This is a genomic window from Mediterranea massiliensis, assembly GCF_900128475.1.
Taxonomy (GTDB): Bacteria; Bacteroidota; Bacteroidia; order Bacteroidales; family Bacteroidaceae; genus Bacteroides; species Bacteroides massiliensis_E.
In genome coordinates, this window is the sequence record NZ_LT635836.1 from 57,672 (window position 1) to 115,342 (window position 57,671).

General features: G+C 46.4%; 47 protein-coding genes, 1 tRNA gene and 3 pseudogenes (2 of these 51 cut by a window edge). 29 read left to right on the top strand and 22 right to left on the bottom strand.

Annotation, left to right across the window (positions count from 1 at the left end):
- The 15 genes and pseudogenes from BQ7483_RS04835 to BQ7483_RS04915 all read left to right on the top strand — a co-directional run.
- A protein-coding gene (locus BQ7483_RS04835) for a GGGtGRT protein (protein WP_072545081.1) crosses the window boundary here: on the top strand, positions 1 to 616 show its 3' portion. The gene continues 395 nt to the left of window position 1, outside the view; the window shows 616 of its 1,011 coding nt (coding positions 396-1,011); the start codon falls outside the window, past its left edge; the stop codon is at positions 614 to 616.
- A 344-nt stretch (positions 617 to 960) separates the two neighbouring features.
- Complete coding sequence (locus tag BQ7483_RS04840) at positions 961 to 2,178, top strand: site-specific integrase (RefSeq protein ID WP_072545082.1); 1,218 nt, start codon at positions 961 to 963, stop codon at positions 2,176 to 2,178.
- 80 nt (positions 2,179 to 2,258) lie between these two features.
- Positions 2,259 to 3,101 carry a hypothetical protein gene (locus tag BQ7483_RS04845; protein WP_004310791.1) on the top strand — a complete coding sequence of 281 codons (843 nt, stop codon included), beginning with the start codon at positions 2,259 to 2,261 and terminating at the stop codon, positions 3,099 to 3,101.
- 283 nt (positions 3,102 to 3,384) lie between these two features.
- Positions 3,385 to 4,452: a hypothetical protein gene (locus BQ7483_RS04855; RefSeq protein WP_004310790.1), complete on the top strand. Its 1,068-nt coding sequence runs from the start codon at positions 3,385 to 3,387 to the stop codon at positions 4,450 to 4,452.
- A 400-nt stretch (positions 4,453 to 4,852) separates the two neighbouring features.
- Positions 4,853 to 5,038: a hypothetical protein gene (locus BQ7483_RS04860; RefSeq protein ID WP_004310789.1), complete on the top strand. Its 186-nt coding sequence runs from the start codon at positions 4,853 to 4,855 to the stop codon at positions 5,036 to 5,038.
- On the top strand, positions 4,998 to 5,654 hold the full coding sequence (locus tag BQ7483_RS04865; RefSeq protein WP_005923893.1) for a hypothetical protein: 657 nt from the start codon (positions 4,998 to 5,000) through the stop codon (positions 5,652 to 5,654). Before BQ7483_RS04860 ends, BQ7483_RS04865 begins: the two co-directional genes overlap by 41 nt.
- 468 nt (positions 5,655 to 6,122) lie before the next feature.
- Positions 6,123 to 7,142 carry a DUF3871 family protein gene (locus tag BQ7483_RS04870; RefSeq protein WP_004310787.1) on the top strand — a complete coding sequence of 340 codons (1,020 nt, stop codon included), beginning with the start codon at positions 6,123 to 6,125 and terminating at the stop codon, positions 7,140 to 7,142.
- Positions 7,143 to 7,227: 85 nt separating this feature from the next.
- Positions 7,228 to 7,674, top strand: a complete 447-nt coding sequence (locus BQ7483_RS04875) for a JAB domain-containing protein (protein ID WP_004310786.1) — start codon at positions 7,228 to 7,230, stop codon at positions 7,672 to 7,674.
- Positions 7,675 to 7,824: 150 nt separating this feature from the next.
- Positions 7,825 to 8,412: a tyrosine-type recombinase/integrase gene (locus BQ7483_RS04880; RefSeq protein WP_072545084.1), complete on the top strand. Its 588-nt coding sequence runs from the start codon at positions 7,825 to 7,827 to the stop codon at positions 8,410 to 8,412.
- 871 nt (positions 8,413 to 9,283) lie between these two features.
- Positions 9,284 to 9,532: a hypothetical protein gene (locus BQ7483_RS04890; RefSeq protein ID WP_004310784.1), complete on the top strand. Its 249-nt coding sequence runs from the start codon at positions 9,284 to 9,286 to the stop codon at positions 9,530 to 9,532.
- A 1-nt stretch (position 9,533) separates the two neighbouring features.
- Positions 9,534 to 9,944, top strand: coding sequence for a hypothetical protein (locus tag BQ7483_RS04895; RefSeq protein WP_072545085.1), 411 nt, complete (start codon positions 9,534 to 9,536; stop codon positions 9,942 to 9,944).
- 6 nt (positions 9,945 to 9,950) lie between these two features.
- Positions 9,951 to 10,589, top strand: coding sequence for a hypothetical protein (locus BQ7483_RS04900; protein ID WP_004310782.1), 639 nt, complete (start codon positions 9,951 to 9,953; stop codon positions 10,587 to 10,589).
- Positions 10,590 to 10,640: 51 nt separating this feature from the next.
- Positions 10,641 to 11,096 (top strand): lipocalin-like domain-containing protein, encoded by a 456-nt coding sequence (locus BQ7483_RS04905; RefSeq protein WP_005923901.1) that lies wholly within the window; start codon positions 10,641 to 10,643, stop codon positions 11,094 to 11,096.
- Positions 11,097 to 11,289: 193 nt separating this feature from the next.
- Positions 11,290 to 11,880 (top strand): putative polyvalent protein kinase domain-containing protein, encoded by a 591-nt coding sequence (locus BQ7483_RS04910; RefSeq protein WP_072545087.1) that lies wholly within the window; start codon positions 11,290 to 11,292, stop codon positions 11,878 to 11,880.
- Between the two features lie 166 nt (positions 11,881 to 12,046).
- Positions 12,047 to 12,223, top strand: a pseudogene (locus BQ7483_RS04915) (GGGtGRT protein); the annotation flags it as partial.
- A 145-nt stretch (positions 12,224 to 12,368) separates the two neighbouring features.
- Here the strand turns inward: BQ7483_RS04915 and BQ7483_RS04920 are convergent.
- The 4 genes and pseudogenes from BQ7483_RS04920 to BQ7483_RS18240 all read right to left on the bottom strand — a co-directional run.
- Complete coding sequence (locus tag BQ7483_RS04920) at positions 12,369 to 12,602, bottom strand: hypothetical protein (RefSeq protein WP_072545091.1); 234 nt, start codon at positions 12,600 to 12,602, stop codon at positions 12,369 to 12,371.
- 99 nt (positions 12,603 to 12,701) lie between these two features.
- Positions 12,702 to 13,565 carry an HIT family protein gene (locus BQ7483_RS04925; RefSeq protein WP_072545092.1) on the bottom strand — a complete coding sequence of 288 codons (864 nt, stop codon included), beginning with the start codon at positions 13,563 to 13,565 and terminating at the stop codon, positions 12,702 to 12,704.
- A gap of 6 nt (positions 13,566 to 13,571) precedes the next feature.
- The gene (locus BQ7483_RS04930; RefSeq protein WP_072545093.1) at positions 13,572 to 14,642 is read right to left on the bottom strand and encodes an HNH endonuclease domain-containing protein; all 1,071 of its coding nucleotides are present in this window, start codon (positions 14,640 to 14,642) and stop codon (positions 13,572 to 13,574) included.
- A 348-nt stretch (positions 14,643 to 14,990) separates the two neighbouring features.
- Positions 14,991 to 15,212 (bottom strand): annotated as a pseudogene (locus tag BQ7483_RS18240) (helix-turn-helix domain-containing protein); the annotation flags it as partial.
- Positions 15,213 to 15,610: 398 nt separating this feature from the next.
- Here BQ7483_RS18240 and BQ7483_RS18305 point away from each other — a divergent pair.
- A pseudogene (locus BQ7483_RS18305) lies at positions 15,611 to 16,374 on the top strand (iron-containing alcohol dehydrogenase); the annotation flags it as partial.
- Positions 16,375 to 16,525: 151 nt separating this feature from the next.
- On the opposite strand, the gene BQ7483_RS04955 reads toward BQ7483_RS18305, so the two are convergent.
- Positions 16,526 to 17,425, bottom strand: a complete 900-nt coding sequence (locus BQ7483_RS04955) for a helix-turn-helix domain-containing protein (protein WP_072545096.1) — start codon at positions 17,423 to 17,425, stop codon at positions 16,526 to 16,528.
- A 208-nt stretch (positions 17,426 to 17,633) separates the two neighbouring features.
- On the opposite strand from BQ7483_RS04955, the gene BQ7483_RS04960 reads away from it, so the two are divergent.
- The gene (locus tag BQ7483_RS04960; protein ID WP_072545097.1) at positions 17,634 to 18,785 is read left to right on the top strand and encodes a carboxymuconolactone decarboxylase family protein; all 1,152 of its coding nucleotides are present in this window, start codon (positions 17,634 to 17,636) and stop codon (positions 18,783 to 18,785) included.
- Between the two features lie 92 nt (positions 18,786 to 18,877).
- On the opposite strand, the gene BQ7483_RS04965 is transcribed toward BQ7483_RS04960, so the two are convergent.
- From BQ7483_RS04965 to BQ7483_RS05005, 9 genes are all read right to left on the bottom strand, one after another.
- Positions 18,878 to 20,395, bottom strand: a complete 1,518-nt coding sequence (locus tag BQ7483_RS04965; protein WP_072545098.1) for a type II toxin-antitoxin system HipA family toxin — start codon at positions 20,393 to 20,395, stop codon at positions 18,878 to 18,880.
- A gap of 8 nt (positions 20,396 to 20,403) precedes the next feature.
- The gene (locus BQ7483_RS04970; RefSeq protein ID WP_072545099.1) at positions 20,404 to 20,712 is read right to left on the bottom strand and encodes a helix-turn-helix domain-containing protein; all 309 of its coding nucleotides are present in this window, start codon (positions 20,710 to 20,712) and stop codon (positions 20,404 to 20,406) included.
- Positions 20,713 to 21,015: 303 nt separating this feature from the next.
- Entirely contained in the window at positions 21,016 to 22,284 is a 1,269-nt protein-coding gene (gene nqrF, locus BQ7483_RS04975) for an NADH:ubiquinone reductase (Na(+)-transporting) subunit F (protein ID WP_022021492.1), read from the bottom strand.
- A 21-nt stretch (positions 22,285 to 22,305) separates the two neighbouring features.
- Positions 22,306 to 22,932 carry an NADH:ubiquinone reductase (Na(+)-transporting) subunit E gene (nqrE, locus tag BQ7483_RS04980; protein WP_021847723.1) on the bottom strand — a complete coding sequence of 209 codons (627 nt, stop codon included), beginning with the start codon at positions 22,930 to 22,932 and terminating at the stop codon, positions 22,306 to 22,308.
- 40 nt (positions 22,933 to 22,972) lie between these two features.
- Positions 22,973 to 23,608 carry an NADH:ubiquinone reductase (Na(+)-transporting) subunit D gene (locus tag BQ7483_RS04985; RefSeq protein ID WP_021847724.1) on the bottom strand — a complete coding sequence of 212 codons (636 nt, stop codon included), beginning with the start codon at positions 23,606 to 23,608 and terminating at the stop codon, positions 22,973 to 22,975.
- Between the two features lie 6 nt (positions 23,609 to 23,614).
- The gene (locus BQ7483_RS04990) at positions 23,615 to 24,301 is read right to left on the bottom strand and encodes a Na(+)-translocating NADH-quinone reductase subunit C (RefSeq protein ID WP_021847725.1); all 687 of its coding nucleotides are present in this window, start codon (positions 24,299 to 24,301) and stop codon (positions 23,615 to 23,617) included.
- A 28-nt stretch (positions 24,302 to 24,329) separates the two neighbouring features.
- Positions 24,330 to 25,493 (bottom strand): NADH:ubiquinone reductase (Na(+)-transporting) subunit B, encoded by a 1,164-nt coding sequence (locus tag BQ7483_RS04995; RefSeq protein WP_021847726.1) that lies wholly within the window; start codon positions 25,491 to 25,493, stop codon positions 24,330 to 24,332.
- A 38-nt stretch (positions 25,494 to 25,531) separates the two neighbouring features.
- Positions 25,532 to 26,881, bottom strand: coding sequence for a Na(+)-translocating NADH-quinone reductase subunit A (locus BQ7483_RS05000; RefSeq protein ID WP_022021495.1), 1,350 nt, complete (start codon positions 26,879 to 26,881; stop codon positions 25,532 to 25,534).
- 213 nt (positions 26,882 to 27,094) lie between these two features.
- Complete coding sequence (locus BQ7483_RS05005; protein WP_072545100.1) at positions 27,095 to 28,495, bottom strand: C1 family peptidase; 1,401 nt, start codon at positions 28,493 to 28,495, stop codon at positions 27,095 to 27,097.
- Between the two features lie 94 nt (positions 28,496 to 28,589).
- On the opposite strand from BQ7483_RS05005, the gene BQ7483_RS05010 reads away from it, so the two are divergent.
- Positions 28,590 to 29,795, top strand: a complete 1,206-nt coding sequence (locus BQ7483_RS05010) for a BamA/TamA family outer membrane protein (protein WP_072545431.1) — start codon at positions 28,590 to 28,592, stop codon at positions 29,793 to 29,795.
- Positions 29,796 to 29,944: 149 nt separating this feature from the next.
- Here the strand turns inward: BQ7483_RS05010 and BQ7483_RS05015 are convergent, their stop codons facing one another.
- A complete protein-coding gene (locus BQ7483_RS05015; RefSeq protein WP_072545101.1) occupies positions 29,945 to 31,720 on the bottom strand; it encodes an oxaloacetate decarboxylase in 1,776 nt (591 codons plus the stop codon).
- Between the two features lie 272 nt (positions 31,721 to 31,992).
- On the opposite strand from BQ7483_RS05015, the gene BQ7483_RS05020 reads away from it, so the two are divergent.
- Entirely contained in the window at positions 31,993 to 34,896 is a 2,904-nt protein-coding gene (locus tag BQ7483_RS05020) for a M16 family metallopeptidase (protein WP_072545102.1), read from the top strand.
- A gap of 169 nt (positions 34,897 to 35,065) precedes the next feature.
- On the opposite strand, the gene BQ7483_RS05025 is transcribed toward BQ7483_RS05020, so the two are convergent.
- Entirely contained in the window at positions 35,066 to 35,677 is a 612-nt protein-coding gene (locus BQ7483_RS05025) for a trimeric intracellular cation channel family protein (protein ID WP_022021500.1), read from the bottom strand.
- Positions 35,678 to 35,758: 81 nt separating this feature from the next.
- Here BQ7483_RS05025 and BQ7483_RS05030 point away from each other — a divergent pair, with 81 nt between their 5' ends.
- The 5 genes from BQ7483_RS05030 (at position 35,759) to BQ7483_RS05050 (ending at position 42,245) form a co-directional block, all read left to right on the top strand.
- Entirely contained in the window at positions 35,759 to 36,844 is a 1,086-nt protein-coding gene (locus tag BQ7483_RS05030; RefSeq protein ID WP_072545103.1) for a UDP-N-acetyl glucosamine 2-epimerase, read from the top strand.
- A gap of 148 nt (positions 36,845 to 36,992) precedes the next feature.
- The gene (locus tag BQ7483_RS05035) at positions 36,993 to 39,581 is read left to right on the top strand and encodes a DUF5686 and carboxypeptidase-like regulatory domain-containing protein (protein WP_072545104.1); all 2,589 of its coding nucleotides are present in this window, start codon (positions 36,993 to 36,995) and stop codon (positions 39,579 to 39,581) included.
- A 12-nt stretch (positions 39,582 to 39,593) separates the two neighbouring features.
- Positions 39,594 to 40,865, top strand: coding sequence for a replication-associated recombination protein A (locus tag BQ7483_RS05040; protein ID WP_072545105.1), 1,272 nt, complete (start codon positions 39,594 to 39,596; stop codon positions 40,863 to 40,865).
- A gap of 70 nt (positions 40,866 to 40,935) precedes the next feature.
- Positions 40,936 to 41,262 carry a four helix bundle protein gene (locus BQ7483_RS05045; protein ID WP_317041263.1) on the top strand — a complete coding sequence of 109 codons (327 nt, stop codon included), beginning with the start codon at positions 40,936 to 40,938 and terminating at the stop codon, positions 41,260 to 41,262.
- 26 nt (positions 41,263 to 41,288) lie between these two features.
- Positions 41,289 to 42,245, top strand: coding sequence for a D-2-hydroxyacid dehydrogenase (locus BQ7483_RS05050; protein ID WP_072545432.1), 957 nt, complete (start codon positions 41,289 to 41,291; stop codon positions 42,243 to 42,245).
- A 94-nt stretch (positions 42,246 to 42,339) separates the two neighbouring features.
- Here the strand turns inward: BQ7483_RS05050 and BQ7483_RS05055 are convergent, their stop codons facing one another.
- The 4 genes from BQ7483_RS05055 to ettA all read right to left on the bottom strand — a co-directional run bounded on the left by BQ7483_RS05055 (position 42,340) and on the right by ettA (position 49,915).
- Positions 42,340 to 43,296: a DNA/RNA non-specific endonuclease gene (locus BQ7483_RS05055; protein ID WP_072545107.1), complete on the bottom strand. Its 957-nt coding sequence runs from the start codon at positions 43,294 to 43,296 to the stop codon at positions 42,340 to 42,342.
- 82 nt (positions 43,297 to 43,378) lie between these two features.
- Entirely contained in the window at positions 43,379 to 45,220 is a 1,842-nt protein-coding gene (locus BQ7483_RS05060; protein WP_072545108.1) for a choice-of-anchor J domain-containing protein, read from the bottom strand.
- 21 nt (positions 45,221 to 45,241) lie between these two features.
- Positions 45,242 to 47,980, bottom strand: coding sequence for a TonB-dependent receptor (locus BQ7483_RS05065; protein WP_072545109.1), 2,739 nt, complete (start codon positions 47,978 to 47,980; stop codon positions 45,242 to 45,244).
- A 237-nt stretch (positions 47,981 to 48,217) separates the two neighbouring features.
- Positions 48,218 to 49,915, bottom strand: a complete 1,698-nt coding sequence (gene ettA, locus BQ7483_RS05070; protein WP_072545433.1) for an energy-dependent translational throttle protein EttA — start codon at positions 49,913 to 49,915, stop codon at positions 48,218 to 48,220.
- Positions 49,916 to 50,109: 194 nt separating this feature from the next.
- Between ettA and BQ7483_RS05075 the strand changes: the two genes are divergently transcribed.
- The 5 genes from BQ7483_RS05075 (at position 50,110) to BQ7483_RS05095 (ending at position 55,740) form a co-directional block, all read left to right on the top strand.
- Positions 50,110 to 50,182 (top strand) — tRNA-Lys (locus tag BQ7483_RS05075).
- 375 nt (positions 50,183 to 50,557) lie between these two features.
- Positions 50,558 to 51,169 carry a TetR/AcrR family transcriptional regulator gene (locus tag BQ7483_RS05080; RefSeq protein WP_072545434.1) on the top strand — a complete coding sequence of 204 codons (612 nt, stop codon included), beginning with the start codon at positions 50,558 to 50,560 and terminating at the stop codon, positions 51,167 to 51,169.
- Between the two features lie 129 nt (positions 51,170 to 51,298).
- On the top strand, positions 51,299 to 52,114 hold the full coding sequence (locus tag BQ7483_RS05085; RefSeq protein WP_022021881.1) for a class I SAM-dependent methyltransferase: 816 nt from the start codon (positions 51,299 to 51,301) through the stop codon (positions 52,112 to 52,114).
- A 118-nt stretch (positions 52,115 to 52,232) separates the two neighbouring features.
- Complete coding sequence (locus tag BQ7483_RS05090) at positions 52,233 to 54,008, top strand: ABC transporter ATP-binding protein (RefSeq protein WP_072545110.1); 1,776 nt, start codon at positions 52,233 to 52,235, stop codon at positions 54,006 to 54,008.
- On the top strand, positions 54,001 to 55,740 hold the full coding sequence (locus BQ7483_RS05095; protein ID WP_072545111.1) for an ABC transporter ATP-binding protein: 1,740 nt from the start codon (positions 54,001 to 54,003) through the stop codon (positions 55,738 to 55,740). The genes BQ7483_RS05090 and BQ7483_RS05095 overlap by 8 nt, the downstream gene beginning before the upstream one ends.
- Positions 55,741 to 55,995: 255 nt before the next feature.
- On the opposite strand, the gene BQ7483_RS05100 is transcribed toward BQ7483_RS05095, so the two are convergent.
- Both BQ7483_RS05100 and BQ7483_RS05105 read right to left on the bottom strand, forming a co-directional pair.
- The gene (locus BQ7483_RS05100; RefSeq protein ID WP_072545112.1) at positions 55,996 to 57,036 is read right to left on the bottom strand and encodes a histidine kinase; all 1,041 of its coding nucleotides are present in this window, start codon (positions 57,034 to 57,036) and stop codon (positions 55,996 to 55,998) included.
- Positions 57,036 to 57,671: the end of an MBOAT family O-acyltransferase gene (locus BQ7483_RS05105; RefSeq protein ID WP_072545113.1), read on the bottom strand. It continues 759 nt past the right edge of the window; only the last 636 of its 1,395 coding nucleotides appear in the window; its start codon lies off the right edge, out of view; its stop codon occupies positions 57,036 to 57,038. Before BQ7483_RS05105 ends, BQ7483_RS05100 begins: the two co-directional genes overlap by 1 nt.

The following is a 57,671-nucleotide window of genomic DNA, read 5'->3' on the forward strand; positions in this document are numbered from 1 at the left end:
AGCCGCCGAAGGTGCCATCAAGATTGCCGAAATGGCCAACAAGGTACGCAAGAACCCCTTGCGCTGCATCCTGAACGGTCTGGGCAAGGACGCCGCCATGATCATCTCCCGTATCAACGGCTTTACATACGTTCAGACTCAGTTTGACTACTACACAGGCGAACTGAAGATCGTGAAGGAAACTCCGTATTCCGACGGTCCCCGCGCCAAAGTAAAATGCTACGGTGCAGACGACGTACGCGAAGGCGTAGCCATCATGTGGCACGAGAACGTAGACGTATCCATCACGGGTAACTCTACCAACCCGACCCGCTTCCAGCACCCGGTTGCAGGTACTTACAAGAAGGAACGTGTTCTCGCCGGCAAGCCCTACTTCTCAGTAGCTTCCGGTGGTGGTACAGGACGTACCCTGCACCCGGACAACATGGCAGCCGGTCCTGCTTCCTACGGTATGACCGATACAATGGGCCGTATGCACTCTGACGCTCAGTTCGCTGGTTCTTCATCAGTTCCTGCTCACGTAGAAATGATGGGATTCCTGGGTATCGGTAACAACCCGATGGTAGGATGTACAGTGGCTTGTGCGGTTGACGTGGCTACTGCCTTGAGCAAGTAATTTAAGTTACTTAATATAGATAAGCTCCTGTAATCCTTGTGGTTGCAGGAGTTTTTTATTTATGGTAACTTGACTTAGATAACAGATTGAAGCACCTTGCATCACTCATTATTCAGAGTGAATGAATGGTGAATCAGTAAGGAGATAACAAGATAAATCCTGCTTTATTTAAGTCCAAACAACTCATGTAAAGAGTAGCCAATTACCCCTCAAATCAAGCCATAAACAGGTTACTTTTGCAGCCGATTTGCAGCCGAATTTGCCATTCTTAAAAAACGGCTGCAAGAATTGGCATAATCAACTATAATACAATGCGATACACTCCATATAACATTTAATTTAAAATGGAGAAACATTGTACAATGGTTTACTTTTCATTAAGAGAAAGTAAGCAAAACAAGAAAGGTCTATCACCTATTGAGGTTTCAATCACCACTAACGGAAAGAGAATCTACTTTAGTACAGGTAAACATGTACCTGCTGCCGATTGGAACAAAGAGAAGCAAGCTGTAAAAGGCAAGAGTGAAGAAGCTCAGCTAATCAACGGTTATCTGATTCAACTACGGAATAAGATATATCAGAAAGAAATTGAGCTGCTTCAAAAGGGCTACCTTATCACTGCTGAACTATTAAAAGAAGCTATCACAGATAAGGTGGAAGCTCTGAACGAAAAGACCTTATTGGATGTTCTGAACGAACATAACACAGAGCACAAAGCAATGGTAGGTAAAACTGTTGCCCCTGCTACTTATTGGGTGTTTGAATATACAGGCAGACTATTCAAAGAGTTTATTCAGAAGAAATATGAACGTAAGGACTTATATTTAAGAGAGATAAACTTAGGTTTCATTCAAGGATTCCATGCTTACCTTTTAGGAGAGAAGAAGATGGGACAAAACTCCTGCACCAAGCATTTAAAGTTCTTAAAGAAGTTACTAAATTTAGCTGTCGCCAACTCTTATATATCCTACAATCCTGTAAATGCTTATAAAGTAGAACGTGAACCTGTGGAAATTGATTTCTTGGATGAAGAAGAACTGAGGAAGATTATCAACTTTGATACTCCCCTACCAAGATTGGAACGAGCTAAAGATATGTTTCTCTTTGGATGCTTCACTGGGCTTAGTTACATTGACATTAAGACCTTGACACCAGAACACTTTGAGAAAGACAGTGCAGGCAGAATATGGATAAAGAAGCGTAGAGTTAAAACAGGAGTTCTATCACGAATCCCCCTACTCCCTATCGCCAAGCTGATATTGGATAAGTACAAAGGTGGAGAGAAATTACTCCCTATTCAAGACCCTGCGGACATCAACAAATATCTAAAGGATATAGCTATACTTTGTGGAATCAATAAACGAATTTGCTTCCACACAAGTAGGCACACCTTTGCAAGTACAATTACTTTAGCCAATAACATATCGCTGGAAGTTGTTTCTAAGATGTTAGGACATACCAATACACGAATGACTGCCCACTATGCAAAGCTGATAGACAAGTGCATAGGTGAGCAGATGGATAAACTCATGGATACGTTTACAGGAGCTTCTGATTACTAAAGCATATCCTATCCACAAATTCCTCACTTGTAGCAATGCAGGTGGGGATTATTTTTTAATTTTGCCTTAAACTAATAATTATGGAGAAGCTAAAGGAAGATTACATAAGCATTGATACTCGTTTGGAATACATGGAAGCCATAGCCGTTAAATATGTTCCAGACGTAGATATAGACCCAGCCACAGGAGAAAGATACGTCTGCGGCACTACCGCCTTACCCCTATTCATAAGAAGATACAATCAGAATGAACTATATGGTAATTTCACATACGAAGATTATATAGCCAATGAGGACATACAGAATACATTGAAAGGTTTGGGAGTTGATATAGATAAGTTCTGGTTTCTACTTCTGTTCATCTTTGACTATACTTGTGGAACGTGCTTGGACGGAATGAAAGCTACAGGCATTGGAATAGAACAACTCATCAAATTCGCCAAAGCCATAGCTGACAACCATAAGGAGATTAACCAATTTGGAGTAAGTTTTAAAAAGCCTATTACCGTCTCTGTAAAGATTGAAGGCAAGCATCAGATAGTAATTGACAATGCCAATGCAATAGGTTACTTGGCTACTATCATTGCCAACAACCTAAAAGAGATAGAGGAACATCCTTGGATGCAGAACCAACAAGTCAGCATAAGCACCCATGCAGAAGAAAAGGAATCCGTTCAGATATGGCTGTTCTATAAGATGTTCAATGACTTCTTCAATTTAGAGCCATATAATAAGCTGTTTAATGTCAGACAGAAGAAAGGAAGCACCATATCACTTAGTAAGACATTGCTCATATCAAGGCTTATCTACTTCACTAAGCTATCTAAACATAGTAAATTCTCAGATGATGAAGATGTCCTAAAAGGTTACATCAAGCAATATAAAGACAAGAGAATTGATACTGCGAACAGCATATACTTCTAATAAACTTCTGATAATTAATACAGTCCTGCTCCGTACCATTAAGAGGGTACATAAGAGCAGGACTTTTTTTCTCTCTTTTAATCCTGCCATTATATCCCATCTTTGCAGCGTCAAAACGATAGCGGACGAGCTGACAATTAAGAGGGGAAGTAAAACCACCCATTAATTTCTCTCTTTTAATCAGCCCAGAAGCAAGTAGTTTTGCAGCGTAATCAGAAAGCCAAGTGCGCATAGGTTGGACGGTTACAAAGAACTTAATTTGATAATTAAAAACAAGATGACAATGAAAACAATGACTAAGACAGCAGGAAAGACTGCAACCAGCAAATCAGTAGCTAATGCTAAAGCAGGAAAGGCAGTGCGCACTCTCAGCTTACAACAACAGTTGATTAAAGCTGAAAGAGATTTGAAGAACATAGTTAACAGACAGTTGGGAGAAACCGTTCTACACGCCCAAGAGTTAATTGTGAAACAATTAAAGCAGGCTATTGAAGAGAAGAATAGTAAAGCCCTCACACTTAAAGACGAACCTATTACATTCCAATTAACTAAAACTGAGGAGAAGGTCTCTAAGAAGATTGCCTTTGTAAAACATAACAGAAGCATTGATTCAAAGAAAGTAGATACGTTCATTGCTATTATTGACAATGGCAAATATGAAGAAGCCTATCCCATCATCGTGATAGAAGCTTCAAAACTAATAAAGGCAGGATATGTCGTAACAGATGTAAACGGTAGAGTTCTGACAGAAGAAGAGGCAGAAGGCTACTTTGTAATCTTGGACGGTCAACACAGAAGCACAGCATTTGCCAAACTAAACTCTGTCAAAGGTAATATGACTATCCCCAATGTCTTTGTTAAGGATATTAAGGATATAGGAACTTATTTGGAAGAAATCAACAGAGTTGGTAATTGGGATATGAAAGCCAAGATAGGGGTTGCTGCCTTGACATCCAAAGATGAACTCTTTGAGAATATGGCTGAACTAATCCAACAGGGATTCAATCCTACGACAGCAGGTCTGATTTATACCAAGAAGAACATTCCAGAGAAGATATTGAACAAGGTTTTAAGAAGAGAAGAATACAATCTACCAAAAGATGCCATAGTTGACATCAAGAGAGGTAACGATTTTATAACTCTATGCAAAGCTGCCAAAATCAGCGTCACATTTCTCACTAAACGTTACTTCATTAAAGGATTTAACAGTTATGCTAAAGTACATGGCGAAGAACAAGCATTCAAGGCTTTGGATAAGCTAAAACAATTAGAACTTAATGATGACAAACTAAAGAAAATAAAGGAAGATGATGATTTTCAAGCAATGCTACAAAATGCTTTAGAAGCATAATACATACTACGGAGCAAAGCCCATGTGACTGGTGGGCTTGTTCTCCCCAAGTTCTTAGAAATTCTGAATAGTCTAAAGTCTGATTACTAAATGTGTGGTCTTATCATTAGTTTCTCACTTATGGAGTTACTATCTTTACAGTACTACAAGCAGATAATCCCACCACATAGATTGACGGACTTACAAACTATTCAGAATATCTAAAATGGAAGAATTTACTTATGAGCAGATAAGAGTTAAGGCTCTTAAACAGGGAGTAAAAGATAACAAGGTTCACATTGGATTGTGGGCTAATCTTAATAACTATCTAAAGACAAGGAGAAAGAAGAATGGAAAGGTTGCTACCTATTATATCTCATTGCAGAAGTTGGCTTATTAATTCACTGATATTTAAACTGATATGATAATTCATCTGCCAACAGGAAAGAAGTTTCACAACAGAAAGGAAGCCAAGATATACTTTGGAACTGCCTACTATTACAGGATGGAACGAGAGAAGAAAGATTTAATGTTTACCAATACTATTCAATCAGCTACTAATGAATATGAAGATACCTCAAAGATACCTGCAAAACAGGACAAGTAACATTAGGCAGGATTATGCTACCATTAACAAGTCTATTGTAGATAAACTCAATCCACCCAATTTGTACAGGTTCTTCTGTCTGTCCTTATATAGAAACGACTATTATAAGGTCAGATGGAGAATCAAAGACTTAGCCAAACGAACTGGAGAGAAAGAGGACGCATTAAAGAACTTCAATAAGGATATAGAGGCAGTGCTGATTAGAAAGAGATATAGGGAAGCTATCAACCATCCTCTTATAGAATTTGTAATGAGGAGCATTTACTGCATTCCACCCATTGAACATCCCAACTTCATAACACTGTCCTACCTCTTTATGACAGTGGATTTGAATATTAAAGTGAAAGGATATTATATCAAGCTCCTATTAATAGCAGAGAACAACAAGATACTGCTTACTCCTAATAAGTTGGCTGACAAATTGGGAATGGGTAAGAAGAATGTAGAGAGTTACAATCTGGAATTATATAGTGCAGGTTTGTTAAGATATATACCCAAAGGGATAGAGCTTACTCCCAATGAACTATTATTAGACAACAACATAGCCAAACAGCGCAAGGAGTGGAATCCAACCAACTCAAAAAACGTGGTTAAGATAGCTTTCAAGTCCAAATAACAGGCAAGTAGGATTTTTCGTACTGTTTATTAATATATTAAGAGATAGTACGAATAATCCCCACTCTGTCTTATTCTGACTTTAGAAGCATCTAAAGTTGAATTTCTACGATAAGGGTAAGCAGCCCTTATGAATGCTACTTCGTAATGACAATTTTAAACCATCAGAGTAATGCACAAGACACCCCTACCCACATAAACACCCCCTCATAGCTCTTAAATAAAAAGAATGCTTTAGAAATGCAGTCTGATAGTTGGCAGGAATAAGCATTCTTATTAATCTAAGAGTAGGCACGATGCACTATTGCCACAGCCTACCAATAATTTACTAATGCTCCTCATTTCCTTTGAAAGAATCTTTAGGGAAAGACATAGGACAGCCTAAGATACAGGTGAAGAAATTCACTTGTGTTTTAGGCTCGTTCCTATTTAGTCCATTCAATCAATAACCATTTAATTCAATTTCATTATGAGAGATTTAGTAATTATGCCAGCTATGGCACAGCGTAGAGAATCATTAAACATGGGTGAGTTTGCAGAAGAAGCAATCATTGTGGAAGAAGTAGCAGCACCCAAGAGAGTAAACCATTTCATTGAAGCCAACACGCAGGAAGTAACCTTACAGCACTTACAGCAAGACTGCATCATTCCAAGTTTTGCATCAATGGAGGAAACCATAAGCCACCAATCCTTTATAGGTGCAGTAGTAGATGCAGCTAAGGATTACTTTCATGGAGAACAGTTTGATATGCCAGAGATTAGAATCTCACACCCTATCAATGGCAGAATACCAAGTGCATTAGGTAAGAAAGCATCTGAATTGACAGACGAAGAGAAAACTTTGTTCTATCAGAGAATGTGTTTCTGTTTTGAAATTCCATCCATTGTACATGATGAATACGGTAATCGTTTAGCGTTATCCATTGGTGGAGTGAGAGCATATAACGAGATTAACCTATACAGTAAGAAGTCTGTTGAGAGATTTAAAATCTTCATAGGCTTTCGTAATCGTGTGTGCTCAAATTTAATGCTTACTACTGACGGCTTGCAGGATAAGATAGAAGTCCTAAGCGTACAGGAACTATATGCAGCAGCATTGAATCTGTTCCATGCTTACAACCCATCCAAAGACCTGCATCTGTTAAGGACACTTGGGCAGATGTCAATCTCAACGAGTGAGTTCTGCCAGATAATAGGCAGGATGAGATTATATCAAGCTCTTACACCCAACCAACAGAAACGCTTACCTCGTCTATTGTTGGGAGACAGTCAAATTAATGCAGCTTGTAGAGCATTCGTTTCTGATGTGAATTTCAAGAGTACTGGGGACAGCATTACAGGCTGGCAGCTCTTAAACCTGCTCAATGGTTCTGTAAAGTCAAGTTACATTGATAACTTCTTGGAGAGGAATCTTAACTGTACAGAGTTTGTACAAGGCATTCAACGTGCCAAATTAGGAGATAGTGAATACGCTTGGTTCTTGGGCTGAGTGGATTGTTGATTGAGAGAGGAAGGGACATCATTAAGTTGGTGTCCTTTCTTTATTTCTACCAACTTATTAAACATTGTACATTATGGATATAGATTATACTGTGGGTGAAGTGGAACTATCCTACAAACCAAAATTTAAAAGTCTGCATCAAGTAACTTGTTCAGAGGATGCTTATAAATACTTGCTTCCTACCTATAAGGAGGGTACAATCTGTTACAAAGAATACTTCAAAGTACTGTTTCTTAACCAAGCCAAGCAAGTTTTAGGTTACACTCTTATATCAGAGGGTGGAATTACTGAAACTTGTGCTGATGTAAGAGTAATTCTACAAGCTGCATTGCTCACCAATTCAGTAGCCATTATCCTTGCACATAATCATCCAAGCGGTAATCTGAAACCAAGCAGGCAGGATATGGAGATTACTAAGCAGGTCAAGAATGCAGCCCAACTTATGAGGATTACAGTTTTAGACCACCTCATATTAACAGATGCAGGATATTACAGCTTCTCTGACGAGGGAGAATTATAATAAGGTAAATGGCACTCAATTTTTAAGTTGGGTGTCCTTATCATATTCACTTTGATAATTAGTGAATGTTCCTTTAGTAATCAGTGAGTTAGTAAATCCAACTCAGAATTAATATTCACTTCTATTCATTTCATTATAAAACAGAACATTATGTCACTTAAATATTCAAGCACAACGGCAGACTATCTTGTTTGGTCTGATGCAATGAACCTCATAAGGAAGTTAGCCAAAGACGAGAATTATAAAATCTCACTCCTTATAGCTTTAGGATGCTTCACAGGATTAAGAATATCTGATATTCTATCTCTAAGGTGGAAGCAGATATTAGGTACTGACGAGTTTACAGTAATTGAGCAAAAGACAGGCAAGGTAAGGACTATCAGACTAAACCCACAATTACAACATCATATTAAAGAGTGCTACGAGCATATAAATCCAGTTGGAATCAATGCGCCAATCCTTATCAGTCAGAAAGGCACTATCTTCACAATTCAGAGAATCAATATCATTCTTAAAGAGGTGAAGAAGAAGTACAGGCTAAAGATTAAGAACTTTAGCTGCCATTCTCTTAGAAAGACTTTTGGTAGACAGGTCTATAACATGAACAGTGATAATGCTGAACTTGCTTTAGTAAAGCTGATGGAACTGTTCAACCATAGTTCTGTTGCCATTACTAAAAGATACTTGGGATTAAGGCAGGAAGAAATCTTACAGACTTATGACTGTTTGAGCTTCTAATTGATTGGGACAGGATTATTAAGATACATCTTTATAGTGGTCTGAATGGTTCTGTCCCAAATCAATGAAATATTGAGCTTAGATACATCTAAAGCCCAATCTTGACAGTTTGGCATTTCAGCCTTATAGAAGTAATGCAATTCCATTAGTTTACAGAGTTTATAACTATCTCAACTCTTATTAATCATGTTACAGGTAGCACTTCTTGAATATCCAACAATATGCTGACCTAAAGATAATAATTCAAGGTAGGTAAGAATATTCAGAATTTAGTCCTTATATGGGGAGAAGTGAATTTGATACCCACATGGATTTAGAGAGTTCAGATGCAATTCTGCTTAAATATCTTATTCAGACTATGTTTGAGGGCATAGAATTTACTATTAATCCACACTTCATGCCTATTAATTTAGAACCTTTCATTATCTTTGCATCAATTCCAATGAACTAATGCGTTAGGGAGTTGGAAGGACATAGTTAACGAAAGGTGTTATTGAAATTATCTTCTACTGACAAATTCTCGCAAAATTTGAAATGGAGTGAAGATGATAGCAGTAGCACCCACACTTGGATATATACCTACCTCATAGTTGCGAGGTTTCTATATGCCCTTTGGTGTGGGTCGCTATTGTTTTATCTACTCCAAAGGCAATGCGAGAAGCCCGTCAGTAAGATAAAGCAAATAGTGTTCCCACATCTTTTTTATTTATGCTCATCTTTGGGAACAGATGAGCGCAAATATCCTAATTATGACTAAAATGCAATATAATGGGGAAGACCCCAAATTATCAGAATTCTTTGTTATCCTTATAGTTCTGGTAGTAATTGGAATAGCAGCATGGCTGTTCTCTTAATAATTGAAAGGCATACTATGAATAATATATTTGCCAGACTATTCTGTTCTAAGAATCATTCAACAAGTGATGAAGCATACAATATTGTTGAGAGCATGGCTAAAGCAAAACCGCTATACAAAGAGCTTATCAAACAAGCTCACCCAGACAAACACCCCAACAATAAAGATGTAGCAGAGGAACTAACAGCAATGATTAATAACAACAGATTCAATTACAGAGAACTCTTAAAGATTAAGGATTTAGTAAATGATAAATTAGTGTAATATGAATATTGTCGATTTCTTTAAAAACTTACTCAATTCTTTAGTAGGTACTTCATTGGAGCGAATGAAGTTGATAAATACGATGAATCAAACTTTCAAAGACAGCTATTGTTCTGGTACGTTAGATAGATTCTGCAAAGTCTCTATAACAGTTGGAGATACAAACTATGCGCATGAAATGAGTGCATTCTTTTTAAGAAGTGGGTTTAAAATCTCCATAGAGAACGATAATAATATAAAGGATTCTGAATTTAGAGATATATCTCAATACATATTATCAAACAAACCTTTCATAAGACAACTGATGACTTTAGGATTTGATACTCTTATCGTAACAGGTAAAACTTCAAGAAAGGGAATGCAATATTGTTTAAAAAGTTATACGCAATTAGGAGGTTTCTCATTAGAATAAATCATCATGTGGCATTCAGTTATAGACATTTACTCAATACATATCAGCAGACTATATGGCAGTTTGCATAATAAAGAACTTATTCAAGGATTAATAGCACAAACATTTACTATTGAGAGAAAAGATATTAGTAAATGGTACTCACCTCATAACAATATGCAGGAAACTCAAAGATTACACCTTGAACATAAGTTGCTTTTTACTAATGGAAAGATTGCGAGTTGTGACACAATAAGCTATCTAAATGGATTTCAATCAAGACTTTACACAAGAACATTTGAAGGCAGCAAAGTACATATTAAAGAATATATGCTTAAAGGATATATGAATCCACAGCCAGCTCCAACTCATGAAGGTTCTACTATTGAGAATATAACTCGTTATATTAAAGACACAGAAAAGGAAGGACAGTTAGCAGGCAGAACAATAGTATCTGATTGGGATGATAACGGTGTAAAGAAACAAGCTATCGTTAAATATAATCATTTAGGACATATAATCTTATATGACTCTTGGTGGAATGGCAAGAGAATAAAGAAAGAGTTTGAATATCAATACGACAATCATAATAATTGGGTAGAATGTAAAGAATATCATGATGGCAACTACGTGAACTTACATTTATGTCAATATAAGTACAAATGAGAGCGATTGAGAGAAAAGTTTACATATTACTAACTAAAGAACAATTTAATAATGAAAACTTTAAGATTAATTGGAATGACCTTGTTAATGGTCATGTTGGCTGTAAACTTTACAGCTTGTAGCGATGATGAAGAAGAACAGACAATCATTGACCAAGCCAACCTTATAGGTAAATGGCAGTCCACTTGGGAGAAGGTTCACAAAGTGGAGAATGGCAAGGAAGTTGTCACCTCTGATGAAGCCTACACCAATGGCTTATGGGAGTTCAAAGCTGACGGTACTTGCACAGAAGGCTATGCGGACGGTGGATATACAGAAACAAGTCGCTGGTCTTTGAAAGGCAATAAGCTGACTATCTCTTACGATGACGGTTATTCGGATGTCCTTACTATCAATGAGCTTACAGCTAATAAATTGGTTCTCGCCTTTGAGGATTGGGATAATACGGATGACGGTGGTTTAGAGTTAGACGATATTACTACGACCACCTACAAGAAGATTAACTAATTGCCAAACTAATTTAAGGCAGGGCAGCATTTGAGGGAACTCTTATGCTGCTTCTCTTTTATAGAATGTTCCACAACACCCCATTCGCAAGAATATAACAACCAAAGCATTGCTATTAAAAGAGGAATGATTACCTTTGTCTTAAACTCATAATCAAACAAATTATGGAATACATCAACGAATTTCACAAAGAATGGATAGAACGCACTCGTCAATCAATAGCCTCTTGGAGCAAGCGACCTGCATCGCCAGAAGAAGTAAGGAAGCAGCAGGAGAAACTGAATCAACAGAGGGCTATAAGAGAAGACAAACAGAAGAACTGATAAAGTTTGCCAATGACAATGGTCTATGGATTGACTTATCACACCTCAATATTACTTATATGGATAGAGGTGGTGAGAATGAAGTGTTCCATGATGGTAATGTGTCTGTTGTAAAATTAAATAACTTTGAGTACGCAGGGGATGATTTAGAGAACTTCTTCATCCGCATTGCTGCACATAACAAGTTCTTTGGCAATGTGCCTTATCAAATGATAGGCTTCGCTTATAACAGTCAGCAAGAATTTTGCGCAGCTCTCGTACAACCTTATATATTAGCTGAACGAGAAGCTACGGAAGACGAGATAGCTGCTTATATGCAAGCATTAGGCTTTGAAATGGACTATTACGACGAATACCATAATTCGGATTATGAAGTGTTTGATGCAGTTCCCAATAATGTGCTTTATGGCATAGACGGAGATTTATACTTCATTGACACGCAAATTAGATTACGGTCTTAACTCCATTAGGAGTACTCTCATCTAAAGGGTAACGCATAAGCATTTGCCCATGATGCAGCCCTTTTTGATAATTCGTTCTTTTATTTACTAACAAGGAGTTTACCCATTGCTATTATAGCATTGATTAATAACAGCTTGCAAAGACTTACAGGGATGCTGTGTCGCTGCTTCTTACGGTATGACAGATACGATGGGCCGTATGCACTCCGACGCACAGTTCGCCGGTTCTTCATCCGTACCTGCTCACGTAGAAATGATGGGCTTCCTGGGTATCGGTAACAACCCGATGGTAGGATGTACAGTAGCTTGCGCCGTAAACGTAGCGCTGGCTTTGAACAAGTAATCTATTCATTTTATTTATTCATAATGACAATCCCCGTAGCTCGGACGAGTTGCGGGGATTTTTTTATGCCCTCTCCCCCATCGAGTCGCGCCACTCTCCGTTTAAGCTGGACAAACGAGGCATTCAAGCTGGGCAAACACCAACTTTAGGCTGGGCAAACCACTGATTTAGGCGGGGCATACACAAGCTTTGGGCTGGACATGCACAGGCTCAGGACGGGACGTGCGTGGGAAATAAGCAGGGCGTGCACGGGCTGAACAGAGTATGCAACAAACAGGTCAGAAAGCTGCATATAACTACCATCTACTTTATCATTAATCATTTCCACCCCTTTTTCGAAAGGAATTCTGTTAGCCATATTCGCCAAGAACTTCTTCATACGGTTCTTAATTTTGTGACAAGGTATCTCCTATTCTGAAAAAAAAATAATTTCTATACATAATCGTAAATTCCTTAATAAGAATCAGTAATACCAAAATTAATATTTCTGCTTGGCGGGGATTACGCCACGCACCCCTCCCTTGGGGTTCTCCACGTCCCCCTTATAGCGGGGAATCAGATGCATATGGACATGAAACACCGACTGGCCGGCAGCTTCATTGACGTTGATTCCGATGTTATACCCGTCGGGGTGATACCGCTCGTCCACCTTCTGCTTCACGAACTGGAGCATCACATTCATCGCTTCGCGTTCATGATTGGTCAAATCGAAGTAGGAAGCGACATGACGTTTGGGAATTATCAGGGCATGGCCGGGCGAAACGGGATAACCGTCATAGAAAGCCACGCACGTGGCCGTCTCGCAAATCACCTCCACCCTGCGCGACAGGCGGCAGAAGGGACACTTTTCTCCTTCTTGACGTGGAAGTTTGTTGAAGTGGTTGTATTGATACAGCTCGTAGCTTGCATTGCATTCCAGGCTCGGAAAAGGCAAGCGGACGTTGCACTGGTAGGTGTATTGCCGATGGACGGCATGAAGCCTGAAACCTTCCTTCTCCACGTCGCGGCGCACGGCAAAGTAGGCGGTTCCCAAGGGCGAAAGCAGATGGGAGACGTTCATCATCACTTCGGCCTGGGCATACGGCTCCAGCACATTCAGCACATAGACACAAACGACGGTGTCGAACTTGCCTTCGGGGTATTCTGTCCGATAATAATAATCATACCCGGTAATGTCATATCCGCGCCGCTTCAACTCATCCGTATCATACCCGAAGCCGCAACCGAAATCGAGGATGCGCCCCTTCAGCAAACCGTGTTGCAACAGGTAACGGACAGGGACGGACAGGTCCTTGCGCCTGATGGCCGTCAGGTAAGGGTGGTTTATTTTCTCAAGTGCCATAATCGTTTAGTATTTCCATATTTCAAACCCCATATTCAAGGCAATCTGATGCATCGGCGTGAACGTCTGGAAGAAACAATCCAACAAATGTTCTCTGTCCATAGAAGCAATTTCTTGTGGTGTATGCCCCAAGGAAAGATAGTCCTCCAACAACTTCTCCTGCCTCCCCATTTTCAGATTGATACGTAAAGCGGACTGATGGGCTGTTGCCAGCTTCGGAAGATACAGATTCAGGTCGGGCAGCTTGTTACTCTTGGAGCTATTGATACTCGGATCGGCTGGCATCAGGTTCCAAAGCAGGTCATGGGAGACGAAACTCCAAGGGATGAAATGGTCCAACTCGTATGTACGTTCCTCCAGCAAGTTATTGGTGTACAGACATCTGACTTCCATCCCATGACTTATGGCCGCATTCCAGAATTTATGCTGAGCGGTCAAGGAGTTCCTTTCTTCCCTCTTCACCAACTTAGCGGGTATAGCCGGCACGTTCGGATTTCTTGTCTGCAAGAAGCCCGCCAATCCCCAATAGGCAAAAGCGCTCAGAATATCGTAATTCTCCCTCAGATAATCCAGCCATGCAGGGTTCATCTCTACCCATAACGTCCCGTTCCGCTTTTCCAATTTATAGAGGCAGCCGTTCTCGAACGACTGGGATCGAACCACCGTCTGGCGGTCATCGGACGTATCAATCCAAGGACGCAGGAAACGAAAAGGGACGTTCATTTGCAGAAAGTTCAACCGTTTCCGTACATCTGCCCTTTGGACAAGTTCATGCAACAAGTCCGTCAAATCTCGGATACTGATGTTGATGGGAATATTGTATTCCTTTTGCAAAGCCCATATCGCCTCGTAAAGGGATTCCGACTTTCCGAACGAGAGACGGAAATAGATTACAGGATACCAGGCGTTCGCCACCATCGCAATCATAATATCCCATACATTCAACCTTGTTTTCCCATGCTTTACGCACAAGTCAAGGATACCAAGAAACCAATAATATTTATAGGTCGCAACGGTCTTGTCGAATACCCTGTTCAGGTATTTGGTTGTCAATATATTAGATTGAGGTATTTGCATATCAAAAACTTTTATTTACAAAGGTAACAGATTTTTTTGGATGTACTATTTCAACGTTTGAAAATCATCTTATATTTTCAACTCATATTTACTATACCAAAACGGTTGATATCAATTTGCCCTAAAGGGAAATATCCTGAATCCAATCTATAGTCTAAAATATTTCTCAACAAAATTTTGCATTTATCCGATGACAGATTTGCTATTCAACCGACTCAATCAGCGAAAACTTTTCTTTGTTCCGACCTACGATGAACTTACGTTCCCGACCATTTATTTTGGCAAGCAAGTAGAATTTCCCCAAATGCTTGTCTATGCGGTTCTTCTTTACACATGCTCGTTTATGACAAGCGCATCAATCTGCCCGACCACTTTCAGCAACATCATCAATGTTGATAACGAAATATTACCGACCGTACCATTCTCAACTTTATGGATGGTTGTAAGTCTAATGCCGGATTACTCTGAAACATCTTTCTGAGTGAGATTTCAACGGATTCTGTATTCTTTGAATTAAGTGCGTAACAGTCTTACATGCTCAGGCGTGGAATATTTATAAAGATTAGTCATATTACCTGAATTTATATATCATTATAATGATAATTACACACATTAATCTTCATTATTGTGAAGATTATCAATGCAATTCCTTCGAATAAAACTAATTTGTCCCGAGGGAACTTTGTCATCGAGGCTCTCTCCTATTTCACCTCTTCAATTCCATCATCATCTGTAAAACCGTCACAATCCTCCGTGGAATCGTTACGGACATTGTACCCATTCCCCGCTACCTTTGCATCGAAATAAAAACAGGAGATATGGAATGAATGATATTTCTGAAACAGGCTTCCGACCGACCACGCTCTGGAAGCATCTGGAACCATGACAGACATCGGACAGGTTCTTTACCGGATCGATATCTTCCAAGGAAAACAAGACAAATGAGGTAACAATAGACAGATAAAGATACAATGGAACAACTGCACAAGGCTGGCGTGGAAACGTTCCTGTTCGACGGAGTGATGCCGAATCCCACCGTCGGAAATGTGAATGCAGGAGCAAAAGCCGCCCGTGAGCAGGGATGCGACTTTCTCGTGGCCCTTGGCGGCGGAAGCGTGATGGACTGCACCAAGGCAATTGCCGTGATGGCGACGAATGACGGAGAACTTTGGGACTATGTGCCCATCGGTTCGGGCAAAGGACAACCGATTGCCGTCAAGCCGCTGCCCATCATCGCCATTACCACTACGGCAGGTACGGGCTCGGAAACGGACAGTTCGGGTGTCATCACCAAAGAAGACACGTTCGAGAAAGCGTTTGTGGGCGATGCCTCCCTGTTTCCGGCACTCTCCATCGTCGACCCGGAACTGATGGCAAGCGTGCCGCCTACCACCCGGCACTGCCTCACGGCGCAGGCCTGATTATGATCAGCAAGGCGTACTACAAATACTTCATCGAACACCACGCCTGCGACGACCGTTTCGTCCGCATGGCGCAGGCCATGGGAATGCCCGAGGCCACGAAGCCCGAAGATTTCCTCACGGCCCTCACCCGTCTGCAGGAGGCTTGCGGCGTGGCAGACCTGAAGATGTCCGACTATGGCATCACACCGGACGAGTTTGAAACGCTGATGCACAACACACGCGAAGTGATGGGCATCATGTTCACCAGCGACCGTGTACAGATGACGGACGAGGACATCGTAAACGTCTATCAGGAATCGTATAAATAGCAGATTCTTTATTCCCAAACGTTAGAGAGGCTCAAAATGACAGGATGAAACCTTTTTTGAGCCTCTCTTTTTATAGGAAAAACGGACGATGAAAAGGTCCCATTGATGTTGCTGGTGACGCTTATGATGACAACGGCGTGCAGCGAAGAAGTCAAGAATGCAGCTGCCGGCAGTATTCCGACGGAGTAATACCCTCCTGCTTCTTGAACATGCGGCTGAAGTGCTGGGAATACTCGAAACCGAGCCGGTCAGACACCTGCGACACGGTTTCACCGGCTGCCAGTCCATTCTTGGCAAGCCGGACGATAAACCGACGGATGTGGTTGCTGGCCGTATCTCCGGTGGTCTTCTTGATGACATCACCGAAATAATTGGGAGACAGGCACAGCTTGTCCGCACAATACTGCACGGTAGGCAAACCGAGGGTGAGCTGCAGTTCGTCCTCGAAATAGTCACGAAGCAGACGGTCGAAACGGACGAGAATGTCGGAATTCTCCATCTTGCGGGTCAGGAACTGCCGGTTGTAGAACCGTTGGCAGAAGTTAAGCATCAGTTCGATGTAGCCCACGAGAATGGCATTCTGGAGTTGGTCCGGTTTCTTACACAGCTCGTCCTGTATCTGGCGCATGAAAGACACAAGTATGTCATGCTCCTCATCGGTCATGTGCAGGGCCTCATTGACTCGATATTCAAAAAAGGAGTAATCCTTCATGTGTCTTTCGAGCGGGAAGCCATGCAGCAGGTCCGGATGGAAAAGCAGCGCCCAGCCCGTAATAGACACCCGTTCGCCGTTGTCTTCCTTGCCTCCCACCTGTCCGGGGGCCACACACAGCAACGTGCCTTTGTTGTAGTCATATTTGCCGCAGCCATAATCCAGATCCACATCGGCATCGTCCCTGAGAAAAAGCGCGTACACGCTGTAGTCGTTCAGACTATGACGTATGGGGGACACTTCGGCATAGTCCACCACGCAGACCAACGGATGCCTCACGGCGCAACCGAGATAACTTCCGTAGTCATTTACATTTCTTACTTTCAATATCTTGCTCATATTCTGTCCGGTTAGGCCCTTACAAAGATAAAATATTCTGCCGACAATGTTTTACGCCGGCCGCAAATTCTGTAAAAATGGTATTGTTAGCCGACTTATGGTTACAGCCTTCCTGCACTATCCCCTGTAATTTTGCATCAGATAAAGGAGGCATCCAGAACAGGGCCTTCTGTTGGGCAAAGCAGATAATCTTATTATGTTGAGAGATATGAAGAAAATAACAGGAATCATCGCTCTCGTGCTGGCAGGAAGTCTGTCCACGATGGCACAAACAACAACAGAAAGTATGAATCGGATAGAAACATGTAAAGACAATTACCGGACTCTGTTCGGCAGTGAAGCACTCACCGGACAGGGGACGGATCCGGAAATGATGGACATCCTGCAGAAGTTCATTTTCGGAGAAGTATTCCAAACGGGCAAACTGACAATGAAGCAGCGTGAAATGATTACCTGCATCACCCTGGCTACCATGCAGACACTTCCGCAGCTAAAAGCCCACGCCGGAGCAGCACTGAATGTAGGGGTTACTCCCGAAGAGCTTCGCGAGGTGATGTATCTCACCGCACCATTCATCGGTTTTCCAAAGATGCTGAATGCCGTGGCTACGGTGAATGAAGTATTGAAGGAACGCGGCATCCCACTGCCATTGGAAAAGCAAGGCACGGTGACAGAGGATACACGCCACGTGACGGGCAAAGCCATTCAGGACAAGCTCTATCCCGGCGGCATTGCTTCGGTAATGGAAGGACTGCCCGACGGCATGGGCAAGGACGTGGAGCGGTTTCTCACGGATTATTTCTTTGGCGAGATATACAGCCGTGGCGCTATTGATTTACAGACACGCGAATTGTTGGGCTACTGTGTGCTGACAACCCTCGAAGCGGAAAGCCAGCTCCAGTCGCACTATCACGGAAACATGAACGTGGGCAATACGCCCGAAACGTTGACCGCTGCTGTTATCCAGTGCCTGCCCTACATTGGCTTTCCGGCCGCCATCAAGGCATTGCGCATCATCAAACAGGAATATGCCAGGCCGGTTTCTGCCGGAAATAACCTGGTGCGCCTGTCCAAAATAACCGTAGATGCGGCACAGCTGGATGCATACAATGCTTTCCTGAAAGAGGAAATTGAAGCGTCCATGCGATTGGAACCGGGTGTACTGACACTCTATGCCACTGCTGAAAAAGACAATCCGAACAAAATGACCATCCTCGAAATCTATGCCGACCGGGCTGCCTACGAAAGCCATCTGAAAACTCCGCATTTCCAGAAGTACAAGCAAGGTACACTGTCAATGGTGAAGGAATTGGAACTGGTGGACGTGAAGCCCCTGATACCGGGCCTGAAGATCAAATGACGCAAAAGAACAAGGATACATTTGACTTTGGAGATATATCAGCTTCATCAGAAATTTTTTCATAAGTTTCGGAGTTATTGAAATGTTGATTTTTACAACTTATCATTCACAACAAATTTACAGACAATATATTTCTCAACCATATCTTTGAGCTGTTCAGATGACAGATTTGCTATTCCAATCGATTCAATAAGAGAAAACTCTTCCTTGCTTTTACCTATAACAAACTTACGTTCATGACCGTCTATTTCGGCGAGTAGATGGAAATTTCCTTTAAAAGCCTGCTCCATACGGATGTTCTTTACGATATGTCCGTTTATGACAAATTCGCATATTGCAGGAGCCGTTTCTTCTAACTCTCCCCATGATTTCAGATGGTCAACGATAGTGTTTTCAACACGTCCTATCCACTGCTCGCTAACACCATATTTTAAAGCGACCGTGCGGAATTGTTTCAGACTGCTTGCCACTTCACGGATCACCGCATCAGGCCGGCGTATGCCATTGTCTTTAGCGAACAGGATTACATCATCCCGTGTTATATTCCTAAGTTTTGCCCTAATATACATGCAATGATCTTCATTGGGCAAAAATCCTCCGTTGTCGAATATATAAGTAATATCATATGCCGGAGACAGACGCCAGAAGCCATCTTCACTCATGACAAATGAAAAATTCTTATTGTGGTCGTCCGTATTGTTGGCCAAGATATTGAATACCATCCGACGGAACACCTCAGAACAGTCAGTCTCAGGCAGATGAAGTTTCCGACATACGGCTATCAGCTGTTCGTAACTGTCGGCTTCGGGACTGATGGCAGCCAAAGTCTGGATATGAACTTTCTTTCCATCCTTACGGTCGAAACGTCTGGTCATGAAATGATTATTTCCATCTACCTGATAGAGTTCAGATGGCATCATATTGATTCCTGCCATAGCAGCCAGTTCATAATAGACCATCTCCAATTCTGCCGAACTATATTGAGAATTGCCGAATTTAATCAGACAGTAATCAAAGTCATCCAAGCCGGAAATCTGTCCGCTACGTATCTCTCCATTCTTTCGGTTGATGGCTACAATGGCTTTGGGCTGACGGCCACCTGCAGAAGTACCTACAGTAAGCAACGATTGCATGGTAATGGACTCTTCGGGTAGAATCCGTGCATTTTCTCTTTCTGTAAATATGCGTTCTGCCAGAGTAGCCAAAGACTTGATATCTATTTTCTCAGTCTTGCGTTCCCGCGAAACCTCAGGTAAAAACTCAAGGGCTCCCATGCCACGTTTTCCAATGAACGAGAGCTTGTCAAGGGGAGTGATATCTGCATTGGACAGATGGTTCTGTTGGCGCCACAAATCAAACAACTGATTACCCCAGGCATCAGGCAATGAATCGGCCACAAAAGCAGGTAGTTTCTGATAAATTTTAGCATCTTCTCCCCAAATAGGCATAAGTCCCCTTACCCCATCTGCAGGTGCTGCTAATGGAGATATATTCAGACCTTTCTTCAGGAAGGCGGGGTTATACGTAAAGTAGGACAATCTGCGTTTGGCATCCCAAGCCAACCGGCCTATTTCTTCGCCCCATAGCATTACTTTCAAAGATGGTACCATCGTTCGTATTATTTAGAGTGTCTTACGCGCTGTGCCTTTTTATCATCTTTACGCATCAAGTAAGGAGATTCTGGCAGCTCTGGAAGAATATGGTCTATCATGTTGATCTGCCCGACCACTTTCAGCAACACAATAAATGTGGACAATGAAATATTGCCTGCTGTGCCATTCTCAAATTTGTGAATGGTGGTAAGTCCAATTCCCGATTGCTCGGAAACATCTTTCTGAGTAAAATTACAGCGTATTCTGTATTCCTTAAACCGGGCACCTAATAGCCTTACAATCTCAGGAGTAGAGTATTCATAAAAGTCTGCCATATTTTCCCTATTTATATATCATTATGATGATAATTAAATGCGTTTTCATACATTAATCTTCATCATAATGAATATTACAAATACAAAACTACGAAATTAATCCGATTAGAACAAACTTTTTGGGTTTAAAGGCTATTTTTATGCTTCATAGGCTGTCGGAAAGTGAACGGGTATGCTCCGGAATATGTAATTATTTGAACCTTTTTGTCCAGGCAAAGAAAGCCTTGCATTAACAACGATACATCCTTAAAAAAAAAAGCCCCTGTAGAACAGAGGCTTTTCTTTTTTATGCTCAGCGACAGATTATCCGCCGAAGTTATCGTACATGATGCTGGACGACTCTACACCCAGACTGTCGAGCATGTTGACCACGGCCTTGGACATCGGGCCAGGACCACACATGTAGTACTCGATGTCTTCGGGAGCTTCGTGGTTCTTCAGATAAGTTTCGTACATCACTGTATGAACGAAACCCGGAGTGTACTTCACGCCTGCAGCGTCGGCAGCAGGATCGGGACGGTCCAGAGCCAGGTGGAAGTGGAAGTTGGGGAATTCCTTTTCCAGCTGGAGGAAGTCGTTCAGGTAGAACACTTCGTTCAAGGCACGCGCGCCATAGAAATAGTGCATTTCGCGGTCGCGGGTGTTCAGCGTCTTCGTCATGTGCATGATCTGTGCACGCAGCGGAGCCATACCGGCACCACCACCGACCCAAATCATCTCCTTCTTCGAGTCGAAATGCGGATGGAAGTCTCCGTAAGGACCGCTCATCGTTACCTTGTCGCCCGGCTTCAGGGTGAAGATGTAAGACGAAGCGATACCCGGATTCACATCCATAAAGCCGCTACGGTCGGGCTTGAACGGAGGAGTGGCGATGCGGACTGTCAGCATGAACACGTCGCCTTCGGCCGGATAGTTGGCCATAGAATAGGCGCGGACAGTCGGTTCGGGATTGACGCACTTCAACGAGAACATGTTGAACTTCTGCCATGCGGGCAGATATTCATCTCCTATCAGGCTCTTGTCGATGTCCTTATCATAGTCCATCGTAAAAGTAGGAATCTTAATCTGCGCATACGAACCAGGGATAAAGTCCATGTGGGCACCAGCGGGAAGCTGTACCTTGAATTCCTTGATGAACGTAGCCACGTTCTTGTTAGAAATGACGGTACACTCGTATTCCTTCACGCCAAGAACGCTCTCGGCCACCTTGATACTCATGTCGCCTTTCACCTTCACCTGGCATCCCAAGCGCCAATAATCCTTTTGCTGCTTACGGCTGAAGTGGGGTACCTCAGAGGGGAGGATTTCCCCACCTCCTTCAAGTACCTGACACTTACATTGCCCGCACGAGCCTTTGCCGCCGCATGCGGAAGAAAGGTACACACCGTTGACAGCCAATGTATTGAGTAACGTGCCTCCAGAAGCCACTTCCAATTCACGCTCGCCATTGATAGTTAGTTTCACGTTACCTGACGGCACCAGATAGTTCTTGGCTACCAGCAGGATTACCACAAGCAGCAGGATTACCACAAGGAATACCCCCACGCTTGCCAATATCAAATTCATATCCATTTGTTACGCTCCTTTCTTTAATTAAATGTTCAAACCAGAGAAACACATAAACGCCATAGCCATAAGGCCCACGGTGATGAACGTGATGCCCAGACCTTTCAGAGGAGCAGGAACATCGGAGTAAGCCATCTTCTCGCGCACGGCAGCCAACCCAATGATAGCCAATGCCCAGCCAATTCCTGAGCCAAGGGCATAGGAGATAGCATCGGAAACGCTACCAATGTACTTCGGATCACTTGCGCCCAAGTTGATGCGTTGCTGCATGAAGAGCGAAGCACCCATGATGGCACAGTTTACAGCAATCAGCGGGAGGAAAATACCAAGCTGGGCGTAAAGCGTAGGAGTGAAACGCTCTACAATCATTTCCACCAGCTGAGTGATACCGGCGATAACCGCAATAAACAGGATAAAGCTCAAGAAGCTGAGGTCAACCCCCTCGATAATAGCATCAGGACCCAGCACCTTGGTCTGTAACAAATAGTTGACGGGAAGGGTCACCACCAGCACGAAAGTCACGGCGATACCCAAGCCCACGGATGTCTTCACCGTCTTCGACACAGCCAAGTATGAACACATGCCGAGGAAAAAGGCGAATATCATGTTGTCCACGAAAATGGAGCGGACGAGTAAGCTAAAAAATTCTCCCATAATATGATATTTCTATTTTATTCGTTTTCTATCCAAGAAATCATTTCTCTTGCAACTCTTTATGATGGGCACGCTGATACCAGATGATGCATGCCACGATGATAAGCGCCATCGGAGGCATCAGCATCAAGCCGTTGTTCACGTAACCCATATTCTTGATAGGCTCATAGTTCAGGATGTTGAAACCGAGCAACGTGCCCGATCCAAGCAACTCGCGGATAAACGCCACAATAATCAAAATCTTGGCATAGCCCAACCCGTTACCCAAACCATCGAGGAATGACTCCCACGGACCGTTCATCATGGCAAAAGCTTCCAAACGTCCCATCAAAATACAGTTCGTGATAATCAAACCTACATATACAGAAAGCTGCACGCTCACATCATAAGCGAACGCCTTCAAAATCTCACTCACGATAGTTACCAGCGCGGCCACTACTACCAACTGCACGATGATACGGATACGGTTGGGAATGGTCTTGCGGATAAGCGAAATCACTACATTGGAGAATGCCGTAATGACGGTTACGGAAAGTCCCATCACAATAGCCGGCTCCAACTTAGCGGTTACGGCCAATGCGGAGCAGATACCCAACACCTGCACGGTAACCGGATTGTTCATGCCCAGCGGTGTGGCGAACACTTCTTTATTTTTACTTGAAAACAATTGTCCCATAGTCTATTATTCCTCCCCCTCATTATTGGTTAAAAACTTCTTGTAGTTGCCTAAGCAATTCTTTATCATGGCGTCCACGGCCACAGAGGTAATAGTACCTCCGGAGATACCGTCTACTTGATAGTCGGGTTTCTCAATCTTACCAAACTTCACTACCCCCAGAGTTACCTCGCCATTTTCTAACGTCTTCTTATTCTTGAACTCGTTTTGGAAAGTCTCACCCGCGATCTCGGCTCCCAAACCCGGAGTCTCGCTAGCATGTGAGAAGTAAGTACCGTACACTGTATCCTTGTCGTCATTCAAGGCGATGTACCCCCAAATGGCTCCCCAAAGGCCTGTACCATATACAGGGAAAACATACTTCTTAGCGCCGTCAATCTCGGCTACAAACACATGCAGGCGGTTGTTCTCCTTCACTTCTTTCTCATAACCGGTGGCAAAGGCACCTGTATTCTCGGTCAGCGTACCGTCCTCGTTCATCAGCATATCCTTCACGTATTTGCTGTATTCGGCGTCAGGATCGGCCACGCCACGTATGTTCAGAGCGGCAAGTATCTGCTTCTTCGTGTCCATTTCCACATTTTTGTTTTGCGTAGCTTTCAACGAAGAGCTGACAAATGCCAGCAGGAATGCAACGATAATAACCATTACCGAAGCATAAATCATAGTATAACTATTACTATTAGTATTCATATCAAACGTTCGGTTTTAATGGTTAGACTTATTTGGCGGCCACACGTTTGGCACGGCGGTTGATGTTGCTCTGCACCACGCAATAGTCAATGAGCGGGGCAAAGATGTTCATCAGCAGGATGGCGAGCATCATGCCCTCAGGATAACCCGGATTGAGCACGCGGATGATGATGGCCATGGCACCGATAAGAAGACCATAGATATATTTGCCCGTCTCCGTACGAGCTGAAGTAACAGGGTCAGTAGCCATAAACACGGCACCAAAGCAAAAACCGCCCAACACCAAGTGCTCATACCAAGGCATGTGGGCCACAGCCGTATCAGGACCTGCCACATTGAATATCCAAGCCATCAACGCCCCTCCCACAAATACAGAAAGCATGGTCTTCCAGCTGGCGATGCCTGTCCACAAAAGAATAACGGCACCAATGGCAATGGCTATCACACTTGTCTCACCAATAGAACCCGGTATCAAACCCGTCACCATGTCCCAAGAGAAATCGGGAGCAACGGGCGAAGTCTTGGCAATGCCCAGAGGAGTAGCCACGGTCAAGCCATCTACCGTCTGGCCAAGACCGAAGATCGAGTCACCAGAAACCCATACGGCATCACCGGACATCTTCGTAGGATAAGCAAAGAACAGGAAAGCACGAGTGATAAGAGCCACGTTGAACACGTTCATACCCGTACCACCAAATACTTCCTTAGCAAAGATTACAGAGAATGCTGTGGCAATGGCCAGCATCCACAAAGGACAATCCACTGGCACAATCATCGGGATAAGGATACCCGAAACGAGAAAACCTTCCTGGATTTCCTCTTTCTTCCACTGAGCTACAACAAATTCAATGCCCAAACCTACTACATACGAAACGATAATCTTAGGCAACACGGCCAGGAAGCCATAAAAGAACATGGCCCAGAAACCGCCTTCGGCACCAGTGGCATGGAAATGCTGATAGCCCACATTATACATGCCGAACAACAAAGCCGGTATCAATGCAATAACGACCATCGACATGATGCGTTTACTATCGATGGCATCGTGAATATGCGTTCCCGATTTCGAAGTGGTGTTGGGCACGAAGAGGAAAGTCTCAAAGCCGTCAAACACCGAACGAAACGCGTGGAATTTGCCGCCCTCTTCAAAGTTCGGCTTTATCTTGTCGAGATAATTTCTTAACGCTTTCATTTAATTTATTTTCGATTTAGCAATTTACAACTTACAATTTATGCCATTTCAGCACGAAGCATGTCGAGTCCGGCACGTACGATGCGCTGAACTTCCACCTTGGACGAACATACAAACTCGCACAGGGCAAAGTCTTCGGGAGCCACTTCGTAGATACCCAAAGCTTCCATACGGTCGATATCACCTGCAATGATGGCTTTCACCAGATATTCGGGATAGATATCCATCGGGAATACACGGTCGTACTCATTGGACATGATCATGTGGCGTTCACCACCCTTCACACGGGCATCAAACACATATTCCTTCTTACCCATCAGCCAGCTGAAATAAGAATGGTTCACACTGAACTGATTGAAACGAGGCATGATCCAACCCAACATTTCGTGTACGTCGTCACCTTCGGGAATCACGGTCAGCTGGTTGTGGAAAGCACCCAGAAAACCGTTGGGAGAAACTTTCTTACCCGTCAGTACATTACCGCTGATATAACGCAGTTCTTTGCCAGTCGTTACATTACCCTGGAATACGTTGGTAAGCAGAGCACCGACTTTCAGCTTGCAGTAAGCGGGTTTCTTCACTTCACTACCCGTAACGGCCACCGTACGGGTCATATCCACACGACCGGTATTCATCAGACGACCGATAAAGATAACGGCTTCAGCTCCAATAGTCCACACCGTCTCACCTTTCGCGATGGGCGAAATATGATTGATCTGCACTCCGACATTACCAGCAGGATGCGGACCATCGAAAGCAGTGATAGTCACATTTTTGGCCTGCGTCAGGGCAGCAGCTTTCTGCTTCACACTAATGCTCAGATAAGTCTTGGCCATTTTAGCCAAAGCGTCAAGACCAGTCTGGAAGTTTGCTTCTTCACCCTTCAGCGCAAATTCGAAGTCAGGCGCCAACGGGTTGCTGTCGAAAGCGGAAACAAAAATTGCTTTCGGCTCCACTGTCGGATCTGCGATAACATCGTAGGGACGTTGGCGGATGAAAGCAAACATTCCGGCATTGAGCAGCAGTTCTTTCACCTGCCCGGCATCCATCTTCGACGGATCCTTCTTGCCGAACTCCTCATAGTCTTGTTCTGTAGCAGCCTCAACGACAATGTTCATCACCTTACGGCGTGCACCTCGTTCTACGCTCGTCACTACACCACTCACGGGTGAAACAAATTTTAATTCAGGATGATTCTTGTCGATAAACAAGGGTCCTCCGGCCATCACATATTCCTGTTCTTTGACCACCACTTTGGGAGTAATTCCTGTAAAATCATCGGGAACAAGTGAATAAAATCCCGGTTCTCTCACAGAGAAGAACTCTTCGGCAGCTTTGCCCTTCAGGTTAATGTCAAGGCCTTTGCGTAACTTAATTACATTTGCCATGTGTTGATTAAAATAATGGTTTCATTAATTTGCCTGCAAAATTAGCAAAAAAGAATGTGATTTAAGAGTAAATAAGAAAGGAATTAAGGAGAAATTTCCGTAATGGCCAGCGTTAACGAACACGGAGCCCTCCGGCAGGCTTTCAGAGGCCTGAAAAACAACAAAAAAAGGAGGCCCGCACGGGCCTCCTCGTCTCTCTCTTCATTTAAGGATCTATTTTTCCTCCGCAAACATCGGATCCCAGGCCGGAAGCCGGATGGGTTTCTGTTTGAGAAGCTCCTTCACTTTTTCGGGTACATATTTGGTTTCTACCACCAGGCGGAACATGTATTCGTCAAACCAGCGGTCGGTCATGATGAGGTGTCCCTGATAACCGGCCTGCGGACCCCAACTGTTCTCCACCATCCATTTCAAGGGCTTTCCGTCCTTGTCGAGGTCTACCGCCATCAGCGTCATGGCATGGCTCGAACCACTGGAGAAGGTCTGGATGCGCTGCTTCTTGTCCATGCCGAACGTGGTGCCCATCAACGACTCGTAATCGTAGTTGTTGACGTCGAGCAGGCCGCGCTTGGAATTGAGGAACTTGCCCACGTCGCATGAAAAGTACATCATCGTGCTGTCCTTCAACGAGGCGATGGCCATCTCCTTGATGTCAGCTACCGGCAGATTGATGTATGTCCAGTTTTTTCCGTCGTAACGGTGACGGTCGTAGTCGATCTCATAGCACTTGTAATACTCCCGGCTGGGGTCGTTCATCAGCATGACGTAATTGGTCAGCAGATTCTTGTCGCCATATTTTTCCAGGAACGACATCGGCGTGTGATGCTCCGTCTCCACCGGATTGCCCTGGGCATCCTTGCGCACGAAGTCGAACTCCGTAGGCGGAACGCCCAGATTCAGCACCAGCATGCGGTAGATGGTGCCCAGCATCTTCGTCTTTTCTTCCAGCATGACCGAGCGTTTTGCGCCATTGGTTCCCAGTTCGCGAAGCTGCAGGCCGTATTCCTTCAGCTTCAGCGAGATGAGTTCGGCCATCTGCGACGTATTGTTGCTGCTGTTGGTCTCGGGCATAGCCTCCTTGGGCACCAGGCCATACTTGCCCACAATGTCGGCCACTCCGGTAAACGTACCGCCGTCGCTCAGCGGATGCTGGAACAGCCACTGCACGGTCTTGTCTTCCAGCGGCTTGTCACTGGTGTCGATGATGCCCTGCAGGAAGAGGTTCGACTTCTCCAGCTGGTCCCAAAAGAAAGGATAGATTTCGGAAAACTCGAATGCCGGCATGCCGTATTTGGCAATGGCCTTGGCCCGCATCACGTTGAGTCCCGTAAAAAGCCAGCAACGCCCCGACGACTGCTGGTCGGTGATGCCTTTCGAGTTGACACGAACGGAAAAATGGGTATCCATGTCCTGCATGTTTTCCTGATTGAGGGCCAGGTTGCGGATACTGTTGTTGCCGATGGCATTCCGCAAGGCCTTGTCGGAAGCCGTTCCCTGATAAGTTTGACGTATCTGTCCCAGCATATCCGGGCTGATGCCTCCCATATTGTCCTGTGCCTGTGCACTGAACAAGGCCGCCGTCAGAGCAAAGACCGATAAAAATTGCTTCTTCATTAATGACAAATTTTAGTATGGTTAGTGTTAATAGCTACAAATATAAAAGCTTTTTCTGAGATTTTTAATACCTTTGCACCACATTTCCAACCATATGAAGAAATTTACATTCATTCTGCTCATACTTGCACTGGTGGTGACCGGCTTGCAGGCCCAGCAAAAGGAAACTGCCGTTCCCAACGACAGCACGCCCGTTCTGACTAAAAAGGAGCTGAAAAAGCTGAAGAAAGCCAATCGGAATTTTCATTATAACATCTTGGGCGGTCCCAGCTATTCGCCCGACTTCGGCCTGCTGGTTGGCGGAAGCGCCCTGATGACCTTCAGCATGGCTCCCAAGGACACGACACTGAGACGCTCGGTGGTGCCGGCGGCCCTGGCATTCATGTTCGACGGTGGAGTCAACATTTTCTCCAAGCCCCAGCTGTTCTTCAAGCACGACCGTTTCCGCATCTTCGGAAAATTCAGCTATAAGAATACGGTGGAGAATTATTATGACATCGGATATACCACCAACCGGGACTACATCCGAAGCGATTCTACCAGCCGATACCGCTACAGCGGCGTACAAATCAATCCCTGGTTTCTGTTCCGCCTGGGCAACAGCGACTTCTTTGCCGGCCCGCAGATTGACATCAACTACGACCACTTCACCCAGCCGGCCAAGGGACTGGTAAACAACGAAAGCTATCAGGCGGCCGGAGGTGATGCCGACGGATACAAGAATTTCAACTCGGGTATCGGTTTCCTGCTGACATACGACAGCCGCGACGTGCCGGCCAACGCCTACAAGGGAATCTACCTGGACTTCCGGGGCATGATGTACCACAAGATTTTCGGCAGCGACCGGAACTTCTACCGACTGGAACTGGACTACCGGCAATACAAGGAGGTGGGCAAACGCAAGGTTATCGCCTGGACCGCCCAGACGAAAAACGTCTTCGGCAAGAACATTCCGCTGACCCAGTACGCACTGACCGGCACTCCCTTCGACCTGCGCGGATATTACCAGGGACAGTACCGCGACAAGTCTTCGCACATCGTGATGGCCGAATACCGCCAGATGCTGAACACCGACCAGGAGACGTGGCTGAAACGCATCATCAACCACCTGGGCTTCGTCGTGTGGGGAGGATGCGGCTTCATGGGCCCCACCCCCGGCAAGATAGAGGGCGTACTGCCCAACTACGGCGTCGGCCTCCGCATCGAGGTGCAGCCGCGCATGAACGTCCGCCTGGACCTGGGCAAGAACACGGTGAACAAGCAGACGCTCTTCTACTTCAACATGACGGAAGCCTTCTGAGCATCCCCCTACCCGGCCCGACCATTTCTATCCTATAAAAGGGGGATGCATGCGGAATGCATCCCCCCAGACCCGTTGCTTCTACAAGCCTTTTACCGCATGCACGCAAGCGTGCCCATACCTATCGAAACCGAACGGGAAGCAACAGACTATGCAAAGATGTCGCTGCGCTGGATGTAGGCTATCACGTCGCCCTTGTTCACCACGGCGCCCTGCTGGGCACATACTTCCACCACACGGCCCGTAAATCCTGTATAAATCTTTTCGTATTCGCCCCACGGCGTGGAGATGTAGCAGAACACCTCGTCGTGCTGGTACTTGCGACCCACAAACGGGGCAGACGACGGTCCGTCGACCGACACTTCCCACAGCACTTGTCCCCTGGACGGAGCCACCACCGGATCGGCTTTCGCGCGCTTCAGTTTCCTGATTTCCTCTTCGGACACGGCTCCCTTGGACAGGGCGGCATCCTTGGCGCGCATCAGTTCTTCTTCGAAACGCTTCTTGGCAACTCCCGACTTGTAGTCGCGGTACTGACGGTCGTGCATGGCCAGTTCGAAGAGCTCTTCGTCGTCTTCGCCATACTCCCAGCCGTTCTCGTCCATCTCCTTGCGATACTGGTCCAGCGCATCAGGATAGTTGGACTGCGGGTCGGTATCCACGAATTCGTATCCCTTCTCCTTGGCCAGCTCCACGATTTCGGGCGCCAGCTTGCCGGGCAGGCGTCCGCTCTTTCCCAGAATCATGTCCCACGTGTGGTTGTCTATCATGGTCCAGCGCTCCTCGCCCTTCACCAGCTGCATGACGTTCATCAGCGCCACGTTCTTGACGTACTGGCTGAACGGAGTGACCAGCGGCGGATAGCCCAGCTTCGGCCATACGTACTCCACTTCGTCGAACAGCATCACCAGCAGGTCGTCGATGCTCATCGGAGGCTGGTTCTTGCTCTTCAATATCATATTGATGCCCGAATGCACTCCCTTCAGGTCGGCCATCATCGAACCCATCATGCCACCGGGCAGTCCGCACTTCAGCAGCAGCGACGACATGTGCTTGTTGGTGGGGTCCATGAAGTAACCCAGGAAGTCGTCGATAAACTCCTGCGTCATGGCACGTGCCTTCATATAGGCTTTCATATTGATTTCGGGTACCTGGAAGCCCTTGTCCTTCAGCATGGCCTGTACGGAGATGACGTCGGGATGCACCTTGCCCCACGACATGGGTTCCATGGCCACATCTATAATATCGGCACCGTTCTCGCAGACTTCCAGGATGGAGGCCATGGAGAGGCCCGGACCGCTGTGCCCGTGATATTGGATGATGACTTCGGGATGGCGTTCCTTGATGGCTTTGGTCAGCCGGCCCAGCATGCCTGGACGGCCGATGCCGGCCATGTCCTTCAGACAGATTTCGGGCGCACCGGCCTCAATCAGCTTATCGGCAATCTCGGTATAATATTCTACGGTGTGGACCGGCGAATAGGTGATGCACAGCGTAGCCTGCGGAATCATGCCCGCCTCCAACGCATATTTGATGGAGGGAATGATGTTGCGGGTCTCGTTCAATCCGCAGAAGATGCGGGTGATGTCCACGCCCTGTGCATGCTTCACCTTGTACATCAGGCGGCGCACATCGGCAGGTACGGGATACATACGCAAGGCGTTCAATCCCCTGTCCAGCATGTGCGTCTGTATGCCTGCCTCATGAAACGGTTTGGTAAAGGCACGCACGGCCTTGTTCGGATTTTCGCCATACAGCAGGTTCACTTGCTCGAAAGCACCGCCGTTGGTTTCCACTCTCGCAAAACAGCCCATCTCGACAATCAGCGGAGCAATGCGCACCAACTGGTCCACCCTCGGCTGATACTTGCCGGAAGATTGCCACATGTCCCGATAGACGAGACTGAACTTAATTCCTTTTTTCATCGTAGTCTGGTATTAGTGATTTTTGTTGGGTTAACTTAACAATTACAAATATAGCGGTTTCTTTTGACATATCGATATTTATATACCGAAAATATTCCGTGCAAAAGATATGTTATATATCATATTGTCACCAGCCCGCGTCAATTTAGGATATAAAAATCCGTTCCGGAGATAAATTTTCTACCACTTCCCGGTACCGATTGTGATTTTTTTATAGCTTTGTATACAGATTAACTATCAAAGACACATCAACCGAAAAAAAATGTAAAGTTATGAAATTCATGAAACTGAAAATGCTGCTATGTCTGGCTATAGCCGTCATAGCTATGCCCGCATTCAGCCAGGGCCTGAAGGCATTCCAACTGAAAAACGGCCTTTCCGTATATATATGGGAAGACGAGTCCAAATCGGACGTATTCGGACTGGTCGGCGTACGCGTCGGCTCCATCAACGACCCGGAAGCCTATACGGGACTGGCCCACTACCTGGAGCACGTCATGTTCAAGGGAACGGACAACATCGGTGCCCTCAACTGGGCCGAAGAAGAACCTATCTATAAGGAAATCATCGCCAAATATGACCAGCGGGCCGCCGAAACCGACCCCGTCAAGAAAGACGCCCTGAACCAGGAAATCAACGAACTGACCCTGAAGGCCGGTAAAATCAGCCTGCCGACGGAATATTCCAGCCTGATGGAAAGCATCGGAGCCAAGGGTGTGAATGCCGCCACCAGCTACGACTACACGTTCTATCACAGCTCTTTCCCGGCCTATCAGATCAACAAATGGCTCGAAATCTCCTCGCAGCGTTTCATCCATCCCGTGTTCCGCTCCTTCCAGCCGGAACTGGAAAACGTGTACGAAGAGTATAACCGCGCGCAGGACAACCCCAACCAGGCCGTGAGCAGCTTCTTCATGAGCAAGGCCTTCGAAGGCTTCCCCTACTCGCGCGACATCATCGGCCTGCCCGAACACTTGAAAAACCCGCAGCTGAGCAAGCTCATCGAATTCTACGATACCTGGTACGTGCCTGAGAACATGGTACTGGTGCTGGTGGGCAACGTCAACGCCCAGCAGGTAGCAGGACGCATCGCAGGCACCTTCGGACGCCTCGCCAGGAAACCGATGCCGGCACGCAAGGAATATACGGGCACCAGCATCCAGGGACGCAAGCAGTACACCGAAAAGATTGGCTACTATCCGCAAGTGGCCATGGTGTTCAACGGCGTGCCTGCCGGACACCCCGATGAGGACGCCCTCGACATCGCCCTGTCCCTGCTGAGCAACAGCAGCCAGACGGGTGCGCTGGACAAGCTGGTGCTGGACGGCGAACTGACCAGCGCCGGAGCCTATGCGCAGACCTTCCGCGAGCAGGGACGTTCGGTCGTGGTCAGCATCCCGCTCTACGACGAGAACCAGCGCCGCTTCGAGTCGAACAAGAGTGCCGAGAAGAAAGCGGTGGAAGCCATCGAGCAGATTGCGAACGGAGCGTTCGAAGACTGGAAAATCAACGCCATCAAGGCGGAAATGTGCCGCCAGTTCGACCTGGCCATGGAGAAGAACGAGCAGAAAGCCATGATTCTGATGAACGCCTTCTGCAACGGACAGGACCTGAACGAGATACTGAACTACAAGGACAAAATCATGGCCGTGACCAACGACGACGTGAAGCGTGTGGCCAAGCAATACCTGTCCAAGAACTACCTGGCCCTCTACATCGAGCAGGGCAAAGCCAAGAAGAACGAGAAGATAGCCAAGCCCAACTACAAGCCGGTAGAACCGCCCGTGGGCCAGCAGTCGCTCTACGCCCTGCAGTTCAAGAACCTGCCCATCGGCCACGTGGCCGAGAACTTCCTCGACTTCAGCGACGTGCAGGTGAAGCAGCTGAACGACCGGTCCAAGGTGTACTATACGCCCAACAAGGAGAACAACATCTTCCAGCTCGTCCTGCAATATGGTGCCGGAACGGATGAATTCCCCAAACTGGACATTGCCGCCAGCCTGATGAACAATGCCGGCGTGATGGGCCTCTACGAACCGCAACAGCTGAAGGAGGAACTGAGCAAGCTGAACGCTACCTGCTACGTGTCGGCCAGCTCCAACTACCTGACCATCGTGATGGAAGGTTTCGAGGAAACGCTGCCCCAGGCCTGCCAGCTCCTGTCCCGACAGATACTGATGCCCAAACTGGACGACAAGCAGCTGGCCCAGCTGAAGGGAAACATCCTGAGTACCCGCCAGCAGCGCAAGGAGAACGTCAGCACCCTGAACGAAGCCCTGCGCCAGTACCTGCTCTACGGCGACAAGTCGGACTACATCGACGAACTGACCGACAAGGAAGTGCTGGAGCTGCAAATCTCGGAACTGACCGGCGACATCAACCGCGCCTCCAACTTCGAATCAAAGATTTTCTATACCGGCACCCTGCCGTTCGACAACGTCTACACCATCCTGAGCCAGAACCTCCCGCTGGTAGCCAACGAACGCCCGTCCGAATCGCCGCGCGTGAAGCCCATGCAGAGCGTCAGCGAAAACACCATCTACTTCCTGCCGAACAGCGATGCCGAACAGGCACAGATCCACTTCTACCTGCCCATGCAGACGGCCGACAAGAAGGATGACGTGCTGCGCGACGCCTTCAACCAGTACTTCGGCCTGGACTTCACGGGACTGGTACTGAACGAAATCCGCGAGAAACGCTCCATGGCCTACACGGCCTATGCCTACGCCGCCACGCAGGGAATAGCCGGCAAAGCCAGCTACCTGTACGGAAGCATCGGTACGCAGAACGACAAGGCCAACGATGCCGTCGACGTGTTCATGGGACTCATCAACGACATGCCGCAGAACGCCGACCGCATCGACAACATCAAGAGCTACCTGCGCCAGTCGGCCCTGACCAACCATCCCGACTTCCGCACCAAAGCGATGTATCTGGTGAACCTCGGCTACCAGGGCTATACCGAAGACCCGGCCAAGGAGCAGTTGCCGCAAATCGATGCCCTGACCTTCGACGACATTGTGAAGTTCTACAAGGAAAACATCCAGGGCAAGCCCTATGCCATCGCCATCATGGGCAACCCCAAGATGATAGACTTGAAGAAGTTGGAGAAATATGGCAAGGTGGTGAAACTGAACGACAAGAAGCTGTTCAACACGACAGACACGCTGTTCTGACGGGGACAGCCCGCAACCACCCGCCGGATGGCATCCTCACGAAGCACTGCATGACCCTCTGACGAAGTGCTTCGTGAGGGGGTGACGAAGCACTGCATGAGGGGGTAACGAAGCACTGCGTCAGACCCTGAGAAAGCACTTCGTCGGGATACCATAAATAAAGAAACTGTCAGGCATGCCCCGACAGCGTCGGCAGGCAAATCTTGTACTTCACGGCCAGAATGCGCGTCAGGAAAACCACAATACCGCAGGCTATCTGACAGATGTAATCGTCCACCTGTGCCAGCGCGCACACCCAGTAGACCAATCCGCCTACCACGCAGGCCACCGCATAAATCTCCTTACGGAATATCAGCGGGATTTCGTTGATGAACACGTCGCGGATAACGCCGCCCGCAGCACCCGTCATGCTGCCCATGATGATGGCCACCCAGAAAGGATAACCCAGCGACAGACTCTTGCCCACACCTACGACCGTAAACAGGGCCAGGCCAATGGTATCGAAAAAGAAAAACGTGTTGTTCAGATGGATGAGGTGCTTGCCGAACATGGTCACGAAGATCAGGGCAAGACCCGTACAGATGAGATAAATAGGATCGGTCATCCAGCCGGGCGTCACGTCGAGCAGCAAGTCGCGCAGCGTACCACCGCCCACAGCCGTGGCAAAACCAACCACATAAGCGCCAAACCAGTCAAAGCGTTTGGCCGAGGCCAGACGGATGCCGCTGATAGCAAAAGCAAACGTCCCCACAAAATCGAGTATCTGAACAAATGTAGGCATATACATGAAATTTCCTGCAAAGTAACGAATAAAATTCCATTAGAAAACGTACTTTTGTGAAAGATTTAAAAGGTTCGACTCATGAAAATAACCATTGTAGCGGGCGCACGCCCCAATTTTATGAAAATAGCTCCCCTGTGCCGCGCCATGGACGCCGCACGCGAAGCGGGTCAGGACATTACCTACCGGGTGGTCTATACCGGTCCGGAAAACGACCCGGCCCTGGAGCCCTCCCTCTTTTCCGACCTGGACATGAAGAAACCCGACGCTTATCTGGGCGTCACGGGCACCGACCATTCGCAGGTGACGGCCGACATCATGCTGGCTTTCGAAAAGGAACTCAACGCCCACCCGGCACAGACAGTGCTGGTGGTCGACGACATGACAGCCACCATGAGCTGCGCCATCGTGGCCAAAAAGCGCGGACTGAAGGTGGCACACGTCATCGCCGGTACCCGCTCGTTCGACATGAACATGCCGCGCGAGGTGAACCGCACCATTGTCGACGCCATCTCCGACTACCTGTTTGCCGCCAGCATGGCCGCCAACCGCAACCTGAACCAGGAAGGCATGATACCGGAATACATCCACTACGTGGGCAACATCCTGATGGATACCATCCGCTACAACCGCCACCGCCTGCTGCAACCCGTCTGGTTCGACTCCCTCGGACTGAAGAAAGGCTGCTACCTGCTGCTCACGCTGAACCGCCGCGAACTGATCCAGCAGCGGCACGTGCTCCAGTCCCTGCTGCAGACCATCCTCGACCGGGCCAATGGAGTTCCCGTCGTGGCTCCCCTGCATCCCTACGTGCAGCAGGCCATCCTGGCAACGGGCATCAACGCCCCCAACCTGCACATCCTGCCGCCGCAAAGCTATCTGCACTTCGGCTTCCTCATCAACCAGGCACGCGGCATCGTCACCGACTCCGGAAACATTGCCGAAGAAGCCACCTTCCTCGACGTGCCCTGCATCACGCTGAACACCTATGCCGAGCATCCCGAGACGTGGCGCATCGGCACCAACGAACTGGTAGGCGAAAACACCTTCGCCCTGTCGGCCTCTCTGGAGAAGATGCTGAAAGGCGAATGGAAGCACAGCACCCTGCCCGAACGCTGGGACGGACGCACGGCCGAACGCATCGTGCAGGTATTGCTGAAAAAATAATTATTAGTATTTGGGAACTGAGAATTAAGAAATAGATACATACCCAAGGGATGTTTTCCATATTTTTATAATCTCAATTCCCAAATAATCCAAATTTGCTTCTTATTTGCTTGCAAATTACTACCTTTGCAGTTCCATTATAATAGATATGAAGCAACTTTATATAACCCTCACCCTCCTGGCAGTGATGCTTTTCACCCAGCTCACGGGGGTATCCGCACAAATCAAAGGCGTCGTAACCGACTCCATCACCAACGAACCCTTGCTTTACGTCACCGTCCAGTACGAAGGCAAAGGCGTGGGAGCCATTACCAACGGCGAAGGAGAATATACAGTCGAAACCCGCAGAGGCTGGGACGAGCTGACCTTTTCCACCATCGGTTACATAACCAAGAAAATCAAGATCAAGCCGGGACAGAAGGTGCTGAACGTCAAGATGTCGCCCGACGACATCATGCTGGCCGAAGTGGTGGTAAAGCCGAAGAAAGAAAAATACTCCCGGAAGAACAATCCGGCCGTAGACTTCATGCGCAAGGTCATCGACCACAAGAAGCAGCTGAAGCTGGAGGAGAATGACTTCTACCAATACCAGAAATACGAGAAGATGAAGATGTCGCTCAACGACGTCACGCCGGAGAAGATGGAGAAAGGCCTCTACAAGAAGTTCTCCTTCTTCAAGGACCAAGTGGAAACGTCGCCCAAGACCGGCAAGCAGATTCTGCCCATCTCCATCAAGGAAACGGCCTCGCGCACCATCTACCGCAAGAGTCCGCGCAGCGAAAAGACCATCATCGAAGGCATGAACTCGACGGGCATCGAGGAATTCTTCAGTACCGGCGACATGCTGGGCACCATCCTGAACGACGTCTTCTCGGACGTAAACATCTACGACGACGACATCCGCCTGCTGCAACGCCGCTTCGTCAGCCCCATCGGGCGCGGCGCCATCTCGTTCTACAAATACTATCTGATGGACACCTTGATGGTGGACCAGCAGGAATGTGTGCACCTGACGTTCGTGCCCAACAACCCGCAGGACTTCGGCTTTACGGGCCACCTGTATGTGGTGAAGGACTCCACCTACGCCGTGAAGAAGTGTACCATGAACCTGCCGAAAAAGACGGGAGTCAACTTCGTGGAGAACCTGGACATCGTCCAGCAGTTCGAACAGCTGCCCGACAGCAACTGGGTGCTGACCGACGACGACATGACCGTCGAACTGGCTCTGATGAAGGGCATCCAGGGACTGGAAGTGCAACGTACCACCAAATATTCGAAATACAGTTTTGACGAGATAGAGCCCCGCCTCTTCCGTCTGAAAGGAAAAGTCATCAAGGAAGCCAACATGCTGGCCAAGAGCGACGAGTATTGGGCGGAAGTACGCCAGGTGCCCCTCACCAAGAAGGAGAGTACCATGGACATCTTCATGAACCGCATCGAGCAGATACCGGGATTCAAGATCATCATCTTCGGTGCCAAGGCGTTGATTGAAAACTTTGTGGAGACAGGAAACAAGGACCATCCCAGCAAGTTCGACTTCGGCCCCATCAACACCATCATTACCAGCAACTATGTGAACGGAGCCCGTTTCCGTCTGAGCGGTATGACCACCGGCAATCTGGATCCCCACTGGAACTTCAGCGGATATGGTGCCTACGGTACGCGCGACAAGAAATGGTTCTACTCCGGACAGGTGGCCTATTCGTTCAACAAGCGCGAATATGTATTGTGGGAGTTCCCCAAACATTATATCTCCGCCAAATACACCTACGACGTCATGTCGCCCGTAGACAAGTATCTGGAGACCGACAAGGACAACATGTTCGTGGGTTGGAAATGGACCACCGTCGACCAGCTGTCCTACATCCGCGACGCCACCATCAACTACGAACTGGAGACCAATACGGGATTCTCCGTCAAGGCCATGCTGCGCCACCGCAACGACCAGCCCGCCGGCATCCTGCAATACTGGCGCAACGATGGTGAGACACCCGGCGTGAAGGGCGACAAGAACACCTTCGTCCACGACATCACCACGGCCGAAGTGGGTGTGACCCTGCGATATGCTCCGGGCGAGACCTTCGTCAACACCAAGCAGCGCCGCGTACCCGTATCGCTGGACGCACCCCAGTTCACCCTGTCGCACACAGCCGGCTTCAAGGGCGTGCTGGGAGGTGAATACAACTTCAACCTCACCGAAATCGGCCTGCGCAAACGCTTCTGGTTCGGTTCGTGGGGCAAGATTGACATCACCGCCCGTGCCGGTGCCCAGTGGAACAAGGTGCCCTTCCCCCTGCTGAACCTCCCCATGGCCAATCTGTCGTACATCACCCAGCACAACGAATCGTTCTCGCTCATCAACAACATGGAGTTCCTGAACGACCGCTACGGCTCGCTGGCCCTGAGCTACGACATGAACGGCAAGCTCTTCAACCGCATCCCGCTGCTGAAGAAGCTGAAGTGGCGCGAAATGTTCCGCATCCGCGGCCTGTGGGGAACACTGACCGACAAGAACAACCCTTACAAGAGCCATGACCCGGACCTCTTCCTCTTCCCTACCCGCAACGGTGTGCCTACCAGCTACGTCATGGGCAAGACACCTTATGTGGAGGCCAGTGTGGGAATCTATAACATCTTCAAGCTGCTGCACATCGAATACGTGCGCCGCCTCACCTACACCGACATCCCCGGCGTGAAGAAGGATGGTATCCGCTTCATGATCATGATGATATTTTAAGAACATACGAACGTGCAACCACTGGCAGAAAGGCTTCGGCCCAAAACATTAGACGAATACATCGGCCAGAAACATCTGGTCGGCCCGGGAGCGGTGCTCCGCAAAATGATTGATTCAGGACACATTTCATCCTTCATTCTGTGGGGACCTCCGGGAGTGGGAAAAACGACGCTGGCACAAATCATCGCCAACAAGCTGGAAACGCCGTTCTACACGCTGAGCGCCGTGACCAGCGGCGTGAAGGACGTGCGCGACGTCATTGAGCGTGCCAAGAACAACCGGTTCTTTTCGCAAGCCAATCCCATCCTCTTCATCGACGAAATACACCGTTTCAGCAAGTCCCAGCAAGACTCTCTGCTGGGTGCCGTCGAACAGGGCATCGTGACACTGATCGGCGCCACGACGGAAAACCCTTCGTTCGAAGTGATCCGCCCCCTGCTGTCGCGCTGCCAGATCTATGTTCTCAAGCCTCTCGAAAAAGACGACCTGCTGGAACTGCTCCAGCGGGCGCTGACCACCGACCACATCCTGCGCGAACGCCACATCGAAGTGAAGGAAACCACCGCCATGCTGCGCTACAGCGGAGGCGATGCACGCAAGCTGCTCAACATATTGGAACTGGTTGTCGAGTCGGAGACGGGCGACAGCATCGTCATCACCGACGACATGGTGACCGAACGCCTGCAACAGAACCCGCTGGCCTACGACAAGGACGGCGAGATGCACTACGACATTATCTCCGCCTTCATCAAGTCCATCCGCGGCAGCGATCCCGACGGTGCCATCTACTGGCTGGCCCGCATGGTGGAAGGCGGCGAAGACCCGGCCTTCATCGCCCGCCGCCTGGTGATATCCGCTTCGGAAGACATCGGGCTGGCCAATCCCAACGCCCTGCTGCTGGCCAACGCCTGCTTCGACGCCGTGATGAAGGTAGGCTGGCCCGAAGGCCGCATCCCCCTGGCCGAAACGACCATCTATCTGGCCACCAGCCCCAAGAGCAACTCCGCTTACATGGCCATCAACGATGCGCTGGAACTGGTCCGGCAGACCGGCAACCTTCCCGTCCCCCTTCATCTGCGCAATGCCCCCACCAAGCTGATGAAACAACTGGGCTACGGAGAAGACTACAAGTATGCCCACGACTATCCGGGGCACTTCGTCCGCCAGCAGTTCCTGCCCGACGAACTGAAAGACCACAGCATCTGGCATCCGCAGGAAAATGCGGCCGAAGCCAAACACAAGGAACGGATGCAGGCGTTGTGGGGAAAAGAACGGTTTAATTAAATATAAAATATCAAATATAAAATATTAAATATATGGGGAAAAGGTTTATATACTGAATGACAAATCTGTTTTGTTTGCTATAAGGATTATCAAATTATACAAATATTTAAAGGAAGACAAGAACGAACAAGTCATGAGCAAACAACTTTTACGGAGCGGTACTTCAATAGGCGCCAACATCAGTGAGTCTGTTTATGCAGAATCTTCCTCTGACTATATACATAAACTTGCTATCGCCCAAAAAGAATGCTCTGAAACATTATATTGGTTACAAATTCTAAAACAGACCAATTATCTGACCGAGAAACAATTTCTATCTATAGATAATGATTGTAGAGAACTTATCAAGCTACTAACCGCAACCATACTTACAATGAAGAAAAAAAATAATATTTGATATTTGATATTTAATATTTGGATAACATGAAAATTGTAGCGCTCGACGGCTATGCCGCCAATCCCGGAGACCTCTCCTGGGACGAAATGAAGAAGTTGGGCGAATGTGTCGTCTATGACCGTACCGCCCCCGCAGAAGTAGTGGAACGCGCCGAAGGTGCCGACGTACTTCTCACCAACAAAGTGGTCATTACAGCCGAACACATGGCCGCCCTGCCCCAGCTGAAATACATCGGTGTGATGGCTACCGGATACAACATCGTAGATACTGCTGCCGCCAAAGAACGTGGCATCACCGTGACCAACATTCCCGCCTACAGTACCGACTCCGTGGCCCAAATGGTCTTTGCCCACCTGCTGAACATCGCCCAGCAGGTACAGCACCACTCCGAGGAAGTACACAAAGGCCGCTGGACCAACAGTCCCGACTTCTGCTTCTGGGACACGCCGCTCATCGAGCTGGCCGGCAAGAAAATGGGTATCGTCGGCCTGGGCAACACCGGCATGAGAACCGCACGCATCGCCATCAGCTTCGGCATGGAGGTGTGTGCCTATACCTCCAAATCGCACTTCCAGCTGCCACACGAAATCAAGAAAATGGAACTGGACGAACTGTTTGCCGAATGCGACGTCGTCAGCCTGCACTGCCCCCTCACCGAGCAGACCCGTGAGATGGTCAATGCCCGCCGCCTCAGTCTGATGAAACCCACTGCCATCCTCATCAACACAGGACGCGGCCCGCTGGTCAACGAACAGGACTTGGCCGACGCCCTGAACAGCGGACGCATCTATGCCGCCGGTGTCGATGTCCTCTCACAAGAGCCTCCCCGCGCTGACAACCCGCTGCTCACGGCCCGCAACTGCTACATCACCCCCCACATCGCCTGGGCCAGCACAGCCGCCCGCGAGCGTCTGATGCAGATTGCCCTGGACAACCTGAAAGCCTATCAGGAAGGCAAGCCCATCCACGTGGTAAACAAATAAACCGTCGAACCGACAGACATAAAACAGCAATCCCTGGCATCCTTCCATCAAAGATGCCAGGGATTGTCATTCTTATAAAGAAGCACGTCTTCGGCTACCAGGCCCAGTCTGCTTCATTCCAAGTGCTCTCCACACTGTTCTCCACATCATCGGGCAAGTTGCAGAAGAAATCAAGGCCTGTGTTCTTCTCCAGGTCGTCGATGCTGAGGGCGTAGGTCTTCATCACGTCCGAAGGGGCAAAGTTGTCGTACTCGTAGCCATAGTCATCGCGATGCTCCATCCAGAAACCGATGGCATGATATTCATTCCCCTTTTCCGCCAAGATGGCCATGTAGTAATACTTGGGGCAGGCCAGTCCCTTCTTGGTAAAACCATTGGCATCCGTCTGCGGCAGAACGCCGTCGTTTCCCTTACGGGTACCTGTAAAGTTCACCAATAGCTGGTCCACAGTTCCTCCCTTCGTGACATACAGCTTGGTATACCCTCCGGAACGGGCCCATTTCTGCACCAGAATCTCGAACGAAGCCCAGAATCCGCCATTGAACGAACTCATCTGCGGGCTCATGTTACTGTAATAGAAAGTCTGCGCATTGGCCTCCTTCGAATAGACCCGATCTTCAGATGCGCACAAGTGCCCTTTATCGAACCCGTCACTCTTGTGGTTGCTTTCTTCGGGACACCAGCCTCCCGGCAGTTCCAAGTCCGTGGCCCATGCATCATCCGACCGACTGACATTCTTCTGTGAAGTCGTTTCGTCAAAGCTGAAAGCCACCCACGCCGTATGTTTCTTATCCTTCACCCACTCATAGGCATAATTCAAGATTTTCTTGCCATCATAAGTTACCGTATGCTCTACATAATAATTTTCAGGATTTAAATGGGGCATGGAATAATCAGTCACAAACGATTTTCCTTCTACCGGATCATTGGCATTGGTATTTTCTCCTGTAGTTGGAGGTTCCGGTTCCGGATTGACTGAAGAATCAGAGCCACTGCACCCTACCAATAACAAACTCAGGAGCATTATAAAAAAAGAATCGATTTTTCTCATAATCATATCAGGTTTATAATGGACGAAAAAGGGGATATCACAGGCATGGTGACATCCCCTTTGACTATTGACTTAAAAATGCTTATTCAGCTTGCTTCAAAGAATCTTTAACATATTCAAATTTGCCTTTCGATACAACTTCATACTGAATCGTCCATGTTGTTGTAGAGCTACCATCATAAATACCAAAATTAATTGTATAAATAACAGGTACTCCACTCTCCGCAGGAGCTGCATCAGCATACAATTTCTCTAATGCATGCGGGAAAGCCTCAGGCAAACGCTCCCACATCAAATTTTCGATGTCGGCATCACTCATATCATTGTATGTTCCCTGTCCCTTCCAAGCACTTACACGGAAATCGAAATTATTCTGATAAGCAGAACCACCATAATAATAATCATTATTGCCATAACCCGTTACATACTCAGGATGGTTTTCCTTTACCCAATCCGTTATAGCCTGATAGAACGCTGCAACTTCAGCATTACCCTTCTGTACAGGCAAATCAATAGTTACGCTTGGAGAATATACCCACTCAGAACCATCAAATCCATAAGGTCTTGTCTCAACATATACATTATCCGTATACTTCCAAACATTTACCGTATCATTATAAACATACTGATCTGAATAAGCTTTGTAATTACCACTTCCTGCATAATAACGATAAATAACAGTACATGTATCGCCATTCAAAGGATATTCAATATTCTTCAACAGATAATTTGGAATATAATTTTCTGCCTTTACACTAGAACTAAACGATTTATCTTCAGCAGCATCACCCATATCAGCATAAGCATCATAAGGAACTGACAATGCTTTTCCCGTATTACTGAATACATACCAACCTTTACTTGTCTTTTCATATAAAGCAAAACGAAGCTCTGTATTAACAGGAGTCGGAATATCATTACCAATAACGATATTATCAATCTGATAAGTTGTTGTCTTCTTATTATTCTTATCCCCCAAATAATGATATGCTACATTTATCGTTTTACCACTGTAGGCAGCTAAAGACATGGCACCAGCTGAAGCCATAGTACCATATTTATTTGCTGGTTCCTGAGGAATTGAGAAATTAGCCGTCACATTAGTCTTGCTAGCAGTAGCGAGATCCTTGCCATCGAAGTTCTCCAGAATATAAACTTCCAAGCAATCAGCGTTCCAATATCCAACACAAACATCCCAAGCCAATTGTTTTTCTGCATCTTCTATTTTAATAGCAGGAGTAACAAGCCAAGCTTCAGCAACACCATCTGCATAATTAGCTGTAAATTGCAAATACTTATTTTTATTATATTCCTTAGCTTCCCACAAATCACCGGTTGCACTGACATACCAGCCATCCAACTTCTCAACATCACCTGTAGACAAATCTTCAAAGTCATATTGAGCTACCGGAGCATCCATCTGCTGAGGAACACCATTTTCACTATATTGATATTCAACAAAGGCATAAGTCCCCGTACCTGCATCAGCCATCTTCTCGTTCAGGATCTTATACATTTTACCTTCTGTATTCTTATTCAAATACGGTGCATAAAATCCCTCACCATGAACTATAGTATAATCATCATCGACTAAAGATAAATAAGGTATATTTCTATATTTACTATTTCGAATCTGAATACGATAAGTGATATTAGCAGAGGAGCCTTGATCTACTGTAAAATATTTTTTTGCCAACCACTTAGGAATAAAATTGTCTGGCTGATTATCTGCAGAAAAATACTTATCAGACTTTACATCGCCTCCCATTTCTTCATAATCAGCATCAGTCAATGTATAAGCAATCTTTGTGACATTGGTAGGACGAGTCATCTCTTCCAGTCCTTCAAAATTATCTTCATTGTAATCGCAGGCGCCCAATGCGAGCAACGATGCCATTACGGGAATTATATATTTTCTTTTCATAAATTCTACCAACTTTAGAGATTAAAAATTCAGTTTCAGTCTCACGCTGTAAGTACGGCCCCATGCATAGAATACACGTGCATCTTTCCAAGTATGTGAAGAACCGTCGATGGCATCGGTAATGTACTCCTGATTGAACAGGTTGTCGATGTTTCCATAGAGTGTAGCTCCAATCTTGCCGATGTTGAAACGATATCTTGCACTCAAGTCGAAGACGCTTGCATCCGGCATCTTCCAAGGGTCATCATAAGACTTCTCACCATTGGCAACCAAGTCACTTGAACTGAAGGACCATTCTGCATAGTTGCGACCGAAATAGTTCCAGTCAAGACCAACACTGAGATCCTTGGTAATCTTGGCATCAAGTCCCAAAGCTGCTGTAGTCTGGGCAGAGTTACCAACCTTCGTTCCGTTCAGGTGAATGGTCATCGAAGCATGGTCTTCAGCCTGAATACCCGAAGCGTGAGTAATCTGTCCCTGGTTTGTCCAGCTCTTTACAGGCTGACCGGTAGAATCGTAGAAGTAACCCTTGGCATCGCAATCCCAGCGCCAGAAGCCCATGGAGAACATGCCACGTACATCCAGCCATCTGAAAGGTTTCGCAACCAAATCCAACTCAATACCTTGGTGGATGGCATTGACGCCACTCATGTTGATACTGATGCGGTCCACGAACACGCCTTCGCTATTGTTCAAATCAATACCACGGCTCATGGTCTTGTTCATCCACTTCGTGTGATACAGGTTCAAGTTAGCAGTCAAGAAGCTGGAACGGAATCCATAACCCAATTCAGCTGAGAACACTTTCTCGTTCACTGCATCCGGGTTGGTCAAGTTGCTCGTAGTAGACTGGAGGAAAGCACCACCCGAGAAGAACGGTGCACGGCTGATATAGCCAATATTGGCAAATACATTGTGATTGTCAGTCAGGTTGTAGTTCAAACCACCCTTGGCAGTCCATCCCAAGAAGTTAACGGTCTCCGACTTTGCATGTGCGGCATCATAGTAGAAGCGGTCATAACGCCAGTAGCCTGTGTTCGAAAGAGAACCGGCAACAAAAGCACTCAGTTTGTCCTTGTTGTATTCGGCCTGTGCAAACACACCTTCCTGCAGAGTATAACCGTCATAGTCACGATAAACTACATCACCCACCTGCAGTTTCTGGTTGACAAAAGCATCACCGGCTGCTGCTGCAGCATTGTTGGCCACCAACACATTCTCACGGGAAGAAGAGTCTACGAAATAGTCGCCACCATAGAGGTCGCAAAGTTCATTGGTGTGTACACCTTTGTAATAACGGAAGTCGATACCGCCATAGAAATCTACATATTCACCGAACTTGGTCGTATAAGTGGAAAGCAAACCCACCCAAGTGTGCTTGTTGTAAGACTTGGACATGGCCATTCGGGAACCATTCTCACTTTCCTGATTCAACTTATAAATTTCGTCGTAAGCAAATGTACCGTCTTCGTGGCGGAAAGTGGTGTTCAAAGTGCCATAAGACGCGCCATACCACTGGCTTCGGTCTGTTGACTCCAAACCTTGGCCGGAATATCCGTAACCGTTTCCGATAGAAGCATAGAGAGCCGTACTCAACGAAGACTTGCTGTCAATCTGCCACAAGTGGTTCAACGAAAGCTGAGGTTTGTGGTAGGCATTGCGGGCGGAAGTCTTTCTTTCACCGTTCAGGCCGTAACCGAAAGTAGGATTATACTTGTAAGGACTGTCGCCGTTCATATATTTCTTGGCCAGAGTCTGCCAACCTTCGATAGTCAGACCATCGTTATTGTTACGCTGGTTGTGCCACTGGGGAGCACCGAAGGCCGTGAACGACAGCTGATGGTTCTCATTGATACGTTTTGCTACATTGATAAACCAATTGTAGGCTTCATATTCCGTTCCCTGAATATATCCGTCGGCCCAAGTCTTGGCGCCCAGCAGTGTCAAGGCCCAACCCGACTTGCTCATGCCGGTCGATACATTGAACATGATTTTATTGTAACCGTCATTTCCCATGGCGTAAGAAATGGATCCACCCTTTTTGGCTTCAACCGAATTGGTCACAATGTTGATAGAACCACCCACCGAAGGAGCTGAAACCTTGGATGCACCCAAACCGCGCTGGGTCTGCATACTACGGGTCACATCGGACAATCCTGCCCAATTGGACCAATAAACACCACCCCACTCCATATCGTTCATCGGCACACCATTAATCATAACAGCAATGTTTTCCGATTCAAAACCACGCATATTGATACGCGAATCGCCGAAACCACCACCTTGCTTGGTCGCATAAACACCCGGAGTTGATTTCAGAATTTCCGGAAATTCCTTCGTTCCCAATTTTTCCTCAATGAATACCGGTTCAACCGTCGACACAGCCACCGGAGTCTTGCGGGCAATGGCCACGGAAGAAGTGATAACCACGTCGTTCAGCATCACCGCATCCGGCTGCATCTTGATGACGCCCAAATCTACGGAGGCTCCCTTCCGAGCAATTTTCTGCTTCAGGTCCTTGTAACCCACATACTTGAATACCAATGTCGCATTGGCAGCAACGCTTTGCTTGAAATAACCGTCCACGTCGGTCACGGAACCTTGTGAAGTACCTTCCACCATTACGGCAGCACCCACCAAAGGCTCGCCTGTTTCAGCATCAACAAGCTGACCCTTCACTGTAGTGGTCTGGGCAAAGGCAGACACGCTGCATACAGCCATCACAGCAATTAACAGGAAATGAATTAGATTTCTTCTCATAATTCTGTTTTTAGTTAGTAGATAGTGTTAATTAAACATTAAATTTTGTTTCCTCGTGCAAAGATAATGAATATAATTCATATAAATATTACACGCATGCTACATTTTTTCAGAGTAGATAAGACTTTTTTTGCAACAAGAAGAAACGCGGAATATAAAAAGATTGAAGCTCAGGAAAAACAATATTTTCCCGAGCTTCAAAATTGAGATTTGCTGTCAATTCGAAACCTAACCCCGTCAATCAGCCATCAGTTTGCGATATCGCACGCGGGTAGGCTCTTCCTTGCCCAACCGCTTCAGCTTGTTTTCTTCGTATTCCGAATAGGAACCTTCGAAGAAGAACACATTCGAATTGCCCTCAAAAGCCAGAATGTGCGTACAGATACGGTCGAGGAACCAACGGTCGTGGCTGATGACCACGGCACAGCCAGCAAAGTCCTCAAGACCTTCCTCCAAGGCACGGAGGGTATTGACGTCGATGTCGTTGGTAGGCTCGTCGAGCAGCAGCACGTTACCCTCTTCCTTCAAGGCCATGGCCAGGTGCAGACGGTTGCGCTCACCGCCCGAGAGGACTCCACAAAGCTTCTCCTGGTCGGCACCCGAGAAGTTGAAACGGGAAAGATAGGCGCGGGCATTAATGTCACGTCCGCCCATACGAATCAGTTCGTTGCCCCCTGAAATGACCTGATAAACACTCTTGTTGGGATCGATATCCTTGTGCTGCTGGTCCACATAGGCCACCTTCACGGTCTCGCCCACCTCAAACTCACCCTTGTCGGGCTTCTCCAATCCCATAATCAGGCGGAACAATGTAGTCTTACCTGCACCGTTCGGCCCGATGATGCCCACGATGCCGTTGGGCGGAAGCATAAAGTTGAGGTCGTCGAAAAGCAACTTGTCACCATAAGCCTTGGCCACATGCTTGGCCTCGATGACCTTGTTGCCCAGACGCGGACCGTTGGGGATAAAGATTTCCAACTTTTCTTCCTTCTCCTTCACGTCTTCGTTCAGCAACTTGTCGTACGAGTTCAGACGGGCCTTTCCCTTGGCCTGACGGGCCTTGGGCGCCATGCGCACCCACTCCAACTCGCGCTCCAGCGTCTTGCGACGCTTGCTGGCCGTCTTTTCTTCCATCTCCATGCGCTTGGTTTTCTGTTCCAGCCAGCTGGAATAGTTGCCCTTCCAGGGAATACCCTCCCCACGGTCGAGCTCCAGAATCCATCCGGCCACATGGTCGAGGAAGTAGCGGTCGTGCGTCACGGCAATCACCGTACCCTCATACTGCTGCAAGTGCTGCTCCAGCCAGTCGATGGACTCGGCATCGAGGTGGTTGGTAGGCTCGTCCAGCAACAGGATGTCAGGCTTCTGCAACAGCAGGCGGCAGAGGGCTACACGGCGACGCTCACCTCCCGACAGATGCTCTACCGACTGGTCTTCGGGCGGACAACGCAAAGCATCCATGGCGCGCTCCAGCTTACTGTCCAGGTTCCACGCATCCGTCGCATCGATGATATCCTGCAATTCAGCCTGGCGGGCGAAGAGCTTCTCCATCTTGTCCGCATCCTCATAGTACTCAGGCAGGCCGAACTTCTGATTGATTTCTTCGTATTCGTTCAGCGCGTCCACGATGGGCTGAACGCCTTCCATTACTACTTCCTTCACGGTTTTCGTAGGATCCAGATAAGGTTCCTGCGCCAGATATCCCACCGAATACCCGGGTGAAAACACCACTTCGCCCTGATAGGATTTATCCAACCCGGCGATAATCTTCAGCAAGGTAGACTTACCCGAACCGTTCAGACCGATGATACCAATCTTCGCTCCATAAAAGAACGACAGATAGATATTCTTCAGCACCTGCTTGTTGTTCTGCTGAATGGTCTTGTTCAGACCTACCATTGAAAAAATAATTTTCTTATCGTCAACTGTTGCCATATAATATATATTAATAATGTAGATAATCTGGTATGAATGACGTACACAATCTGCAGGCACGATGCATACAACCTCCGAAGAGCTTTTCCACATCCTCCTGCAAACCTATGCGCAAAGATAAGAAAAAAAGCAAAAAACTTTGCAACTTCAAAAAAATTATCTATCTTTGCACCCGCTTAACGGCAATAAGGTTTGATTCGCTAGCTCAGCAGGTAGAGCACAACACTTTTAATGTTGGGGTCTTGGGTTCGAGCCCCAAGCGGATCACTCAAACAAAAAGCAAAACAACGAAAACCGCTGATAATCAATCATTATCGGCGGTTTTTCTTTTTATCCATACTGCAAATTGAAGCAGAATATGGCATCTAAAAGGAGGTGAAACAGGTGGACTTGAATTCCACTTAAGAACAAGTCCACCTACCTGGATTATATTTCACTAATTATTAGCGTTTTATATAAAGAACTCTTCCTAAAACATGTATTTCTACACCATCAAAAAAATGAAGAGCATAGTTCTTTTCAGGTGATTTTTCATGGCGTAAGTAATAAGGAAAATTCTCCTAAAATCACTAAAAATAGGTATTGATAAGGTAAAGTATGACCTGTAAATTTGCACCATCAAATAGGGACCATGTTCTTTATATGCAAATTTTAAAAGAAAACATACGGAGTTTTATATTGAAAGTAGCCAGACAGCAATTCGAGCAAAAAGGTTATTCCAAGACTTCCATGCGCGAAATAGCAGATTTAGCAGGAATTGGTGTCGGGAATATCTATAACTACTTCACGAACAAAGATGATTTGTTTCGTGAGGTGGTGCGTCCGGTTTTATACGCTTTGGAAGCTATGTTGCAAGAGCATCACGGCATACGGGGAGAGGATATTATGATGATGAGGTCGGAAGAATACCTGAAATCCTGTATAGACGAATATGTTTCGCTAATTGACAAACATAGCACATTGATGAAGATTCTGCTGTTTCATGCGCAAGGTTCTTCGTTGGAGAGCTTTCGCGAGAATTATACAGATCGTTCTACCGAATTGGTCAAAATCTGGTTCGCGTCCATGCGGCGGAAGCATCCTGAAATCAATACGGCAGTGTCTGATTTTATCATCCATTTGCATACGGTATGGATGTTCACGATGTTCGAGGAACTGTTGATGCACGCCATACCCCGACAGGAAATGGAGGCTATTTTACATGATTATATTTTGTTTGAAATTCAAGGTTGGAGGGCAATCATCAAGATATGAGATACAGACAGCTTAAATATAAAAAGACAGCTGCGTTAGAGCGGTTGGCAAGGAGGAAATCTTCATAGAGGTTTCCTCCTTTTTTTATGAACAAATCTGAATATCGTTCACTATTAAACACCTAAAGATATGAAACAGAAACATGAGTTTAAGAGCATCGTGGCGGAAACACTACTTATTCCGCTATACATGCGAGCAAAAGAAAGCCGTCGAGATAACCCCATTCTGAATGACAAGACTGCGGAACAGCTGGCGGACAATTTGGAATATGATTATTCCCAATTTGATGGAGCAAAACTGAGTGAAGTGGGATGTGTGGTGCGAGGATGGTATTTTGACCGTGCCGTACAGCAGTTTATCGAAACGCATCCAAATCCGGTCGTGGTGAATGTGGGTTGTGGGCTGGATACCCGTTTCCAGCGTATCGGAAACGGAAAGACTATCTTTTATGATATGGATCTGCCGGAAGTCATTGCGTTGCGCCGGAAACTGATACCTGAACAGCTGGGTAATATCTATATCGCTGCGTCCTTGCTGGAAACCGACTGGATGGACAATCTCTGTCGGAAACATCCCAATGCGGAATTTATTTTTATTGTGGAAGGAGTGCTGATGTATTTTTATGAAAAGCAGGTAAAAGCCTTCCTGCATGCCGTGGCAAGCCGTTTCGAGGGAGGCGAACTGTGGTTTGACGTATGCGGTACGATAATGAGCCGGCACGGGGTAAAGCCAGACTCGCTTCGCAAGCATAAGGCTCAAATCCGCTTCGGACTGAGTGACGGGCGTTTGGTCGAACAATGGGAACCAACTTTGCAACTTATTGAGCAAGCCAATTATATGAAGTTTTTCCGTTCACGCTGGGGATTTTTCTTTGGTTATGTGCTGGGACAGATACCCTGGTTATGTTTTAAATTCAGTTCAATGTTGGGATATAAAATAGCATAAATAGAATCTACCAGTTCATTAAAAGGAAATCTTGTCTATTGTCTGCAGGACTTGATGAAGTGAAAGTAGATAAAAAAGAAAAAGAATATATGTATAGTTACGAGAAAACAATATAATAATGGGAACTTTAAAAAAATTACAGGGCTATATGGGACAGCGACGGATTCTCTTTCCTTTGTCCCTCATTCTGTCGGCACTTAGTGCGTTGGCAGGATTGGTGCCGTACATATTGATATGGCTTATTGTAAAAGAATTACTTGTACCGGATACCGTCGGCGATACGGACATGATGGTTTATGCCTGGTGGGCAGCTGGTCTGGCCATAGGAAGCGTTGTGCTTTACTTTGTTGCATTGATGGCTTCACATCTGGCTGCTTTCCGTGTGGAAAGCAATATCCGACGTGATGCGATGGAACGTGTAGTGGCTATGCCGCTTGGTTTTTTTGATCAAAATACATCCGGACGAATCCGTAAGATTATTGATGACAATGCCAGCATTACGCATACTTTTCTGGCTCACCAGTTGCCTGATCTGGCAGCTACGGTATTGATGCCTCTGTTGACTACGGTGCTTATTTTCGTTTTTGACTGGCAGTTGGGATTGGCCTGTCTTGTCCCCGTACTGGTAGCGATGGGATTAATGACTTACATGATGAACGGAAATGGACGGGAATTCATGAGTAAATACATGACCGCTTTGGAAGAAATGAATACGGAGGCTGTAGAATACGTACGTGGTATTCCTGTAGTAAAAGTATTCCAACAGACCATTTATTCATTTAAGAATTTTCATCGAAGTATTATGAATTATAATAGAATGGTAACGGCATATACACGTATGTGGTGTCACCCTATGACATTCTATACGGTAATTATCAATGGTTTCGCTTTCTTTCTCGCTCCTGTCTCCATACTGATGATAGGGCATGGTAATGAGCCTGTATCAGTACTGGTAGATTTCTTCCTTTTTATTCTGCTTACCCCTCTTTTCTCACAAAGTATTATGAAAAGCATGTATCTCCAACAAGCTACAGGGCAAGCTGGAGAAGCGATAAACAGGTTGGAAGATCTGCTGAACTATGAAGTGCTGAAAGAAGCGGATAATTCACAAAAGCCCAAACGGTTTGATATCATGTTCGAACATGTTTCTTTTTCTTATCCTGGTACCGGACAAAAGGCCATAGACAATATCAGTTTTAAACTTCCCCAAGGTCAGACTTATGCTCTTGTGGGGGCTTCCGGCAGTGGGAAAACGACAATAGCCCGTCTGCTTCCACGTTTCTGGGATGTGCAGGAAGGCCGGATTAGTATAGGCGGCGTAGATGTACGAGATATTTCTAAAGAATCATTAATGGACAGCATAGCCTTTGTTTTCCAGCAGGCTCATCTTTTTAAAACTACCTTATGGGATAATCTCATTTACGGCAAACCAAACGCCACAAAAGAAGAGGTAAGCCGTGCGATTGATGCGGCACAATGCAGGGAAATTATAGACCGTTTGCCGGATGGATTGCAAACAAAAATCGGGGCTGAAGGTACTTACTTGTCGGGTGGTGAACAGCAGCGTATTGTACTGGCACGTGCCATTCTGAAAGATGCACCTATTGTGGTACTTGATGAAGCTACGGCTTTTGCCGACCCAGAAAATGAAGTGCTTATTAAACATGCTCTGAAAGAATTGACTCGTGGAAAAACTGTTCTGAAGATTGCTCACCGCTTGTCAACTGTAGTTGATGCTGACCGTATTCTTGTAGTAGATAATGGGGAAATAGCAGAAGAAGGAACTCATCAGGAACTTTTGGCAAAGAAGGGAATTTATGCGGTAATGTGGAATGAATATAACCGTTCCGCAAGCTGGACTATTGGCAGAAAGGAGGATAATAATCATGATTAAAACCATACAACAACGCTTTGCCCTGTCGTATCAGGGAGCTAAGGATTTTCTGAGAGGTGTATTGTTTACTACACTGTTGGATCTGGCACTGATGTTGCCGGCTGTTTATGTTTTCCTGTTTTTGGATGATTGGCTGAGGCCTTTACTTGTTTCAGGAACATCGACAACTCACGGATTGTTATACTACGGATTGCTTGGCCTAGGTTTCATGGGAGTAATGTATGTTATAGGTTATTTCCAGTATAACAGTACTTATACGTCGGTCTATGACGAGAGTGCAATACGCCGTGTGTCATTGGCAGAGAAGTTACGTTTATTGCCATTGGCTTTTTTCGGAGAGAAGAATCTTTCAGACCTTACAGCTACCATTATGGATGACTGTTCGGACATGGAACATACTTTTTCACATGCTGTGCCACAGCTTTTTGCTTCTCTAATTGCTATCCTGTTAATAGCAATTGGCATGTTTTTCTATAACTGGCAGTTAGCCTTGGCTCTTTTCTGGGTAGTTCCGACAGCAATGGCGTTACTCATATTTTCTCAACGAAAAATGAGAACGGGTAATCGTGAAAATTATCTGAACAAACGGGCGGTAAGTGAAGCTATACAGGAAGGATTGGACAATATTCAAGAAATAAAAGCATATAATCAAGAGACAAACTACCGCCAGACCCTTACCGACAAGATTGACTCCTACGAACAGGCACTGACCCGTAATGAACTGTTGCTTGGCGTATTGGTGCATGGAGCTCAAAGTTTGCTTAAGTTAGGCATAGCTTCTGTTATCATAGTTGGAGCTGATATGCTTTCAACAGGCAGGCTTGATCTTTTTGTCTATCTTGTTTTTCTGGTTCTTGGTTCCCGGATTTACGCTCCTATAGATGAAGTGATGAACAACCTTGCTGCCCTTTCTTATCTTGATGTACGTATTCGACGTATGCGCGAGATGCAGGACATGCCTGTTCAGCATGGAACCACAAAGTTCACGCCTGAAAATTTTGACATAGTGTTCAATCATGTAGATTTTGCTTACGAAACGGGTAAGCAAGTATTGTATGACGTGAGTTTTATTGCCCGTCAGGGGGAAATTACAGCATTGGTAGGCCCTTCGGGGAGCGGTAAGAGTACAGCTGCTAAACTTTCCGCGCGTTTTTGGGACATACGACAGGGATCAATCACTCTTGGTGGAATTGACATCAGCCAGATAGAGCCGGAAACTTTGCTACGTTATTTTTCTGTTGTGTTTCAGGATGTGGTTTTATTCAATGCATCTGTTATAGATAATATTCGTATCGGTCGCCGTGACGCAACGGATGAAGAAGTCTTGCGTGTGGCACATTTGGCGCAATGTGATGAGTTCGTTACCAAGATGCCTGACGGATACCGTACTGTTATCGGAGAAAACGGAAATACACTCTCCGGAGGCGAACGTCAGCGTATTTCTATTGCCCGTGCTTTACTTAAGGATGCTCCTATCGTTCTATTGGATGAAGCTACGGCATCACTGGATGTTGAAAATGAGACTAAAATACAAACGGCGATTTCAGAACTGGTGCGTGACAAGACGGTCCTCATTATTGCCCATCGTATGAGAACTATTGCCCATGCGGATAGAATTGTAGTATTGAAAGACGGTATGGTAACAGACGTAGGCACTTCTGATGAACTTATCCAAAAGGATGGATATTTCAAGCGTATGATAGAGTTACAAATGAAAAAACAAAAATACTGAGAATAACTCATCACATACATTGTTCGGGACATGGTCATCATGGCCATGTCCCGGATGCAATCAACATTACTGTATAGTTTTTCATTACCCGCATATAGTAGAATATGCAGAAGATGTCGTGTAGGATTGTTTTACAACTGAGGGGACAAAAAATATTGAGAATGTGAAGGATTATATTCTGTGATAATGTTTATGTTATTGAAACGAAAGGATTCATCCTGCTACCCGTAAGAATCTTTTGGGAGTTATCTGATATCATTGAAATTTATAAATTCTTTCCAGTAGTTTATTGCCTAACAAGGGACGGTAGTGTCCTGATTCATAATAGTTGTGATAATCTTCTGTAAACTCGTTAATACCACTGAAATCATATACATTTTCTTTTCCAAAAATGCTTTGCAAGATTTCTCTATCATCCGGGTGCAGTTCTTTCTGGTTATAATCCGGACTGATAACGACACGTATTGAGGTGTTATGACGACGCAGCACGTCCATGATTTCATCCAGTACCTTCCGTTGCTTTTGATATATGGCGGGAGCAGTTATGGTGACCGTGCCATCCCGTTCGGGAAACTCTTTTTTACGATTTTTCCAATACGCCTCGCCTTCCTGTTCAATCTGCTTTTCACGAGGGTTGAATGCGTCATTATTCTTCGAATCACGTATCCTTCCATAAGGATTCATTCGTTTCATTTTCAGTTCTACTTTTCCGGTTATGCGGTATTTCAGGTATGGGAACAAAAAATCAGGTGTTGCGAATCCCTGTATGAACGCCAACTGAACCGTAAACGGATTACGCCCTGATATGGCAGACGGAAGAATATTACTGGGACCCGTCAGGAGCTCAAAATGTGAAAGGGAAGCCCGATCAAGAATTATCAGCACATTCTTTATTTCTGCACCTTCACGGTCAAGGGCACGGAGTTTGAGGCTTATCGCTTTTATGCTCTCCGCATTGCCGAAAAGGCGGATGGCACGATCGCCGGGAGCAAGATATTTTTCCCATTCCCCGCATCGGAATGCCATCGTGCAGGAATTACCCAAAATAAATGAATTGAAATGCACGCTGTCATTATGGTTCTTGTATATTTGCCAACCTACATGATGTTCGTTCAGTGTGACATCAGAATCATATACGTCATATTTGTGAAGTACCATAAAAGGATCATCGTAAACGTACAGGGCAATCAAAGCCCAAAATGGTATGGTGAACAGGACTAACTTTCGGACAAAGTGTAGGAAAGCAGACCGTTTACGGATGTTTGCACCAATAATAGTATCCAGATTTTTTTCCATCAGAATTGCAGATATATGAAGTCTTCCGTACCGAACTTGCCATAGGCAAACACGGCAAACACAATTAAATAATACACTGTCCAGCGAAATAAGGCAGGCTGCTTTTCAAAACGAAGGTGCAAGTCGCCTTTGGACATAAAAAAGTCATAAAGCAGTATCAACAACAAGGTGGAGCCTGCCACGATACAGATGTGGTCGGACATACCGATATTAATTTCTTTCCAGCTCGCATGGGTCTGAAAAGAAATACTCCGCAGGAAATAGAATGCGTCTGAAACGGACTGTGCCTTGAAAAACACCAGCGATACGGCAAAGATGAGGTAGGTGCGGATAATTGAAAGCGTGGCGAACAGCCGTTTGCCGATACGCTTCCTTACCTTGTTCCGTATTTTTTCAGTCCTCAGTTCCCATGCAATCACAAGTCCCTGTATGAATCCATAGACGGCAAATGTCCATCCCGCACCATGCCATATACCCAAGGCAATAAAGGTTACCATAAGGCTTGCAGCCACACCCCATTGCCCCCAACGGCGTGTAAGCGACGACAAAGGGAGAAAAAGGTAATCCCGTACCCAGGAGGAAAGGGAAATATGCCAGCGACGCCAGAACTCAGCCGTGGTTTGGGCGGCAAAGGG

Coding starts and splice junctions, on each gene's coding strand:
- BQ7483_RS05005 (WP_072545100.1), bottom strand. CDS start 28,495: ATGAAGAAGCAATTTTTATCGGTCTTTGCTCTGACGGCGGCCTTGTTC.
- BQ7483_RS04990 (WP_021847725.1), bottom strand. CDS start 24,301: ATGAATACTAATAGTAATAGTTATACTATGATTTATGCTTCGGTAATG.
- BQ7483_RS05020 (WP_072545102.1), top strand. CDS start 31,993: ATGAAATTCATGAAACTGAAAATGCTGCTATGTCTGGCTATAGCCGTC.
- BQ7483_RS04905 (WP_005923901.1), top strand. CDS start 10,641: ATGAAAACTTTAAGATTAATTGGAATGACCTTGTTAATGGTCATGTTG.
- BQ7483_RS04875 (WP_004310786.1), top strand. CDS start 7,228: ATGGATATAGATTATACTGTGGGTGAAGTGGAACTATCCTACAAACCA.
- BQ7483_RS05060 (WP_072545108.1), bottom strand. CDS start 45,220: ATGAAAAGAAAATATATAATTCCCGTAATGGCATCGTTGCTCGCATTG.
- BQ7483_RS04920 (WP_072545091.1), bottom strand. CDS start 12,602: ATGAAGAAGTTCTTGGCGAATATGGCTAACAGAATTCCTTTCGAAAAA.
- BQ7483_RS04890 (WP_004310784.1), top strand. CDS start 9,284: ATGAATAATATATTTGCCAGACTATTCTGTTCTAAGAATCATTCAACA.
- BQ7483_RS04910 (WP_072545087.1), top strand. CDS start 11,290: ATGGATAGAACGCACTCGTCAATCAATAGCCTCTTGGAGCAAGCGACC.
- BQ7483_RS04855 (WP_004310790.1), top strand. CDS start 3,385: ATGAAAACAATGACTAAGACAGCAGGAAAGACTGCAACCAGCAAATCA.
- BQ7483_RS05030 (WP_072545103.1), top strand. CDS start 35,759: ATGAAAATAACCATTGTAGCGGGCGCACGCCCCAATTTTATGAAAATA.
- BQ7483_RS05090 (WP_072545110.1), top strand. CDS start 52,233: ATGGGAACTTTAAAAAAATTACAGGGCTATATGGGACAGCGACGGATT.
- BQ7483_RS04845 (WP_004310791.1), top strand. CDS start 2,259: ATGGAGAAGCTAAAGGAAGATTACATAAGCATTGATACTCGTTTGGAA.
- BQ7483_RS04965 (WP_072545098.1), bottom strand. CDS start 20,395: ATGGTACCATCTTTGAAAGTAATGCTATGGGGCGAAGAAATAGGCCGG.
- BQ7483_RS05065 (WP_072545109.1), bottom strand. CDS start 47,980: ATGAGAAGAAATCTAATTCATTTCCTGTTAATTGCTGTGATGGCTGTA.
- BQ7483_RS04985 (WP_021847724.1), bottom strand. CDS start 23,608: ATGGGACAATTGTTTTCAAGTAAAAATAAAGAAGTGTTCGCCACACCG.
- BQ7483_RS05000 (WP_022021495.1), bottom strand. CDS start 26,881: ATGGCAAATGTAATTAAGTTACGCAAAGGCCTTGACATTAACCTGAAG.
- BQ7483_RS04995 (WP_021847726.1), bottom strand. CDS start 25,493: ATGAAAGCGTTAAGAAATTATCTCGACAAGATAAAGCCGAACTTTGAA.
- BQ7483_RS04960 (WP_072545097.1), top strand. CDS start 17,634: ATGAAGAAAATAACAGGAATCATCGCTCTCGTGCTGGCAGGAAGTCTG.
- BQ7483_RS05025 (WP_022021500.1), bottom strand. CDS start 35,677: ATGCCTACATTTGTTCAGATACTCGATTTTGTGGGGACGTTTGCTTTT.
- BQ7483_RS04930 (WP_072545093.1), bottom strand. CDS start 14,642: ATGCAAATACCTCAATCTAATATATTGACAACCAAATACCTGAACAGG.
- BQ7483_RS04895 (WP_072545085.1), top strand. CDS start 9,534: ATGAATATTGTCGATTTCTTTAAAAACTTACTCAATTCTTTAGTAGGT.
- BQ7483_RS04865 (WP_005923893.1), top strand. CDS start 4,998: ATGAAGATACCTCAAAGATACCTGCAAAACAGGACAAGTAACATTAGG.
- BQ7483_RS05010 (WP_072545431.1), top strand. CDS start 28,590: ATGAAGAAATTTACATTCATTCTGCTCATACTTGCACTGGTGGTGACC.
- BQ7483_RS04870 (WP_004310787.1), top strand. CDS start 6,123: ATGAGAGATTTAGTAATTATGCCAGCTATGGCACAGCGTAGAGAATCA.
- BQ7483_RS04860 (WP_004310789.1), top strand. CDS start 4,853: ATGATAATTCATCTGCCAACAGGAAAGAAGTTTCACAACAGAAAGGAA.
- BQ7483_RS05035 (WP_072545104.1), top strand. CDS start 36,993: ATGAAGCAACTTTATATAACCCTCACCCTCCTGGCAGTGATGCTTTTC.
- BQ7483_RS05095 (WP_072545111.1), top strand. CDS start 54,001: ATGATTAAAACCATACAACAACGCTTTGCCCTGTCGTATCAGGGAGCT.
- nqrE (WP_021847723.1), bottom strand. CDS start 22,932: ATGGGAGAATTTTTTAGCTTACTCGTCCGCTCCATTTTCGTGGACAAC.
- BQ7483_RS04955 (WP_072545096.1), bottom strand. CDS start 17,425: ATGAGCAAGATATTGAAAGTAAGAAATGTAAATGACTACGGAAGTTAT.
- BQ7483_RS04840 (WP_072545082.1), top strand. CDS start 961: ATGGAGAAACATTGTACAATGGTTTACTTTTCATTAAGAGAAAGTAAG.
- BQ7483_RS05055 (WP_072545107.1), bottom strand. CDS start 43,296: ATGAGAAAAATCGATTCTTTTTTTATAATGCTCCTGAGTTTGTTATTG.
- nqrF (WP_022021492.1), bottom strand. CDS start 22,284: ATGGATATGAATTTGATATTGGCAAGCGTGGGGGTATTCCTTGTGGTA.
- BQ7483_RS04880 (WP_072545084.1), top strand. CDS start 7,825: ATGTCACTTAAATATTCAAGCACAACGGCAGACTATCTTGTTTGGTCT.
- BQ7483_RS04925 (WP_072545092.1), bottom strand. CDS start 13,565: ATGGCACTTGAGAAAATAAACCACCCTTACCTGACGGCCATCAGGCGC.
- BQ7483_RS04970 (WP_072545099.1), bottom strand. CDS start 20,712: ATGGCAGACTTTTATGAATACTCTACTCCTGAGATTGTAAGGCTATTA.
- BQ7483_RS05080 (WP_072545434.1), top strand. CDS start 50,558: ATGCAAATTTTAAAAGAAAACATACGGAGTTTTATATTGAAAGTAGCC.
- BQ7483_RS05085 (WP_022021881.1), top strand. CDS start 51,299: ATGAAACAGAAACATGAGTTTAAGAGCATCGTGGCGGAAACACTACTT.
- ettA (WP_072545433.1), bottom strand. CDS start 49,915: ATGGCAACAGTTGACGATAAGAAAATTATTTTTTCAATGGTAGGTCTG.
- BQ7483_RS05100 (WP_072545112.1), bottom strand. CDS start 57,036: ATGGAAAAAAATCTGGATACTATTATTGGTGCAAACATCCGTAAACGG.
- BQ7483_RS05050 (WP_072545432.1), top strand. CDS start 41,289: ATGAAAATTGTAGCGCTCGACGGCTATGCCGCCAATCCCGGAGACCTC.
- BQ7483_RS04900 (WP_004310782.1), top strand. CDS start 9,951: ATGTGGCATTCAGTTATAGACATTTACTCAATACATATCAGCAGACTA.
- BQ7483_RS05015 (WP_072545101.1), bottom strand. CDS start 31,720: ATGAAAAAAGGAATTAAGTTCAGTCTCGTCTATCGGGACATGTGGCAA.